Raw genomic sequence first — 57671 nt, 5'->3', positions numbered from 1 at the left:
ACACCTGAGCAAGCCCGGTCTGATCGTGATGGATCTCGTGGCGGCAGACGAACGCACGGCCAACGCCGCAAGGGACCAGCTGGCGCGCATCTGGGCGACGGACGGAGGCGACCGGATCTGGCGACTGCCGGGACAGCCCGGGGTACGCCTGCGGATCCACGCCGACCTGGAACACACGGATCTCGCCGAGGAGGAAGCCCTGGAGGATGACAGGCACCCGGGGGAGGGACAGACACCGGAGCACCACGGCTGACCGCGGAGAACCTGGTGTCCGCGTGGCACGCAGGAACCAGGCTCGTCCAATGGGGTCTCCGGGCCCGGGTGCGTACCCCGTGGAAGCAGCATCATGCCGGCCCCCGGATTCACTACTGTGCCCGATGTGGACGCTCACGACTTCGATCTGGTCCGACCTTCGGCCGAGGACACGGCACTGCTGGCCGATGACTCGCTCTTCGCACGGCGCCTGGGCGCGCTCGGATCCGGAGGGGAGGGGGACCGGGCCCTTGGGCTGCTTCGCGACGCCCACCACGTGCTCCGCGACCCCGGCCGGCACCATCAGCCGTATGTGATCGCCCAGTCCGCCTGCCGCACCGCGATCGAGTGCCTGATGGACCTCGGCGGCACCGACTACGAGGGTCTCGTGGCGGCGCGCAGCGATCTGAGGAAGGCGCTCAAGCCGATCTTCCATCCCGATGGTGGCCGCAAGATCAGCAAGCCGCTGGCCCGGCTGCTCGCCGCCCTGGACGGTCTCGCCGAGTTTCCCGACGCTGTTCCCGCTGAGGGCGGACTGCACGAGGCGCTGGTCTCGCTGCACCGCTCCCGCAGCAACTACCGGCCAGCGCTTCCCGACCTCGCGCACGCGAAAGCGCTGGAGAAGGTCGTCGGCATTCTGGACGGCCTTGAGCAGGTGCCCGAGCAGCTCACCGTCAAGGAGCCCCTCGCCGCGGCATTGCGTGACCTCCACGAGGTACGCCCGGCCGTCCGACGAGATGCGGCGCTGGAGCGGGACTTGGCGGTCGTGGGTGCTGCATACGCGCGCCTGTTGGAGATGGAGAGCGCCCAGGGATCACGGCGCACCCAGCAGATCACGGCACTGGTCCAGGAGCTGCACGGCCGAGAGCCGGGGGCCGGTGAGCTGAAGGCCTACAAGGCGTGGTCGGACTACTACCAGAGCGCCTCCCAAACCATCCACACCGCGTCCGGCTCCGGGCCGGCAGACGCGGTAAAGCTGCTGCACGACGTCCTCACCGTGATCCGTGAGCTCGTGTTCACACTGCCGGACCAGGCTGCGCACTGGGTCCAGCTGGCCTCCGTCACCTCCCCCACCGCCGAACAGGTCCAGGAGGTCAATCAGCTCCACCACCCCTCGGCCACGCAGTACCTGTTCACCAGGTTCACCGGATGGACGTGGCTGGAGAAGCTCGCCGCCGAGCGTCTCCTGCCAGAGGAAGCCCGGTGGCCGGCCGCACCGTACTTCCAGCGGCTGGCCGCCGAAGACCCCGCTCGCCTGACGAAGTGGCTCAAGCCCCGGCTGGAGGAGATCAGCCGGAGAGGCCCCCAGGCTCTTGCGCGGCTGGTCCGGCTCTGCAGGCACCTTCACGGGCACGCGGCGCCGCTCATCGCGCAGGTCATCAAGCGGCACGGCCTCGATGGCATCCAGCTGGAGGTCCTCTACTGGGCGCTGGAGGTCGACCTCGCGCAGCGGGGCGCACCCTGGGCGGAGGTGGTACGGCAGGTCCTGGTCACCGGCGCCGGTACCTCCCCGATCGCGGCATGGGACGTCCAGAGTGCTCTGGCCCAGCTTCAGGAGTCGGCCCGCGTCGAAACGTCCCTGGCTGCCGGGGTGCGCCAAGCCCTGGTTGATGTGCTCGCTGCCCATCTCGCGGTCGGGGGGACCAGCGTTGATCTGCAGATTCGCGATGACCTGCGCTCTCCCACCCTCGCCGGAAGCCCTGCGCTGACCGGCGCGTGGCTGGCGGCGGCGGCCTGCCTGGAGTTCGCACGGTCCGAACGGGACCGAGGTGTGGATCTGGCAGCGCGAACGGGCGCCTGGACGAGCGACTCCGTAGGCGGATGGGAACGCGACCGGCTCCTGGCCGTTCACCTCCTGGACATCGCCGGCGACGACCCGAACGACCCCCAGTGGTGGGCGGCCACGTTCCGCGTGCTCACCCGGCTCGACGCCATGCCCGTGCTCACCGCGGACGTCGCCGCGTTCGTCCGCACGGTCGTCGAGCGGTGCGGACCAGCCCGCGCGGACGTCCTTGAGGCGGCTTTGCGAGGCGGGTTCGGTCCCGTGCCCGACGACGCTGCCCTTCGTGCCGCACGGACGGAACTCGAGGGCCGGAACGTTCGACTCGAACAGGTGCTCAACGCGCTCGCCGCAGGCGACGAGCTCCCGGAATGGGAGTCGCAGGTGCCCGCCGTGTGGCGGACTCTCTGGGCGCTGTCCCCGGTGCTGCCGACCGCAGCCTTGGCACCTTGGTGGCCCGTGGTCGCCCTGCTGACCGAATACGCCGGGCCCCCGCCAGCCGTCACCCAGCCTTTGATCAAGTTCGTGCCGCTCCCCGACACCACTGCGGAAGCACTCGCCGGGTTCCTCACGGTGTGCACGGAGCATGGTGTCGTCCACGGGGCGACGCTGCTTGCTGGCCGCACTCCCACCCGGGGTAACTACTACGAGCGCGCCGAGTTCCGGCTGCTGGACGACGCCGTTCGAGCCGACGCCGACGCCTGGGCTACGGACATTGAGGCCGTCGTGGAGGCCCTCGGCACGTTCGACCTGCGCACCGTCTACCTGGGCGCGCTCAGCACCCACCGGCAGGCCGCCGGGCTCACCGACCCCGACAGCCAGCGCTCCGCTGCCGCGCTCGGCGCGGCCTGGCAACTGGTGGTCCAGCTCGGCGAAGGCGCCGGCAGCGCCGACCCGGATCTCAACGAACGTGCTCGTCGCACTACCTGTCAACTCCTCAAGGACGCCTGGGCAGCAGATATCAACCCTGGCCGAGACGAGAACAAGATCATTCCTTGGCTGATGGCGGCCGCCCGGGAGTGGACCGAGCCCACCCACGCCCCCGACGACCCCTACGTCACCGCGGCCGCCACATCCGGCGGCATGGCGCTGAGCGCCCTCGTTCAGTGGGCGGTACGCCGGGCCGCCGCTGACGGGCACCTACCCACCGACGGCGCCGACCTGATGACCCAGATCCTCACCGATCGCAACGACGCCCGGGCCCTGGCCGTCATCGGCGCGGCACTCACCCCACTGCGTCTGTACGCCGCACCGTGGTACACCACCCACCAGGACACGCTCCTGGACATCGCGGCCGCCGCTGCCCCCGTCCGGTCGTGGCTGCTCTACCTGCAGCGGCTCTCCCCGTACGACTGTGCCGTGCTCGGCGACATCAACCCCGCCGACGCCGCGAGCTACCTGCGCACCGACCCCCCAAAGCAGGTCGCCAACCGGTTCGCGATGGCGTTGCTTCACTTCCCGGACACCTTCGGCCCAGACTTCCTCGCCGAGGTGGCCGACGGTGAGGGCGGCCCGGAAGCCGTCTCAACTCTGCTGGGAGACATCGCCCGAGGGCTTCCCCGGGACCCCGCTGACAACGTCCTGCACGAGCGCGGGCTCGCCCTCTGGGACCAGGTCCTGGACCTCGCCAAAGCCACGTCCGGCCCGCACCTGCCCGGAGCCGGCCACTTTGCCTTCGCGGACGGTCTCACCGCCACGCAGTGGCTGACGCGCACACTGCGCACCGTGATGATCAACCCGGACATCCTGTTCCCTGACCAGGTCGCCGCCCGGGCAGCCAGGACCGCGGAGGTCTACGAGGCCCGCCTGATTCTCGCCCGGCTACTGGCCCTGGTAGACAGCCCCGGGCACGCCGACAACTACCGGATGCCCGGCGTCGTCGAACATGCCCGAGCCGTTCTGGACGCCGCCGAGCCGGGTAGCGAGGGCCGCGCCGAACTCGGACAGGCTCTCGCGCTGCACGCCGACGATGTGGAGGCCGCCATCGCGGAGTGAGAAGCCCCCTCCCTCCGCCCAACCCAGGACACCCGCCGCTCCCCGGATGGATTCCGCCTGACCCTGCCGTGTCCACCGCGCAGCCACCGTCCATGGGTCGACGCGGCCAGGCCGGCGGGTTGTGCGCCCTTCGCGAAGGAGCATCGGGATGTCGCGGCCAGCAGCGTCGCGACGACGTCGACCGAGAGGCATGCCGGGCTGTAGCCCGTGGTCCCCGGGGGTAATCCGATCGAGTGGTGACATGGCGGAGGCACCCACCTCCGTGGGATCACGCGCTAGGTTTTTCCCGGGCAGGACGCGCACCGCCCATCGCCGTACACCCGGTGTCCCACGCCACCAGGTCACATCGCGGCCAAGGTCTTCTCGGGGGCCCGCGATCGACCCGCCGTTCCCTGAACCGCCGGCGATCGCGTGGGGATTAACGCCGGGATTCGGAGAACCCTGTGCCTCGCAAAATCACCACCGCCGCCCGCCGTGCACGCAGCGTCCAGGAGCGCAGCGGCGGGAAGTACACCCCGCTCCTGCGCGACGGCGGCCGCGGTCCCTCCGACCCCGGCCCGACGGCGGCCAGCCCGACCGCGCACGGCGGCTTCCCCCTGCGCGCACTGATCGCCGAGTGCGCGACCCTTCCCCCGTCCCTTCCCGACTGGGGCTGGCACCCTGACGCCATCGAACAGTGCGCCCCCAAGACCTTCGAGTCACAACTGCTCGGCACGCACATCCCCTTCGGAACCGTCATGGCGCTGGCCGGCGAACTCGCCCAGCGCGGACACGCGGACCCCGTAACGGTGGAGTCCGTCAGCCCACTCGAAGACGCCGTCGTGCGATGCGCCCGCCGCCGATTTCAGCTCCACCTCAGCCAGGACGGCCTCTACGAGCTGTGCCCTACACCCGCCTGCACCAGTTACCCGGTCGACGCGAACATCCACCACTGCACCGACCACCTCGCCCACTGCTCCAGCACCCAGCTGAAGGCGATGGCGAGCAACTGGGGCCACGCACGCAGCGAGGAGATGGACCAGGACCCGACTCGCATCGGCGGAAGTACGGACGCGGACGAACTCGTCAAGGCCGCAGCTGCCACCGGCGCGTTCGATGAAGTGGTCACCGCTCTCCTGCACGCCGCCTTCGAGGACCCCGCCATCATCGACGACGTCATGTGGGGTACCGCCACCGGCGCCGTGGACATGCTGCACGGCATGGAGCACGAGCGGATCCGACTGACGCGCATCGCCCTCGCCGAGGTGCGCCGCCTGCGTGCGGCCGCCGGCTCCTGCACAGCATGCGGGAAGCCCCTGCCCTCCTACGGGCCGCTCCTCAAGATCCCGATCTGGTGCTGCTCGACCGCCTGTGCTCCTTCTCGACCCGCCCCGCAGACACCTCAGGATCCGTGGGCCGTCGGACGGAGTCACTGACCACTCCGACCTCACGGCTTTCGGAACCTTGTTCAATCCGCCGTGGGAAAGGCGGCGAGCCGGTCTGCATCGACTGGTGCGGGCCGGCCCGTCGGCACGGACTCCTCGTCCCCACCCGCGGCGCGCACCCATCCATCACCAGACCGTGAAGACCAGGACTCGCAGCAACCGATGAACATCTGGGTGTCTGGAGCCTGGTGTCAGTCCCGGAGCTCCAGGTACGCCTCCACCATGTCCTTCTCCCGCTCGGCCAACTCCGCCTGGACCGACTTCACGACCTCAAGGGCGGCATCGGCAATCCGCTCGCCGTCCAGAACCTCGAAGAGCTTCCCCCCGCTGCCGCCGAGCGGCAGCATCTGCCCGGGCAGATTTCGAAGGGATCGACCGATCCTCTTCTGGCCTGAGGGGGGAGTGGCCGTCCAATCCTGCAGGTCCACCTCGTCAAGGTGCTCCAGGACGTTGCGGACCTCCTCCAGGTCCTGATTCTTAGGTGGGGCGGCCTGGCCACGCTCCTTGGCAAGCCGGGCACGCCACCGCTCGAGCTGGTGCGCCGACCAGACGAGTGTGTGTTCCTCAGCCCACCGCACGCGGTCGTTGTCGTACAGATCGTCCTCGGTCGGGCTCCACTCCTCATTCCGCTCGAAGTTGCGGTCATCTACGGCGGATTTCCTGCGTATTGCCCTCGTGCGCGTGGCCTGCCGGATCACGGCCTCCGCCCACACGCGTACGAAGTGCTGGGCCGCTTCCTCCGCTGTCGCCTCGGGCTCATCGTCCGCTCCGCCGAACGGGGTCGGTTCGTCGAGGGGGTCAGCCTGGAACGGGTCTTTACTCATCCCGCGAGGGTAACGGCAGGCTCACCCATGGGGGCCGAGAGATCGGGCCCCGAAACAGTGTGATGGGTAGGCGGATTGGCGGTCTGAGTAGGTGCGCCCATGCGCACGGAGCGCCCCGGACGGTGCAATGGGCCCATGAACGCGACTTCTCCTCCAAGGCCTCCGACCGCGCGGCTCCTGGCCCCGCCGTGGTGGCTGGCCCCTGCCCTGCTCACCGTGGTGGCGACACTGGGCGGTGTGTGGGGATACCGCTCGTCCCCGATCGTTCACGGCTCGGCATGGCTGGCCCTGCCGTACGTCGTTCCGGCGGCCCTGGTGGCTGCCTCCTGGTGGCCGCCGTCCCGCCCGGGCGCAAATTCCGCGGCCTGGTCCTGGGCGGAGTCGGCGCCTTCGTGGCCCTGGTGTACGCGCACCTGGCGACCTTCGTGCTGTACGCGGTGGCCTTGGTGCTGTGGGCCTTTCAGGGCGGTGGCTGAGGGCGGGAGCAACCCGCCTCGTCGCGGACGCCGACGGCCTGCACCATCTGCCGTGCCGGTCCGAGCGGCGAATCCCCAGCACAGGCGAGAATGGAAAGGAACGGGGGTAACGGAAATGGAATACCTGGTAGTGGTGGGGGTCGGTCTCGCCTGGGGGCTCTTCCAGGCCTGGCGCGGCGGTGCATTCGGCGGCAGGCCGTCGCAAAGGCAGCGGCGTTCCCGATCGTGGAAGAGCGACGGCGTCAGTTTCTCCTGCGGGGACGGTGGGTCCTGCGGTGGGGGCTCCTCCTGCGGTGGCGGCGGAGGCGACTGATACCACGACTCCACCGTGGGCGGGGACACGCCGCCGGACCGTAGGCGGTGGCTGCGGAGTCGAGGGCCAGCCCGGCGGGCTGGCCCTCCTTTTCGTTGAACCCCGTCTATCGGCGGTGCGCAGCACCTCGCCGTTCACCTCCCCTGGTGCGGGATTCGCGGTCGGCCGCCCTGACCTGAGGCGTCCAGGTCGAAACTCAGCAGGCCAGCGGCCTGCACCAAGCGGGAGATCAGGGCTCCACCAGCGTCCTCGCACGCTCCGTGAGCAGAGGCATCAATCGCTCCCGCCACGTATCGAGAGAGACCATTCCGCTGGACATGCCGCCGTGGGCGTATTGCTCCCGGTACGCGGATGACACCGGGTCGCCGATGAGGTCAATTCCCACGAGCTCACTGAACGCTGCCCGGAGAAGGCGGACCACTTCGTCGACCGACGCCGGGACGTCCGTACCAGACAGGTGATCGCGCAGGGCCCGCCAGACATAGGGGTCGCCCCGCAGACCCCATGTCTTCGGCTCCGGATCGAAGAGATCCGCCATCGTCACGACCGGCGCGTCATCAATAGCCATGGTGTCAGTTTCGCAGGGGCTGCCCCCTTCACCTGCGGCTTCGGGGTTGCCAGATACGTACTCAGGGCCTGGCGCCGACGCACACAGTGACCCAGCGCTCCGGTGGTCGCGACCGCCGGCCGGGGATCAGATCAGCTCGCCAGAGCCCCCGGCAACCGCGCGACTGCCGAATCGACGTCTCCTCCACGACCGCCTGCTGGCACTTCGGCCCGGGCCGTCTTCCTCATCCACAGGGGACACAGGGAAGCGTGGGCAGGGATGAAAGGAGAGCAACGTGCAGGACCAAACCGGCCGTGGTGCCGGCCCGGTCACCCTCACGCGCACACACCGGCTGCTGATCGCGGTTGTCGTCTGCGGCGCGGTGGTGATCGCGGCCATCGGATTTGCCGGCAGCTACAGCGCCGTACGAGACCTCGCCCGCGCCAAGGGCTTCGGATCGTTCGCCCATATCCTGCCCATCGGGATCGACGCCGGCATCGCGGTGCTCCTGGCCCTGGACCTCCTTTTGACATGGCTGCGGATCCCCTTCCCGCTGCTGCGGCACTCCGCCTGGCTGCTTACCGCCGCCACGATTGCGTTCAACGCTGCAGTGGCATGGCCTGATCCGATCGGCGTTGGTATGCACGCTGTCATCCCGGTCCTGTTCGTCGTAACCGTCGAGGCCGCGCGGCATGCGGTCGCCCGTCTCATGGACCTCACCAGCAGCCAGCACATGGAGTCCGTCCGCAGGATCCGCTGGTTCCTCGCCTTCCTTCCGACGTTCAAAATGTGGCGCCGGATGAGGATGTGGGAACAGCGGTCCTACGAGCGGGCGGTTCAGGTCGAGCAGGGACTGCAGGTCGAGAAGGCCAAGCTGCGTGCGCGGCATGGGCGTTGGTGGAGGCGCAAAGCCACCCGCGACGAGCTGTTCCCCCTCTACCTCGTCGAACTCGGGCTGCCGCTTAACCCACCGCAGACGGAACTGGACGCCACGTCCGCTTACACCGCCCTCCCGGCCCCCGGTGCCCCCCCGAGTACCACCGAACCAGCGCTTCCTCCGGCCACGAGGGCCGAGGAGCCCGCACAGGCGAAGGCCCCGCCCGAGAAGGAGCCCGCGGGGGAACCCGATAGGGAGCCAGAAGCAGAACCTCCCGAGCCCCGCCGCCGGCGTCCTGCACAGGTCAAGACCCGCAGCGGCCACCGTCGGCCACCACCCCCTCGAAGCCACTCCAGCTCGCCCGTCGGCCCCGCCGCCGGGGCGTCCCAGCTGGAGCTGGACGGCAGCCACGTGAAGAAGCTCCGCGAGATCCGCAGTGACGCCGAAGCCGTCCGATACGCCATGGCGACCCTGGGCACGACGGAGAAACAGCAGCTGGCGTCGTGGCTCACCCAACACGGCCGAGCCGTCAACCGCGGGACCGTTCACCGCGTGACGCAGACGAAGGCGCCCTGAGCCGCTGCGGCCCGAGCTCATACCGGCCCGAGACGCGGAACGCGGCGAGACGACCACGACTTCGTACATCCAACCGAAAGGCACCCATGCCCACGAACCCGCATCTCACCGGCGCCGGATCCCCACGGACACGCTCCGAAGCCGCGCTCAGCGGACCAGTCGCCAGGCACCCGAGCCCTTCGACGGGGCGCACCCGCCGGATCATCACGGCGGCCGCCACTGCGGCCCTCCTCGTCACCGGCGCGAGCGGCTGCGCCCAAGACAGCACCAGCAGTCCCGCGGCGAAGAGCTCCGCAGTACCGAAGGCGGCTCCCAAGGCGCCCTTCGCCCCGGCCGAGCTCGCCCAGGCGTGGAAGACCCCTCCCACCGACACCGATTTGCTGCGCTCCAAGTTGATGGCCACTTGGCGCACGAACACCGCCTACTACATAGGCCGAGGGACCGGCGTAGAGATCCTCGACCCGGCAACCGGGAAGCAGCTGGGCACCGCTACACCGCCCGAACCGGACATGCACCCCTGCGGGATGACCGAAACTCTCACCGCCAGCGGACTCGGCGCCGTCGCCTGGGTCAAGGGCGACCCGCTCCACTACAAGGCCAGCTGCGACCGGATATCCCTGATCGACACCCGCAACGGCAGCAAGACCGTCTGGACCAAGCAGATCAACGGGGCACCCCTGGACGGAAAGCCGCTCACCAACGACACCACCCGGCTCGCCTTCCTCGCCGGCGACATCCTCGCCGTCATGACCCCGAACACCATCGTCGGCCTGCGCACGGACGGCGCCGAAGCGTGGACCTGGCGCAACCCAGGCGTCCCCGCCAACCAGTACGTCCTCAACTGGGACATGACCGCTCATCACGACCGGATCATGGTGATGATCGGCATGGAGGGCGGGCCGGAGCTGTGGAGGTACTGGGTGGCCACCGTCGACGCCACAGGCCGGGAGGTATCCGCCGAGCCTGTACCCATGCCCGTCCCCTCCGGGGGGCACGTCGACCTGGTCGGTGCCGGACCGATGGCCGCCATCGTGCAGCCCCGCGCATTCGACAAGACGACCAAGCCGGAGCTGGTCACCTTCGCGCGGGACGGCAGCGTGGCCCGGCGGATCCCGCTCGCCTCCAGCGCGGGCGCGATCCAGCTCAGGGAGACCTCCCGCCTCGGCCGCACCTCGCGCTTCGACATCGCCTTCAACGGATCCACGGCGTACCTTCTCGCCGGTGACCCCTTCAGTGACACCGCACCCACCCAGATCGTCGCCCTCGACCTCGAGACCGGTGCCACCAGGCGGACCCGGCCCGTCGACGTCATCACCACGCCCCGCTTCCTCGGAGCGGACCCGGACACCGTGTACGTGCTGGCCGGTAAGGCCACCCGTGACATGCCCATCTACGCGTACGACGCCAAGGACGGCACCCGCACCCAGATCAGCACCGTGAAAGCGCCCGACGCCGCCATGTCGATGTCCGGGCTGGTCATCGACTACAGCCCGGGCAACCTGGCGCTGGTCGAGCCCGGGCGCGGGTCTGCCTTCGGAGCCGTGATGTTCCGAGCACCGGGAGCCTGACAGCCAGGGCCGTGCCCTCCACAGAGGGCGCGGCCGGCGACGCACCCGCGCGTGTACGGGCGGTCGTCGGTCGATTCCCCGCGGCGCCGACGTCCCACTGTCATACTCGGCGCGTGCCAGGTGGAAAGCTGCGAACTAAGTCGCCATGTGAATACGTGATCTCGGGGGAGTGACCCGACGCCGCACTGGAGGACCATCCTCCCGCTCGGATCATCCAGCAGGTCTCCCGAAACCTGCGCGACGTCATGACCGGACTCGAGCTCAGCGCGAATGCCCTGGCCAAAGCCAGCGAGGTCAACAGACAGTGCATCGCGAACGTCCTCGCGGGACGGGTCTGGCCCGACATGCTCACTGTGGCCAGCCTGGAGACGACCCTGGAGGTCATCCTCTGGCCGTTCCCGCAGCCTGGGATGGCTCCGCATCAACCCGTCACTCCTGTGACAGCACCAGGGGCAAGGAACCAGCGCAACTGCGCCTGACCGTCGGGCAGCGCAGCACCGGCTTGCCGGCCTTCCGGATCTGGGCAACGGGCCTGCTCAGCGCACCTTGAAGACCTGGGGGCCAATTGAGCGAACGAACCTCGGAGCGCTCCCGGCCGGGGCCGTCGGATCACGCCCGTCGCGCCGCCGCCTCGTCTTCCTCATCCACAGGGAAGCCCGCCTACCGTCCGACGCGGATCGGACCCCGATCTCACAGCGGGGCACGCGCAGCGAAGGACGGTAGGGATGGGAAGCAGCAATTTCGACCGGCAGCTGGAGGAGATGGTCGAGACCTCCGCGAAGGCGCTTGGCCGCTTTCTCTCGGGACTGGAGATGGACGGGATCCGGCGTACGGACGCCGGTTTCCTGCGCAAGGGCGGCCGGGTCCTGGACGGCGTGGAGGGACGGGTCGGCAAGTGGTCCTACCTGCCGTACGCGCAGCGCTCACTCATCAGACTTGGAGGTCTCGGCACGCTGGGCGGGGGCGGCTACACCTACTGGCGCCTGCCCGAACAGACCCTGGAGGTCCTCCCCTACGGCGGAGCCGGCGCCTTCACCCTCGCCGCGGCGGGGGGGATCGTGCACGGCATTCGCAACCGCGGCCAGGCCGAGCTGCTCAAGGAGTGGGTGGAGCCCCTGCACCTGGCTCTGGTCGGACCACTGGGAATATCCCCGCACACCGACCCGCGCTCCTACCTCCACGTCCCGAAGAACTTCAGCGACGACGACGCCGTCATCCGCGTAGACCTCCCGGTTGCTCTCGGCTTCAACGAGAGCGCGGTCATGGAGGCCATCACCCAGAAACTCGCCCTGCAGGGCGTCTCGTTCTCCTGGACCCGCGAAGGTCGAAAGCCGTACGTCCTGGCCCGCAAGGTCCAGCGGCCGCCGTCCAAGGTGGTGTTCTCCGATCCCCGCATCCGGGCTCTCGTCGAGGGCGTCCCGGAGTCCGCCCCGCTGATCGGCCTTGAGCGCGGCGACAAGGTCGTATCCGTCGACCTCGACGCCGAGTCCCCGCATGTACTGGTCAACGCCGGTACGGGCGGCGGCAAGTCGGTCATCCTGCGCACCATCGCCGCCCAGCTCATCCATCACGGGGCGCTGGCCTACGTGCTCGACTTCAAGCGGGTCAGCCACCAGTGGGCGCGCGGAGTCCCGAACGTCACCTACTGCCGCGACATCGCCGACATCCACGAGGCGCTGATCGCGCTCGGCGAGGAAGGCCGGCGGCGGATCCACGCCGCGGAGAAACTCGGGGACGACGCAGACGCCTCGACCGTCGGCCCGCGCCTGGTCATCCTCCTCGAGGAGATCAACGCGACGATGAAGCAGCTCACCCGGTATTGGGACAGCATCAAGGAGAAGGGCGACCCCAAGGTCAGCCCGGCCGTCGACGCTCTCGCAGAGATCCTCTTCATGGGACGCGCCGTGCGGCTCAACGTCCTGCTCGTCGCCCAGTCCGCCACCGCTCGCGCGCTCGGCGGCCCGGAGATGCGAGAGAACTTCGCGACCCGCATCCTCGCCCGGTACACGCAAAACGCCTGGCGCATGCTGGTGCCAGAAGTCCATCCCGCGCCGAAATCCACCCGCCACATCGGCCGCGCGCAGGTGGTCCTCGGAGGCGTCGCCCACGGCACACAGGTCATGTTCATGACCGACGGTGAGGCGCGTGCTTGGGCCATGTCCGGCCCGTCGCCGAAATCGCTGCTGGACTCCACCCCCGCCGCTCCCGTCCGGCCGCAAATGCCCGAACACGCCGAACACCTGCCGGCCGCAGTGACCGAAGCGCAGCCGGCCAAGGCGCCCGTCGCCACAGAGAAGGAGCTCACTCCGAACGGCCCGCCGCAGTCACCGCCGGTCGCAGTGCCGTCCGAACCGGTTCACGTTCCTCCTGTGGCGGCTGCCGAACAGTCGGCCGTCCTGCGGAAGGAACCGACGGAAGTCCCCGTGGGGCTACGCAAGGCCCAGGAGGAACTCCTCCCGGAACTCACCCTCAATGCGATCCGCTGGGCACGGGCCAACGACCCAGACTTCCCCAAGCACGCGGCCAAGAAGGGTGCCGAGCTGCTGTACCTGCCCTCGGACCTCGTCAGATGGGGGCGGAACCGGCAGCGGGCGTCGACCAACACGACACCCTCCTTCGAGGACAGCGTCATGGACTTCTCCTGACCCCAGCCAACCTGGTCGTCGGGAGGCCCGCGCGAGTGGCACTCCCGGCGATACGCGCACTGAGCCCCGGGGCCCGCCGGGAGACCAGGGCGGTCGGCACAGCCGCTCCCTGCCCGACATGGACGATCTCCCGGCGCCAGGGCCGGTGGCCGCCCTCTACCCATCCGTGGACGGATGCCGTGGTCCGTGAACGGGACAGCCCCACGGCCGGCCACGCGGTCGCTCCGCCCCCTTCCGGGGTCCAGCTTGCGCCGACGGCGGCTCCGCACCGACAGGGCCGACGGAGGTATGCGCGGCGCTGCATGCCGCCGGTCGTGTCCCTGTCGGTGCGACCCTCTGTGGCGGCGGTCCCCATCTCAGAGGCCTCGCGTACGCTGCCGCGCACCCCACCCGTCGTCTTGAGGAGACCGACCTCCATGCGCCCCGCGCCCTTCCGCGAATGGGCTGCCTCCGCCCTGGCCGCAGCAGCCCGGCTTCGGCGCCGACTTCTACAACGGCACCAAAATCTTCGTCCTCATCGACCACACGGCGCGCTCGGGCCAGGGTCTCGGCGGCGGCCGGCTGCAGTCCCGCTTCTGAAATCGTGCCGCGGGAGTGCCGCCGGCCGTAGTTGCCTTGGCGCGCGGTCTACGAGGCAGGACACCGCGAGGCAACAGCCGCCCGGGGCGCGATCTGCATGCGTCGTCCATCCCACATCACGGTCTCCGCGGGCAGGATCAGCAGCCCCGCTTCCCCGTCGGCCCAGGCCGCGCCGATACGCCGCACCTGGACGGCGGCGCCGCCCGCGCCGGCCATATAGACCGTAGGGTCGACCTCCCAACCGTGCCTGGCAAGCCACGCCTCCATCCGGGTCATATCCGAAGGTGTCGCCCCGCGCGGCCACTCGTACGTGCTCTCGCTGTCCATGTCCGTCCCCCCGTTGTGTTCGGATACCCGACGCGCCGCAGATCCTCCCACCCGCCACCGACAGAGGCCGCGCAATTTCGGCGCGGCCCGGAGAGGATGCGGACCATATCCACGGCGCCCCTCTGGGGGGCTCTAGGCCTCGTCGGGTGTCCGCGTCCGCGCCTCTGGCCGGCGGCATGAGCTGGCTCTGACGCCGCGGGGCAGCGCTTTCGCCAGCGCCACGGCTACTCCATCCGCTCGAGGACGACCTGCTTCACCAGCTGGTGGGGGTCGCCTGTAAGGAGCTCCCACATTTTGCGGTTCGACGGCTCCAGCAGGAAGCGCATCCACGCCGCGTAGTCGCACGCCGGCTTGCACGCCTGACCCCAGTGCGGGGTGACCCCTTGGTCCTGCAAGTCCGCGTGTCCCATTCCACGCGTCTGAGGGGAAAAGATCCGCAAGGTCGTCTCCCGGAGCCGGTCCAACTCGGAATCCGCCAGGAGCGTGCGCACATGGCCGAAGTCAGTCACGCCGACGACCGACCCCCGCGCGTGCTCCCAGTAGCCCTCACCGCCGGTCAGGCGCGCGTACAGGAGTCCGACCTGGTCGTCCGACCGTGCCACCGCTGCCATGATCGCGGCTACATCGCCGTCCGTGAGCGGCGCCCCGCCCGCTGTGTGGATCACCTTCGCGGCTTCCCGGAACGCGGCGGTCGGGGAGCGCTGCGGCGTTCCCTGATCGCCGAACAGCTCGTCGATGACGGCTTGCACCTCCCGACGGCCCTCGCCCTGCATTGCCGCTTCGACCACGGTCATCGCATCGCGTACGTCCCGGGCCATCCGTGCCTTTCGTTCCGCGAGGTGGTCGCCCATATCGCCCGAGATCGCAGGCAGCTGGAGCGTTCCCCGTTCGGCCTGACCGGCGACCCTCACGACTGCCGCGTCCAACTCCTCACGGAGCTTGGAGTGGGCCTCCGGCTCCGGGCTCAGAGCAAGGAGGTACCACCCCACTACCGGGCACATGTGCCCGGTTCCCTTACGAGCGCGGGCGCACACGAACGCCGCCTGCGCTGCGTCTTCCACCGTCGCCCCTGCCCGACCGGGGAGCGGGATGAAGCGGCTCAGCCGATCCCGGCGCAGCAACTCGTCGTTGTAGACCAGCGGGCCGTACCCGAGCCGGTCCAGGATCGCGCGGACCGGTCCGAGTGCTGCCGGCGGCGGCTTCGTCGTCATGACGCCAGAGGGTAGAAGGCGCAGTCGGCAGGCCGCGGGCGGATGCAGTTTTTCCCCTGATCCGTACTCTCCTGCTCGGTCCACGGGAACGTGGTTCAGCGCCCAGCACCTGGGACTGACCTGAACGCGCCGGGCTCCCCCCGGGCGAGAGACCTTCGTGATCGGAGACGAGAGATGACCGCCAACAGCACGACTCGCAATGAGCGCACCTCGCGGCCCGCCCTGGAAGTACACCTGGGCGGACTGCACCTCATCGTGGACCGTGTTCCCTACTGGCTCGTGGCCGCCGTCGTCATGGCCTTGATGGCGGCTGGTGGGATCACGATCACCTGGACATGAGCACGCGCCGAAGACCAGGCGCGCCACCGGGGCCGGGTGGTGACGCGTTCTCTCTGGCCAGTTCGGGCAGGGCCGCCACCGCCGATGTGGTCAGGCGATGCCGCAATCGGGCCGTGCGTACCCCCTGCAGGGCGCGCTCCCACGCGTCAGGGCCTTGTCGGCGAGGGCGTCGAAGAAGGGGCCCGGGTCAACTGGCTGGAACGCCGCCGGCGCGGGCCAACTTGCCGTGCTCTTCAGCCGTCGTAGGCGGTGGATAGCGAAGCGTCAGGATGATGACGAACGTGTCGCCGAACTCCGCGGCGGCCAACTCCGTCAAGCCGTCGAGTTCATGGCCGACCGCCGAGCTGATGTCGTCCGCCGCAATGGCGTCCCTTCCGTGTGCAGCAGGGCGCCGGCGGCGACCCATGCGAGCCCGTCGAAGTAGCCACGCTCCTCGGTGATGCGAAAGTCCACCGCTCAGGAACAGCACCCTGGGCGGTGAAGCGCCCGATCAGGGCAGTACGGAGATCGTCGAGGAGACGGCCGGTAGACGCACCGGTCGGGTGGTGCTGGGGCAAAGTGCACCTCCTTCACGTCAGCCGTTTCCGGCATGGATACGTGTACCTGACTTTGGTATCGCCGAGTGGGGTACTCACTCGTGAATTTGCGCCGCTCCGATCCCGGACGTGTATGCCCGTGCCTCGAATGCCTGGAGTGGAAGCCGGAAGAGTCCGGTCGCGAGATAGGCGACTGCCCTGCCTAAGGCGCCCGGAATCACTGTCGCACCCACGGCCGGGCCCTAGTAATCAATGAACTGCTCTGACCAGGGTCAACGGCCTCAGTCTCCAGAATTCATCTTCCTTATCCACAGGCCCGCTCTCCTAGGTTCTTTCATGTGCTTCCCGGACCGGAAAGTCCGTCGGAGGAATTGGCGACCCGTCATGTCCTCATTTCTGGAAAGCCGCTCCAGATGGCCCGAGAAAGAAAGGAGGCAGGCGAATGGGACTGCGCAGAAGCAAGGAAACCGACGGTCAGGAGCTGGCCGACGCCATCGCGCAGCGCACCGCGGCCAGCGTCCCCACCAGTGGCTCGCCCGCAGGCCCCGCCCCAGGCGTGCCCCGCAAGCCCGACGGCGGCGTATGGACCGAAGAGAAGGAGTCCACCGGCCGCTCCGCAGCGAGGACCGCAGGACGGGTCGTGCTGTGGCTGGTCCTCGGCGTGTTCGTCGTGGCGGGCGCGCGCAGCATCATCCTCCCGCCGCTGCCGCCCGAGGCTCCCCCGCAGGCCGACAGCGAAGCAGCCGCCAAGGACGACGTCCCCGTCGACGAAGCGCGCCAAGTCGCCGAGCGCTTCGGACGCGCCTACCTGACCTGGTCGGAGAAGGCGGCGTCCAGCCGGGCCACAGAGCTCGCCCGGGACCTGCCGGAGGGCACCGACACCAAGATGGGCTGGAACGGCCTGGGCGACCAGGGCACCAGCCAGGCGGTAGCCGGCGCCGTTGTGCAGACCAGTCCGCATCGGGCCCAGGTGCTGGTCGACGTGAAGACGGTGACGGCTGTCACCGAGAACAAACAGACCCGCAACATCTCCCGCTGGCGGACCCTCAGGATTCCCGTGGCCCAGACCGGCGGCCGCGTCCTGGTCACCGGCCAGCCCGCCCTCGTCGGCACACCCAAGCCGGGCAAGTACGAACAGCCCAGCCCGCCCGAGGCCGACCTCGCCCTGTCACAGGAGACCCGGAAGTCGATCGAGGAGTTCCTCTCCGCCTGGGCACAGGGCCGCGAAGCGCAAGCGGCCGCTCCAGGTGCCGCATTGGCGCCGCTCGGCGGGGGAGTGCGCCTCGAGCGACTGGACTCCTGGACGGTCCACGCGGGCTCCGGCGACAAGCGCACCGGAACAGCGGTGGTGACGTGGAACTTCGGCCGCGCGCAGCTGCAGCAGACCTACCTGATCACCCTCACCCAGGTCACCACCGGTGCGGCGACCCGCTGGCAGGTCCTCAACGCCAGCACCCCGTAGCCCGCCCGACCGGCCGGCTGCCCCAAACCCCCACCCCACGAAGGAGAACCCGTGGACCTCCCCGCGTACGCGCGCGCCATCGTCGGTGCCCTGTTCAGCCTCGTGCTGCTCTGGTACGGCTTCGAACACTGGATGAAGCGCGCCTGGGGCATGCTCATCACCCACATCGCCGGTGCCGCCGTCGTCGCTTACATCCTCTACAAGCCCGAAGCGGCGATGTCGCTCCTCCAGTCGCTCGGCGACATGATCGCCGCCTTCTTCCGGCGGTGAGCCGGGATGCGTGAAACCCGTACCTACACCGAGTACTGGGACGTGCAGACCTACCAGCACGAACTGCTCGGCATGGACCTCGGCGAGGGCATCCCCCGCACGACCCTGCGCTACGGGGCGGCAATTTTCGCGATCTGGTGGGCCCTGTGCCTGCTGCTCGTGGGCGCGCCGTCCCAGCCGATCCTCGTCCCCCTGTTCATCATCCCGCCCGGCCTCATCACCCTGGTCGGCTCCCGCCGCTCCACCGTGTACTGGCGGCGCACCAACCTGCAGATGTGGGCCGTGCGCGCGGTGTTCCTGCTCACCGGAGTCCGCCCCCTCATCGGCCGCGGCCGCATCACCCCGCCGCGCGGCGGACTGCGGCTGCGGGCCCGCCGCCTGGGGGAGAAGGCCCCCCACCTCGCCACCATGCCGGGATTCGGGCCCGCCTTCGCACAGCCGGCGACGGACACCCCCCTGCCCGTCCCGCCCGTGAAGGTCCGCCCGCGAGTGCGGCTGTACGGCCCCGACCACATCGGCCGCCTGCGGGGCACCGCCCGCGCCCCCCGCCGCAAGAAGGAGTCCTGACCCGTGCAGACCGCCATCGACGTCCAAGCCCTGCGTACCTCCGTACGCCTCGGCGACCAGCACACCATCGGGGCGCTCGCCCGCGTTCACGGCCCGCTCCTGGGACTCGGCGACAACGACCAGCCGCTGGCCATGACCGACCACTGCGAGCACCTCCTGGTCGCCGCCGGCGCCGGAGCGGGCACCACCACCCTGCTGCGCGCCCTCGCCGCGCAGAGCCTGAGCCTGGGCGCCTCCGTCACCTTCCTCGATACCGCTCGCGCCCACCGATGGGCCCTCGGACTGCCCCGGGCCACCCACCTGTCCCGCCTCGAGGCGATCCACGACCACCTGATCGCCGCCGCCGCGGCCCTGCCGTCCGTGCACGTCGGCGGCGGCTGGAAGCAGCGCACCGTCTTTCTGACCGAGCAACTCGGCTCCCTCGTCCAGGGTCTGCGCCAGTACTGGAACCTGACCCGCCCCGAGAGCCAGCTCGAGGAAAGCCCGGCCGTCGAAGCGCTCACCACGCTCCTGGACGCAGGTCCCGGGCGCGGCGTGCAGTTCATCGCGGGCAACCCCGCGGGCACCGTCCCAGGGCTGTTGGACGAGAGCCTGTCCGAGGTGTTCCCGACCCGGGTCATATCCGGCTCGGCAACGTTGTGGGCGCGCCTGGCACCCACCGTCTGGTTCGTGCCGCCCGCCTCGTGCCTGGCCGGCCGCATGCACATGGTCACCGACGGCGCCCCCGTCGCCATGCAGACCCTGCAGCTGTCCGAGACCGAAGCCCGCCAGCTGGCCGGCGGCCCCACCCAGAAGACCAAAACCGACAAGACCCAGGGACGATAGCCATGTCAGCGCAAACCAAGCAGCCCTCCTTCACCCGACTCGCGCGCATGGTAGGCCTCTCGGCCGAGCGGCTCCTGCCGCCTGCCCGCCTGGTAGCTGTGTCCGACGGCGTCGTCGTCACCGACACCGCGGCCTGGGCCTACTTCACGCTCGCCTCCTCCAACACCGACCTCATGGCGACCGAGGCACAGGACGCCGAGCAGGACGCCGCGTCCACCGCCCTGGCCAAGGTCCTGGCCGGCTACGACGCACACCTCAAGATCCTCTGGTCCCAGCAGGACGGCGCCTCGTTCCGCGATGAGGCGCACCGCATCTTCACCGCCGGAGACGTGGCGGCGATCGCCGAGATGTGGGCTGCCCGGCTCAACCAGCTCGCCCTGCCGCAGCGCCACCTCCTGCTCGGGGTCAAGATCGCCACCCGCGACACCGTGGCCCGGGCGAACGCCAAGTCCGCGCTGGTCAGCGCCCTGGGCCTGGCTGCGCCCGGGCTGCCGAAGTCCGAGCTCCTCAAGTACGACGGGCTCGCCCGCCGCCTCGGGCGCCGGCTCGAAGCGACACCCTGGAGAGCCAGCCTGGCCCCCGCCGAGAACCTGGCCTGGGCGATTTCCCGGGAGTCGTTCCGGCCCCAGTCGGCCCCGCCCCACCTGCCGCCGGTCGGTGGCGCGTCCCTGGTCCGACTCGCGCAGTCCCACGTCGAACCGCACGCCGACCACGTACGGATCATCAACGCCCAGGGCACCACCGCGGCGTGGGTGGCCGTGATGGCCATGCCCACCTTCCCCCACGAAATCACCACCCCGGGCGAGCAGGAGTGGCTGCGCTGCCTCTCCGAGATTCGCTACATCCCCGCCGGTGGGAACGGCGACGAAGTCCTGGTGTGCCCGGAGGCCTCGGTGCGCTGGACCGTATTGCAGCGCGGCGACGCCCTCAAGGCGGTCAACAAGGTCCGCGCCACCGCCAAGGAGCAGCGCAACTCCGCCGCCGAGAACAGCGCCGGCCAGACCTCCACAGAGACGGAGGAGAGCGAAGCCATCATGGAGGAGCTGCGCCGCGGCATGACGCGCGACGGCCTGACCCTCGTGGAGGACCACCCGCGGATCATCGCCTCCTCCACCGTGTCCGTCGAGGACCTGCGCGCCCGTTGCGACGCCGTCACCTCCCACTACGCCGACCTCGCCATCGACTGCGTGATCGCCAGCGAGGAGCAGCGGGACCTGTGGCTGGAAGCACAGATCGGCGACACGCTCCGCGTTACCGACCTCGGCCACATCCGCGAAACCGGCGCGCTGGCCGCAAGCATGTGGTGGGGCGGCAGTGAGGCCGGGGACGACTCCGGACCCATCGCCGGTTTCCTCACCGGCACCACCCCCGGCATGTGCCGGCTCGACGTCACCGCCGGCTCCGCCCGAGGCGACGCGACCACCACGATCCTCGTGGGGCGCAGCGGCCGCGGTAAGACGACCGCGATGATGATGGCCCAGCTCACCGCCGCCCAAAAGGGCGCATTTGCCTTGATGTTGGGCTTCAAGGGTGACGAGGGCGGTCTCATCCGCGCCGGCCGCCACCTCGGGCTGTCCTCCCACCAGGTCACCGCCAGCGCCGCAACTCCGGCCGTCGCCGACCTCTACCGGCTGCTGCCGAAGGACGACGCCGCGTTGGAGGTCGTCTCCCAGCTGCTGATCATCCTGCCGCAGCGGATGCGGGACGCCGGTGTGGAGACCCAGCTGCTGAAGGCCTGCAACGCCGTCGGCGCGGGCCCGGACCCGGCCACCTGGCGCGTTGTCGAGCTGCTCTCCCAGAGCGAGGACCCGCTCGCCCGTGACGCAGGGACCGCGCTCGCCGAGCTCGCCCGGACCCAGCTCGGCGCGCCCCTGCTCGGCCAGCCCGAGCCCGGAGCCTCCCCCCTGCGCCCCGACCCCGGCGTCTGGCTCGTCCAGGTCCCCGGACTCAAGCTCCCCAAGGCGGGCACCCCGCCGGCCGACATGACTCTCAACGAGCGCGTCTCGCTCGCCCTGATGCGCGGCCTGATCGCGTACGCGCTCCACACGGCTTCCCGGCCCGACCTGCGTGGCCTGCCCAAGGGCATCTTCATCCCCGAAGTCCACGTCCTGACCGCCACCGACGACGGCCGCCGCTTCCTGGACTACATCGCACGCACCGGCCGCGCGCTGGACACGGCCCTGGTCCTGGACACCCAGGACCCCTCCAGCCTCCTCGGCCTGGACGGCGTGCTGGAGGCGACGACCACGGTGGCGGCGTTCGAGACGTCCACCCGGCCCCAGCAGGACGCGCTCTCCGAACTCCTTCGCCTGCCCGTCGGCGAGTCCAGCCGAGCGCTGCTGCGCACCGTCGGCAAGGACGCCAAGGGCGAGATCGTCCACGGCCACTGCGTCGTACGTGACCGGCGCGACCGGGTGGCCACCATGCAGTGGGACGTGCCCGACGAGGAGCTGCTCAGGCTGCTGTCCACCAACCCCAAGGACCAGGCCGAACAGCACGCCGCCGACAGCGCAGTCCCCGCCGACAACGGCGAGGCAGGGCAGGCGAAACCCGAAGAAGAGCCCGTCGACGCGGACTTGGACGAAGCATCCCCCGTCCACAGGGCAGATGGGAGATCCTCAGACTCCACTTGATCGCCAAGCAGCCCGGCCCGCCCGGGCCCCGCCGAAGGAGCTCCGCCATGTCCCACACCCTCGCCCGCCGCGCCCTGTCCCTGACCACCGCCGTCCTCGCCATCACCGCCGTCGCGGCCTGCAGCTCGACGCCCAAGCCCGCCGACTCCAAGGCCAAGAGCGACGACACCGCCGCGGTCACAGCGACGGCCGGCCAGTACATGAAGGCCTGGATGGACACCCCGTCCCAGCCGAAGACCATGTGCGAGCTCGAGACCGCCGAAGCGCGACCGAACCACGCCGACGACGGCGGAACCCTCGAAGGCTGCATCAAGAACTACGAGTCGTTCTTCGCCGGCCAGAGCCCCCGCAGCGGCGCCCTGACCATCGAGATCACCCACGTCCAGGACGTGAACGCCCACGGAACCCAGCCGGCCGGAAAGGGCGCCCTCGCCACCATGAAGCGGGCCGGTGCCGACGCGCCCGTCCGTTATGTCCTGCGGCTGGTCGCCGATGCCGGCACCTGGCGCGTCGCCCAGAGTGTCGAAGCCCCCGCGAGCCGCTACGGCCACACCGCCGACCCCGTAGCCGACGCCCTGGAGAAGGCCGTATGAGCAAGCTGAAACGATTCTTCGTCGAGCGGGCGATCCGGGTCCGCGACATCATTCCCTGGCTCGCCGGCCTGCTGACCACCTACGTGCTGTTCGCGCCCGCTGCGGCCGCCGACGACAAGGACCAGTACCGGCCCGGCGGGATCGGCGACATGATGCCGTCGCCGATCAAGCCGGACGGCCAGGGCACGATGTTCGAGACGTACTCGGCCCCCACCTACTCACTGGACGTCCAGCTCGCCGACGACTACCTGAGCGGCGACTTCGGCGACAAGATGGCCAACAACCTCGTCGGCGGCCTGATGTGGCTGCTGATCGCCGTCGGCCGGGCCGCGGTCGTGATCACCCAGTGGACGTTCAAGGTCGTGTCGATCCCGGAGATCGAGGACGCGATCGCCCGCGCCATCGAGGGCGCGGCACAGCCGATGGTGACCACCCTCATGCCGAGTGCTCTGGCGGTGGGCGCGTTCATCGCGTGGGCCAAACGGGGAGAGTCCTCCGTGGTCAGCCAGCTGGCCTGGGTCTGCGCCAGCGCCGCGATCGCCACCACCCTCCTGGTCTCGCCCAGCACCTGGGTCAAAGGCGTCGACGAGGGGCGGCAGTTCGGCGCCTCGATCTCCATGAGCACCCTCGGCTCCAGCCTGAGCGGCTCCACCGAGTCCGCGATGCCGTTCCAAACGCCCGAGCCGGCATGGGGGAAGTCCGAGGCTGACAACACGCTGCGGAAGGCGTCGGACTCGGTCTGGCGCACCTATGTCGCGACCCCCTGGTGCGTGGCGGACGTCGGGTCGGTCGCGGCCTGCAAGAAGTGGGGCAAGCAACTTGCCGACAACTACGGCGACATGAAGAAGCGGGAGGAGTTCCTCAAGAAGACTCTGAACACGGACACCGTCGGAGAGGAAGCGGTGAAGTGGCGGCAGGGTCACAACCCGGCCGGCCGGATCGGCATCCTGCTCACCTCCCTGATCTGCGTCGCCATCTTCGCCGCCATGATGATCACGTTGGCATTCGCCACGCTCGCCAGCCTGCTGGGAGCTCTGATGCTGCTCGTCTGTGGCGTCGGATTCGCAGCACTTTGGTGCATTCCCGGAAGGCCCCGTCAGTGGGGAGTCGCCTGGTTCGAGGCGCTGTTCGGCATGGTGATGATGAGCTTCACCAGCACCATGCTCATGGGTTCCGTCCTGATCATGTCCACCGTCACACTCAGCCTGATGCCGACCTACGGCTGGCTCATGGTCTGCGCCCTCAACATCGCCGTCGCCCTGGTCGCGGTGAGCATGAAGAGCCGGCTGGAAGGCATCGTCTCTGCCAGCGGGGTCCAGATGGGCGGCCGCGGCATCATCAGCGGTATCAGCAACATGACCCGTGCCCGGCGCCTGCGCCGCGTACTGCGCCGTCGGCGCGGCGAAGGCGGCCCCTCCCGGCGCCGTCCGCGCGATGACGGCGACTCCGATTCCGACAGCGGCTCCGACAACTCCGAGAGGCGCGGCCCAGGCAACCGGCACCCTGGCAGTCGCAGGCCCCCGCGCCCCACCCCGCCTCCGCCGCCGCGGCCGCGGCCCGAGCCGGCCCCGCCGACCGTCACCATCACCCGCGAGGACACGCCCGGCGCGGACGCCTCCGGTGCCATCCCGGCGCCAGCGGCGCCAGCGGGGCCCTCATCCGGAAGGCCCAGCCTCGGCACCTCCACATCCACCCCGCCCTCGTCCACCGCCGGACCCTCCACCGGAGCCGGCGCGACCTCGTCGGGCCCCTCCGCCCGCGCCTCCAGAACGACCACGGCAACCGCCGCACCCAACACCAGCACGCCGCCGTTCTCGGTGCGTCCGGGACCGCCGCCTACCAGCGGAGTCCCGCGCCAGCAGCCCGTCACACCGCAAACCATCCGCGGCACGGTAATCAGCAGCAGCGCGGTCGGCTCGCCGACTCCGCCGCCGCAGTTCAGAACCCACCGGCCGGCATCGGCACCCCGCCCAGCACCGAACCCGGCACCGGCCACGACATCCACGACGCCGAGCAGCGCACCGGCCAGGCGGAGCACCACGGTGGCGACCTCACCGACGAACGCAGGGCCGACGAGGGCAGTCGCCACGCTGCCGCCGCGCCCGCGCACGCCGAGGACATGACCGTCCAGGCCTAGCCGGCCACCCGTTCCTTCACCCCTGGTCCGGCCGCACCCGCGGCCGGACGCCACGGGGCCATGCCGTCATGCCCTCCTCACCCAGCCCACCCGCGCTCCAAGGAGCCGCCATGCCCGATTCACCCCGCACCGAGAGCCAGCCCGACGGCAGCCCCGAAACCGGCAGCGCCGCATGGTGGCGCGAGAACCTGCGCAAGGCCGAAGTCCCCGCCGAGTTCAGCGAACTGCCGCGCCGCCAACGCCGCCGCGCCGAGAAGCACTGGAGGAAGGCCCGGCAAGAAGTCCGCGCGAAGGAAATGCGCCGCGAGCGCACCAGCGCGCCCACCCCCCTCACCATCCCCGTGATCGCCATCCTGCTCTCCGCGGCCGTCCTGATCTGGGTCCTCTTCCACCCGGAGAAGGAACGTCCCACCCCTGAAGCCAAGCCGACACCCAGCGTCTCCGCGCCCCAGGGCGCGGCGATCACCACCGCTCCCACTCCCACGCCGTCCGCGCCCGCGCCCTCCGGAGCGCCTGCCGAACCGGAAGTCATCGCCCGCGGCTTCGCCGAGAAGTACAGCACCCGATACCCCTACAACGACGGCACCCACCGTGCCGCCGTCAACCGCGCATCCGCGTACATCTCGCCGGCCCTCGCCCTGAACCTGGCCCAGCACGACGACCGGGACTTCAACCAGCTCGTTGCCGCCCAGGCCACCGCCGCCGTCCCCACCCGCGTCGACATCACCGCACCCGACGAGAAGCAGCGGCCCTCGCCCGACACGACGCTGCGCCGGTGGCTGCAAGCCACCATCGCCGTGTCGGTCGAAGGCACTACCGCCTACACCTACACCCGCAGCCTCACCGTGGAGATCTCCCGCGCCGAGATCGGCGAGCGTTGGATGGTCACCCGTGTCGTCGGCCTGGAGGAGTAGGCCATGAACGACCGCGAAATGACCCAGGCCGCACTCCGGGCCGCCGCCATGGCGACCAAGGGCGCCCGCATCAAGTACCTCGCCATCGCCGCTGTCCTGCTCCTCGTCGGCAGCCTCTTCCTCAGCATGCTGTCCGGAGGACCGGCGTCCGCCCACACCTGCACCGACTCCGGGCCGGGCACGGGCGACTCCTCACCCGCCGAGGACAACGGCGGCAATGGAGGAAAGCCCGTCCAGGGAAGTGCCCACCAGAAACAGCTCGCGCACGTCAAGACCATCGACTCCGTCGCCGTCCGCCTGAAACTGCCCGGCCGCGCCACCCTGATCGCCCTCATGACCGCCATGCAGGAAAGCACCCTGGAGAACCTCGACCACGGAGACAGAGACTCCCTCGGCCTCTTCCAGCAGCGCCCCTCCATGGACTGGGGAACCCGCGAACAGATCATGGACCCCCCCTACTCGGCGGAGTCGTTCTTTCTTGGACGCGGTACCAATCGGGGTCTCACGGACATCCCCAACTGGGCCTCCATGCCGCTCGGCGACGCCGCCCAGAAGGTGCAACAGTCCGCCCACCCCGAGCTGTACGCGAACCACGAGCGGCTGATGCGGAAGTTCGCTGCTGAAGCGGGCATCGACCTCGAACGGGCCGGTGAGACAGGCGGCACATCCGGCAGTCAGGGAACCGACCCCGGTTCCTCAGCCCCACCCAGCAGCGGATCGTGCGCAGAGAAGCCGAAGCCCGGCACCGGTGGCGGGACGTTCACTGACGGCAAGGAGACCTGGACCCTCAACAACCCCCGCAGCGTCCCCGAGGCCATCGCCTGGGCAAAACTCCACGCCGGCCCCAACTCCTCCAGGGAGTGGGAGGCGTGGTGCCTGCGCTACACCGCGACGGTCTACGGCTGGCACGCAGCCGGTGTGAACTACGCCATCGACCACTACACGGCCGTACCCGCGTCCATGCGCCACGACCGCGACAGGAACCCCCCGCCCGGGGCGTTGATGTACTGGACGACCCGAGGCCGCGCGGGCCACATCGCCGTCTACCTCGGCGACGGAATGGTCGCGAGCAACGACATCTTGAGGCCCGGCTACATCGACGTCGTCCCCGCCGAGCTCATAGAGAGCAAGTGGGGGGCCGGGTACGTGGGCTGGACGCCGCCCTACTTCCCCCACGCCGGCTGAATCACCCGGACCTTCGACCTGAATGCCATCGGTCAGGCGATCGGGTCCCATCCAGCAGCCTGACACAGCCGCACAGCGTCCAGGGACCAGCGCGCTGAACCTCCCTGACAGACCGCCCTGCCCAGTCCGGGCCGGATGTCGCTCCAGGTCGGTCACGCCCGTAAGACCAGCACGGCGATAGCCACACCGCGAGCTCGGCCACACACCGGGCCGGGCCCGCACCGCCCCACCCTCGCGAACCCCAGCAGAGGACTCCCGCACCACCATGACGACCACCCACACCACCACCCGCACCAGCCACCACGCTGAGCAAACCGCAGGACCCGCGGTCACCTACCTCGCGATCCTGCGGACCCCCAACGTCCTGCGCCTCCTGGCGGGGGCCGTCATCGGCCACCTTCCCGTCGCCATGGCCCCGCTCGCCCTCCTGATATCGGTCCGCGCCGCCGGCGGAACCATCGGTCAGGCGGGGCTCCTGGCCGCCGCGTACGGCCTAGCGGCGGCGCTGGGCCAGCCCGCATGGGGCCGGATGCTCGACCGGCGAGGGCAGACGGCCACCCTCGTCCTGACCGCGGCGATGTCCACCCTCGCCTTCACCGCTCTGACGATGGTCAACCCGGTCTCACAGCCCGCCGCCGCAGTCCTGCTCACGATCACCGCAGGCCTGTTCACACCGCCGCTGGAGGCGGCACTGAGAGTCCTGTGGCCGCACGTCGTCGCCCGCCCTGCCGAGCAGCGCGCCGCACTCGCTCTTGACGCCTGCGCTCAGGAGATCGTCTTCATCCTGGGCCCTCTCCTCGTACTCGCCTTGGACGCGGCCGCCGGACCCGCCTTCGTACTCGGCGTCACCACCCTGCTGGGGTTGGCCGGCACGTCGCTGTTCGCCACCACCTGGCTTTCCCGCAAACATCGACCCGCCCCCGGGCGTCTCTCCGACTGGCGCGGACCACTGCGAGCGGTCGGCCCCCGCATCCTGGCCGTCGCGCTCCTGGGTGCCGGAGCGGCCCTTGGAGCGCTCAACGTCGTCGCACTAACGCTGGCTGAACAGCAGCAGAGTCCCGCACTCACCACGCTCATACCCGCCGCTCTCGCTGCCGGGAGCCTGTCCGGAGGACTGCTGTACGGCCGACGCACCTGGCCGGGCAGCCCGGCCGCGCAGCTCCTTGCGGCAACCTGCGGGCTCCTCGCCGGCCTTCTGCCCCTCCTCGCGGCACCCGCACCGCCGTTCGCCGCGACGGCGGCCTTCCTGCCCGGGCTTTTCCTGGCCCCGCTTCTCGTGATCTCTTTTGCCAGCCTCGACCACCTCGCCCCCCACGGCACTCTCGGCGAGGCTTCCGCCTGGCTCATCGCCTTTCTCGGGCTCGGCCAGGCCCTCGGCACCGCAACAGCCGGCGGGGTCGGTGACTACGGACCAGCAGCCCCGACCGCCATCGCCGTCACCGGAGCGGCGCTCGCCGTCACCGTCGTTGCTCTGGCGCGTGGCCGCCTGTCAGGGCCCCCGGACGGCCACGTGATGGCCGAGCGCACCGCTCTCCCCTCCGGAGTCGGCAGCGGTCGCGCGCGCTGACAGCAGCGAGATCAGCTCCTGTCGGCCGCCGCCCATTCGAAGGCGCTGGCGAACACCCCAACACCCACGGAAGGCACGAACGTGACATCCGAGCAGCCCGCACACACCCCCGTCACCTACCGCGCGGTCCTGGGCAGCCCCTACGTCGCCCGCCTCCTCGTCGGCACACTCATCGGACGGCTGCCCAACTCCATGGCCCCGGTGGCCATCGTCCTCCTGATCACCACCGGTCGGGGATCCCTGGCGTTCGGAAGTCTGCTCGGCGCCGCCTACGTACTTGCCTCCGCCCTCTCCCAGCCCGCCAAGGGTCTGCTGATGGCCCGCTTCGGACAGACCCGCGTCGCCGGCCCCGCCGTCCTCATCAACGCCGCCGGGCTGCTGGCCCTGGCCACGCCACCCATCAACGAAGCCCAGCACCTCGCCGTCCCCACCGTCCTCGTGCTCCTCGCGGGCCTGTGCACGCCGCCCCTGGAGGCAGGGCTGAGAGTGCTGTGGCCGGCTGTCCTCCCGCATCCCGGAAAACGCCGCGCCGCTCTCGCGCTCGACACCGGATCCCAGGGCACGCTGTACATCGCCGGCCCGCTCCTGGTAGCCGCGCTCGCCAGCGCCCACGGGCCCGAAGCCGCTCTCCTGGCCACGGCCTCCCTCGGACTCGCCGGCAGCTCCGTGGTGCTGACCGCTCCGCCATCGCGCAAGTGGCGCCTCCAGTCCCGCAGCGGTGCCGGGCGCAGCCCGCTGCGCAACGGCGACCTTCGGCTGCTGCTGCTCGCTCTGTCGGGCATCGGATTCGCTGTGGGCGCCCTGAACGTCTGGGCCGTCAACCTCGCTCGGCTGCACCACATGGAACTCCTCTCGGGGGCCATCCCGGCTGCATTCTCTGCCGGCTCGTTCCTTGGAGGCCTGCTGTTCGGACGACGGACGTGGCCCGGCGCCGCCCCCAGCCAACTACTCGCGGGCGCAGCGGGCTTCGCCATGAGCTGGCTGCCGCTGCTCCTCCTGCCAGGCCCGCTGGGGGTGACCGCCCTGGCCGCACTGCCCGGGCTGTTCCTTCCTGTCGTGCTCACCCTGGCCTTCATGACGGCAGAAAGCCTCACGCACAACGGCAGCCCCACAGGGGCGAACGCGTGGCTGATCCTCTCCTACGGAGTCGGGTCCTCGGCAGGTACGGCCCTCGCAGGCACCCTCGCCGCCTTCCCGATCGCCGGACCAGCCCTGCCACTGGGTGGGGGAGCGGCCGCGCTCATCGTCCTCGGCACTGCCGGTCGGCGCTTCAGCGCTGCACGGCAGGCATCCCCGAGCCTCCTTACCCAGCGGCAGTCGGTGGAGGCCTGATCTGGATACGAGCGCGTGCACCGCGAACAGGAGGAACTACGGGGCCGAGCAGCAACGCGCCCGCGGTGAGGTGGCATGTCTGGCCCCTCGTGCGGGCGCGCCCGTTCAAGCGGCACGATCACGCTCGTGCCGGGGCTACTACCTCAGTGCCGTACGCGGGAAGACGGCCGTAATCGTCATCCCCACTTCGGCTGCGGCATTGAGAATGATGCGCTTCAACCTTTCGGCGTCCTGCTGCGGCAGTGGGTCGCCTTGGTATTCGAGCGCTATCACCCAGGCATCATCCGCCCAGCGCACCAGAATCAGCTCGACCAGACCCGCCTCGCTGGGACGCAGTACCCGCGTTCCGAACTTCTCATCCCAGGCGTCGTCCAGGCGGCCACGGCGTATCAGCCCGGTCCGTTCCACAAACCGGTTGAGGTTCTTGCCGAGCTCACCATTCATCCTGACCTGTAGCTGATAGGGCACCAAATCCTCCTCAGTGATTGACGATGACCCAATCTTTCACGTCAGCCCTGTGGACGGAGCCAAGGGTCTTACGTCCAGTCCGTCACCGCGCAGACGCTCTTGGGCGGCTCAGCGTTCGGGAAGTCCTCGCTCACGTTCGTGGGCCGTCAGCACGCCAACCCACTGGAGCCACAGATGGCCTCGTCTGGTCGGCCGAAAAAGGACGTCGGCCAGCAGCCGGGCGGCCACCGGAAAACTGCTTCCGCGTCCCAAGTTAATTGAATGCGCATCTCGAGGTGTTGCAGCAGTCCAAACAGATAGCGGGTCCTCCTGCCTGATCTCAACCCGTCGAGCCGAGAGCACAAATGTCGGACGCTGGCTAAGTGGTGACAAATCCGACCAACTATCGCGCAACGGCGCAGCAGTCCTTCGTTGGTCGGCCGCCGGAATTCGTCTTCCTTATCCACAGGCGGTCTGGGTGACCATGTTTACGCCGCAAGGGAGTCAACTTCCTTGCGGGGCAGCACATCCATTTCTGATCTGGAGGAATTCCTTCACCATGCGCAAGTACCGACTCCACGCGCTGCGGCGCGCGGCTGCCGCTGTAGCGGTCGTCGCTGCGGCAGGCGTCATCACGGCGCCGGCAGCCCTGGCGGCCGAGGCCGCCCCGGAGACCCAGACGGCGGCTTCCGCCCCGTCGACCGGCGAACCCGGTACGTCCGCCCCCGCGGCGAAGCCGAAGGACCCGAGCCCCAACCCCCCGGACCCCGGTACGCCGGACCCGGGTACGCCGGACCCGGGTACCCCGGACCCCGGTACGCCCGACCCGGGCACGCCCGACCCCGACCCGGGCACCCCGGACCCCGGTACGCCGGACCCCGGTACGCCGGACCCCGGTACGCCGGACCCGGGCACCCCGGACCCCGGTACGCCGGACCCCGGTACGCCGGACCCGGGCACCCCGGACCCCGGTACGCCGGACCCGGGCACGCCGGACCCGGGCACCCCGGACCCCGGTACGCCGGACCCCGGCACCCCGGACCCGAAGCCCGACCCGAAGCCCGACCCGGGCACCCCGGACCCGAAGCCCGACCCGGGCACCCCGGACCCGAAGCCCGACCCGAAGCCCGACCCGGGCACCCCGGACCCGAAGCCCGACCCGGGCACCCCGGACCCGAAGCCCGACCCGGCGCCGGGAGGCGGCGGTAGCAGCAACGACGACAGCGGGTCGGGGGGTGGCAGCGGTGCCCCGAAGGGCGAAGAGAACCCGAAGGGCAGCGGGTCGGGAGTGACGGCCGACCAGGCTTCCGCCCCCTCGAGCGTGGAGGTGACGACACCGCCCGGCAACCTGGCCAACACGGGGGCGGACGGGAACACAACCCTCGCAGCGACGGCCGGTGCGCTGGTCGTCGTTGGTGCCGGAGCGTTCGCCCTGGCGCGACTCAGTAAGCGCCGCACCGAACAGGCGGCTTCTCCGACCAACACGGCGTCCTGATCAGTCCGGCCGGCGTCCCGCCGGGGCGTCGGCCGGACTCGCCGCCACCACCGCGGGCTCCATGAACCACAAGCCACCAGCTTCCTCAGAGGACTCTGTGTGTCTCCAGGCTGCCCTGCCCGCAGCAGGGCTTCTCTCCATCGCCGCCATGCACGTCGCGTCCCATCCCGTATTCCTCCTCACCACCCTTGCCCTGGCCGCGGTGACGATGACCCTCTTTGGCGTCCGCGGCTTCGGCTCCCGCGCCCAGCACTGATCCTGCCGCCCTTGAAGGAGTCGCCGATGCCCCCGACCCCCCGACGCCCGGCGAGCATGGCACTGCAGGCACTCCTTGGCCGGGAGGACCGGCCCGTGCTCGGTACGTTCTTGTCCGCAGGCTTCCCCACGCCGAGCCGCTCTCCGTCACTGCTGACCGAACTCGCAGACTCGGGAGCCGACTTCCTCGAGATTGGCCTGCCCGGTCGGCACGCCCCCATGGACGGGCCAGCCATCGCAAGGGCAACGGCGCAGGCCCTGGGCCACGGAGCGACCCTCCGGCTGACGTCCGCAGTGATCCGCGAGGTCACAGCCAGCTGCACCGCCCCCGTCGTGGTGATGGCGTACTGGCACCGCGTCCTCGAATGCGGAGGCGCCCCGTACCTCGCAGGCGAACTCGCTGACGCTGGCGCCGCGGCGATCCTGATCCCAGATTTGCCGGCGTCGGCCACCACCGGATGGCTTGAAGCGACCAAGAGCGCTGGTCTCGACAGTCCCGCCCTCATTGCGCGCGATACCAGCGCACTGGACCTGGCCAAACGCGTCCCGTCGGTCTCTGGCTGGGTGTACGCGCCAGTTGTCCACGCACCGACCGGGTACCAGGGCCGCGTGGACCTCCCCAGCTTCGCTGACTTCTCCGCGCGCGTGCAGAGCGCCACCCGCCTGCCGCTCGTGGCCGGCAACGGAGTCTCCACCCCGGATACAGCTGCGCAACTGGTCCCCTACGCCAACGCGATCGCCATCGGATCGCCCATCGTCCGGGCCCTCCTCAGCACGGCACCCGGCGGAGGCGAGCGACACGCTCTCTCCATCGTGCGCAGTTTCGCCGAGCGCCTCAGATCCACGGCATCCCACCAGCGTCCGGACCCGGCCCTGCCGCCAACTGTTCCTCCAGAAGCCCGGTCGCAGACCCCCTCCCCCGTCTAGAACGAAGAGCCGTTATGCCGCTTCCGATCCCGCCCCGCCGCACCACACCGCCCTCCAGCCAGCGCCGGCGCAGTGAACCGCTGTCACCACCGCCACGCTGGACAGACCTGTTCCTCCCTCCCCGCTACGAGCAGCACATCGAGGAGCTCCTCGACCGCGAGGACGACACCACGGAACCCGACCAGCCGCGACGGCCCGGCCGCCGCTGACCCCGGAAACCGGACCAGAAGGGGGACCCATGCTCACGGAGACCAGGCCCGCTGCGCGTCCAGGAGACGGCCGTCCTCCTGCGCCGAGCAGCTCAACGCGCAGCCCTCGGCCGGCCCTGATAGCAGCACCTCATTCCCCCGTGGCACACAGCACGCCAACTAGTCATGCCTCCCCGGCAGCGGAGCCCGCAAGCAGCGACCTCGCCGCCTAGGTTCGTCTCATCCGCTTCACAGGAAGCGGTGACGAGAAGAGATGGGCCCATGATGCGACCCCGTAAGGCCGTCCGGACCATGCGCTAAGCGCACCCTCCTGAGTAGTGCTCACACCGACGGCGGCCGGGCCCCCTTGGACCCGGCCGCCTTTGCATGTCCGCCCCCCTGCTCACCAGGTCTGCAGCTGGCCAGGGAGGTCGGTAGAGGGCTTCGAAACCGCAGCCGGTGCCTTCCGGGACGCCGCAGATTCCTGAACCCTCCGACTACCGGCCGTCACTTCCGGCAGCGAGTCAGGGCATTCCCGCTACACGGTCAGGGTGTAGCGGCCGCGCAGCCAACCCAGTGAGTCGAGGAGCGGCTGCACAAACGCCCGCGCCGCGTGAAGGTCTGCGGGGCGCCAGCCAGGCGAGCGGCGGATGCAGTCCCACAGCGCGTCCGTCATCGCCACCGAATCCCTTCCCTCGTATTCCGGGACGGTCCCAGGCGCGTGCGCGCCGGTGATATCGACGTGCGACCCGTCGGGGGCGACTGCGACCACGTGCTCCAGTCGGCACGGACACACGCCCTGGTCCACGCTCTCCAACGTGCAGCAGTCGAGGTCCAGGCTGCACTCATCCGACACGATCGCGGCGAGCGGCCATCCGGTCCGCTCGGCAACCGCGAGCGCCAGGGCGTGGCACTGACCCTCGCTGAACGCGGTCAGAGCCGCGTCGTCGATGACACCGGCCGTGAGGTCGAACCGGCGCCGCCAAGTGCCATGAACGGTCAGCGGCTCACCCTCCGGTGGTACGGAAAGCTTGGCGAGAGTGGCCATGGTCGCGCGCAGAAACTCCACGGCCTGGTCCTTGATCTCGTCGAGGGCTTCCTCGTAGGCGTCCTCCTCGTCCTCCTGCACTTGCCCGTCCGCGTCGAGTAAGGGGGCGATGCGGTAACGGTGCCGGGTGTCGAGGTCGGCGTACGCGCGCAGGAGGGTGTGCAGCGAGCTGATCGGCAAAGGTGCGTCTCCTTGTTTGGGGGAATGCGGTGGTGAGCGATGCGACTGTCAGGCGGTTTCGTTCTCCATAGACCGGAGCTCGAAGCCCCGCCTGGTGATGAACTCGGCGAGGACGGTGGGCTTCTCGTCCGGGGTGAGCATCGGTGCGCCCTGCGCGTTGCGGCGCCGCACACGGGCCCACAGTTCGTAGAGCGACTCCCGTGTCGCGTCCTCTCGCATGGCCTCCGCTATCAGGTCAGCGATCGGCTCGGTGGGAGTGCCGGAATCCGCCAGCTCCTTCAACTGCCGGGCGAAGTCCGGGTCGGGTAGCCGGAACACAGCCCCGTGCAGGCTCTCGCTGTACGCCTTCGTGACGAGGAGGGTGTGCTCCGGGTCGATTGACGCGTACACGTCCCAGTCGTACTCGAAGCCCTCCCGCTGTTCCGGCTTGGTTCCCACACGGCGGGGGCTGTGGCGTCCCTGCTCGTCGGCCTCGATTACGACCTCGGTGCGGCTGCGGACGGTGCCCAGCACGTGGCCCGGATAGGCAGCCATTGCCTCCACCATCCGCCGCTCGGCCGGACGCATCTCCTTCCATCCGGCCGAGGAGCCTCCGCCGACTCGGCGCGCGGCGTCATCGACCTGTTCGAGCATGCCTCCCGGGCCGGTCCAGAAGGGGGTCAGGGAGTCGATGACCACGGTTCCGTAGCCGTCGGCCTGTGCCGAGGCGAGCGCAGCGGTCAGGTCGTCAGGAGAGAAGTAGGTCATCACCGTGACGTCGAAGGCGAAGTTCGGAAAGGCGTCTGCGAACCGCTTCGACGCGCCCCGCTGGGTGTCGATGACGGCCGTCTTGCGGCCGAGTACGGAGGCGACTTCCAGGACTGTGGGTGTCTTGCGGCACCCACTCGGTCCGTCGCACACCATGCGCAGGTCCGTCTGTTCGTGGACTGCCGGGGAGAAACGCAGGCGGCTGATCTCGCTGAGCCTGCGCACGGGCGTGTCCGCGGTCCTCTCGGCCATGGTCTGCCTCCTTCAAATCAGGTCTACAGGTAGCGGTTCGGGACTGCCGGATGGTCTGCGGTCAGCCCCGAAGGAGAGGGCTGAAGTAACCCCTTCTCGCATGGATAAGTGTACATAAAATTAGGACTCTGTGCAGGTCAACGGGCCCTCCCCTCGATGCTTCGGGGCTGCTGTACCCCGTCGCCAGATGGGGACGAACGAAGGGTTCGCGGCTCCCTGCTACCCATGAAGGCCGGCCGTCTGGAGGGGAACCGACGCCGGCCTGCGCCAACGGCCGTCCTTGCTGGCGCGGCGCTGGCGGAGCCCCGCCGGGGCTCCAGCGCCGGGGGCCCTCTGGACCCGGCGGATCCTCATGTCTGCAACGCAAAAGGGCCCGTCTCCCAAGTGGGAGACGGGCCCTTTGGTCCTGCGGTAGGGCGGTTGAGACGTGCTGTCGACCGCCGAACCCTCGGCCCGGTGCCGCCGCAGGATGGACGGGGCCGGCCAGAGCCGCTGGCATCGTGTCGGTGTCAGCCGGTAAGTCCTCCGAGAACGCGGTTGGTGGGGCACTGCCACGGGGCCCCGCAGCCGTAGCAACGGGGCGCTTCCTTCTCAGCGCCCGTGGTGTCGGCCTTGCCGTGCGCCTGGCGCGCCTCGGCGACCGTACGCGCGTACCGGTTGCGCGCGGTGAGCAGCGGTGACGTCACCGCCTTGGCGACTGCCTTGGCGGCGGCGAGCGTCTGGTCGGCCGGCACATGGGTGGCGATGGCCGCCTGCAGGTCCTGGAGGACCTTCTCGGCGGCCCGGACCTCAAGGGTGGGGGCGATGACCTCCTCGAGGATGTCCTTGGCGGCCGTGTGGATCCGGCGGCCCGGGTAGTCCGGGAAGGCGTCACTCAGCAGATCGGCCAGAGCCGTCTTGGCCAGGCTCAGCGGAACCTGCCCAGGCGCGGCGGGTGCCGGACCCTTGCCTTCGGCGGCCCGGCGCACGTCGCCGCGGGCTGCGACGATCCGCTCCTTCTCGACGACGAGGGGGTGGACCACCTGTTCCAGGACGCTCTGGGCTGCGAGACGGACATCCCCAGGCCTGACCTCCGCAGACTCCAGGGCGGCGCGAAGCTGCCCGAGGAGTTCCTGTTCTTCCTCCTCGCTCAGGGCTGGCAGGAGGACCCGCTCGACGATCGCGGCCGCGACCGGCTGGGCCTTCTCGACAGCGAGCGGGTCGGTGAACCGGCGCACCAGTAGCGCGCCGACCTGGACCCGCAACGCGACCGGCATCTCCCGGCCGGCTTGCTTCTCAGGCTCCGATTCCGCCGGCACGACGAGGCCGGCGCGGGCGAACTCCGGCACCGCGGTCACGTCGATGTCGCGCTTGTACCTCTTGGCGAACGCGGCCAGCTCGGCCGCCGTGTAGTAAAGGCGCCCGACTTCGTCTTTGGAGCCGCCCTTGATGTGGGGGCGTTGGCCTGTGGAGGAAGGCCGCTGGTGCGCCCAGGACTTCACAACGTCGTGACTCACCTTGAAGAGAGCGCCGACGTGGTTGAGGTAGAAGCGGAAGCGGGTCTTGGGGTCGGTGTCCTCGGGGCTGATGGTCGGAACGATGGGGAGCCACCGGCCGACCCGGTCCATCTCGATGGGCTCCGCGTTGAGGCCGAGGAAGCCGATCGCCTGGCCGAACCTGACGGCGACCGCGCGCGGGTACACGAGGGGGTCGTGGAGTACCGGTTCCCCAACCTTGCCGATGGCCCCGCTGGCGTGCCACCGGTCGACGGTCTGTCGGGCGGTGCCAAGGAGCTCGGCAAATTCGGGGACGGTGACGACCCGCTCTTTGGCCTGGCCGAATCCGAGTACGACCGATCGCTCGAACAGGAGCGGGTCCTGAGCTGCCGGGGCGCCGTACTTGGCGGTGTTGGCGGGGTCGGTGAGCCACTTCGCGACGGCCGGCGGTTCGGCCTGGAGGATCTCGGCGGCTCCCTCCACGGTGAGGAGCAGTCCCTTCACCTGACCGAACGCGATAGCTGCAGACCGCGGGTAGAGGACCGGGTCCTCCTGCGCGGGCGCGCCGAACTCGGCGATCGCGCCGTCGGCGTGCCAGCCGGCCACGGCCTGCCGTGTCACGCCGAGCAGGCTCGCCATCTTCGGGAGGGTGAGGTTCTCGCTGCTGTCGCTTCGGCTCATACCATCGTCTTCTTCCGTAGGGCAAGTACGGATGAGGGTACATGCGATCACTTCGTGGGGGTGGGGAGCGAGCTGGAGCGTGGTCATGGTCGGCCCTTCGGGACTCGTGGGTTTGGGGGGAAATACGTGACCACAGACCGGGGCCGGGAGGCGCCGGGTGGAGGGGGTGAGGGTCGAGGCCAGGCGTTCCTGGCGTTGCGCTCGTGAGGCTGATGTGCTGCGGGCTGGCCGCTCCACGCGATGGGGACCGGCAACTGCTCCAGCTCCTGCGCACTGATAAGTGTACGCGACTGCAAATCATGGCGTCATCAGTTCATGCGTGCACGCCGGGCGTGGCCGGCCGCCATGCCAGCCGATGCGTCACGTCCGTGGGCGGACGCCAGGAGAGCGGCGGCCGGGATCGCGAACCGCAGGAAGTGCGCCGCGGGCAGGAGACAGGCGGTCAGGAAGACCCCGATCTCGGGGAGCGGGATGATGACCGGCGCGGCGCCGGTCCAGTGGTCATCGGGCATGCGTGTCTCTCTGTTCTGGTGGAGGAGGGGGGAAGGCCCCCGTGCCGGCGGATCAAGGTGCATCCGGCGACGCGAGGGCGTGCTGGAGGTCGGCCAGGCGGTAGGCGGACGGCCTGCCGGGGGTGGTCAGCCGGGTGGAGGTGACGGCCAGCCCGGCGGCCTTCAGCTCCAGGGCGATCTTGCGGCCGCCCTCGCGAAGCCGGGTGGTGGAGTCGCTGCTCTCCCATCGGGCCCATTCGACCGGGTCGGCATCGGCGAGCAGGGTGAGAAGGTTCCCCACCGTGAGCGACTCGGGCTTGCCGGCCTTCTCGAACACCTCGAGAAGCAGCGTGAGGATCTCGGGCGGCTCGGGCGCCGCGGAGGATCCCGTGCCGTCGCAGAGCTGCAGGAGCGCCGTCCAGGCGTCGAGCATTCCGGCGTCGGTCAGGGTGTGGGTGAGGTCCGGCAGGCCCGCCGCGGCCCGCTCGGTCCCGACCTGCAGGGCGTACTGGGAGCTGATCTCCCGGAACTTGTAGCGGACTGGCCGGTCGGCGAGTCCGGGCATGCCCACGCCGTGAATCTGGCCAGCGTCGTTGACGGCGGTGTGCGTGGCCGCGCGGATCAGGTCGGAGCGGTACCCCTCGGCGAGGGCTCCCGCACCGAGGAGTTCGGTGACGTCGACGCGGCGGCACGCGCCGAGCAGCTTGGTGGCCAGTTTGGGACCGATGGCCTCACCGAGCCAGTCCTTCGTGCCGAACTGGGACCCGCCGTATACCCAGATGCCCTCCTTGCGGCCCAGCAGGAGCAGCCGGATGAGCAGGGCCTTTGCCTCGGGCGAGAGCTGCCCCCACTCGTCGACGAACAGGCAGATCGCCGGGTGGGTGGGGGAGGGCTGCCACTTGTTCCCCCAGCCGTGCGCTGCGCGCTGCCGAGCGCGGGCGGAGCACAGAGCGAGGAGGAACACCAGGACCGCGACGATCTTGTCGTCGTCCATGCAGGCGTTAAGGGTGATGGCCGGCCCGAGGTCGCCCACGCCGGTCCCGATGGGGTCGAGGTTGATGACCACGGCATCCGCGCATGCGGTGACGGCCTCCGCCATGGCCAGCATGATGCCGCTCTTGCCTCCGCCGGAGTCCGCGACCATCAGCAGCATCAGGCCCGCGAGGCTGAACTCCAGCGGGGTGGCGTCGATCGCCACCCCGAAGTCGAACATCGCGGTGATCAGTGCCGACAGCGGAGCGCGGTATGGCACCGGGCCCACGAGCTCAGCGGTGAACGGGCTGCGCTCCAGGACACGGAGCACGCAGCTGTCGCCGGCGTCCGGGTCCGCTTCGATCAGCAGCCCGTTGCGACGCAGCCGCAGGAGAGTGATCAGACGCTTGTAGGTGTCCTCCTTGGTCAGGTCGTCCGGGCTTCCTGTGCGGAACCGGGCGCGCGCCGTCCACCCCCAGGGCTCGCGGACCGCGTGGGTGACCTCGGCGACGTCCCGGCCCTCGTGCCGGATTGCCCGGAACAGGGCCTCTTCCGCTTCGGCGGGGCTGGTCGCATCAGCGATGGGGAAGGGGGTGAGGTCCTCCTCGTCCTCCTCCTCAGCGTGGGCATCCGTGCCGCCGTCGGGAGCAGCGCCGGCGGGACGGTCGAGCTCGGGGAGCAGCAGGCCGGGCGGCAGGGCCCGTTCCGTGAGCTCTATCGGGTGCCGGCCGAACCAGAGCCCGCCGAGCCCGGCCAGCGGAAGCAGGACGGCCCCGGCCGCCAAGGGCGCGGTGGACGCCAGTGCGCCCAGTACTCCGGCGGCGGGGAGCACCGCCGCGAAGTGACCAAGGGCTCTCATCGAACGTGCCCGGCGGATCTGCTCCAGCGTCGGTTCGAGGGGCTCGAACGGCAGCTGCTCCAGGGAGGCCAGCCCTTTGGCCCGAAGAGCCAGGCGGCCGTTGAGGTGCTTCAGGCGCCGGGCCGCTTCGTTGGTCAGGCCGTACCGCGCGGCTTCCTCCGCCAGCTTGGTCACCTGCCGGCGCAGCCGGTCGACATCGCCTTGTGCCGTCATACGGGCGGCCTGGTGCTCCTCCAGGTGCCGCTTGATGAGCCGGCGGCGTATCTCCTCGTCAGACATGTACGCGACGCCCATCCAGTGGCGGACAATCGCGGCCGCGTGCCGCAGGCCCGGGCCGGTGTGGCCGGCAACTGCCCTTGCCGCGGTCGCGGCGCAGTGCGCTGTCCATCCCGCCGCAGCCTGGATGCGCTCGGCGCGCTCGTCACGCGCGGAGCGGCCGTCGGTGTCGTCCGCCGGATCCTCGTCGTCGACCAGCTCGGCGTAGACGTATTCGCCTTCGTACGGGCTGACGGTCCCCGCCGAGGCCGGGCTGGTGTCGTCGGGGCGGGTCATTCCGTCTCATTCCTTCAATCGTGGGGGTAAGGGTGCCGGGCCCTTGCGGCGGCCGGTCAGCCACCGAACAGGTAGAACCCGAGGTTGTTGGAGACGATTACGCCACTGCTCAGGGCCACACCCAGGAATCCGACCCCCGTGCCTGCGCAGATGCCCAGCACTGCGCCGCCGACCATTTCCCTCCAGTCAGCCGGCCGCCATTGAGCCGCGTACATCTTGATGAGGTACCAGCCCAGCACGGCGAGTCCGAAGAGAGCGCCGCCCGCGGTGATGGGCGGTATCTCGGTGGTCGGGGGGTTGGGTGCGACCTGTGCACCGGCGCCGGCGCGCAGTGCGGCCTCGCCGGATACGTTGAGTCCGCGCCGGACGGCCCCGGCGATCTCGCCCAGGAACCCACCGGAGTTCGCGGTCACGGCCAGGACGCCCAGGGCGACCAGCACTACGGTCTTCTTCTCGCGGAGCAGGCGGTACTTGAACCCGGCGGCGATGACCACGAGAGCGAGGACACCGCAGGCCAGAGTGCCGAACGTTCCGTTGGCCACGTCGTTGTCGAACATCAACTTGCTCCTGTGAGGAATCTAAGGATCGCGGGGGTGTAGGCAACGAAGACGCCGGCCCCGGCGGCGAACAGGACGGGGCGATAGGCCAGCCACCCGTAGGGGGACCTCAGAGCCTTGTAGCCTCCGCGTCCGATGAGCCGTACGAAGGACCAGAGCACCTGGCCTGCCAAGCCGACGAAGCTGGGCGCGGCCTGCGCGATGAAAACGGCCGCCAGGCTTCCGCAGCCCCATCCGATGTAATAGAGCGGCCCGCCAACGAGGTTCGGTTCGGACACTGCCTGGGCGACCCACATGGTCGCCGTGTGATCTCCGACCGGAGGGACCGTCGCGAGAGCGAGGCAGAGCAGGTTTCGGCGAAGCTGCAGGCGGGACCAGTCGAGTGGATTGCCGGCAGTGTCCGTCCCACCGGATCGTTCCACCACCGCGGCGAGCAGATCGATCCAGCTGAGGCCGAGCACGGCGCCAACCGTTTTCTCCACGGCGCGGGCCATGGCCTCGCTGTACTCCCCGCTGGGTGCGTCGGGCGGCGGCTTGTCGACGACCTGGTCGATCAACGGGTCGCCGCTGTCCGTGGAGAGCGGCTCAAGGGGTGCCGCAGGGGACTGCTTGTGGAAGTCGTGCATCACGGCTGTCCAACGGCGAGGCGGACCAAGGCGGAGAGCACGCTCGATCCGGTCGACCCTCGTCCTTGGATGAGGCGTGTCAGCACCGGCCCCAGGGGGGCGCTCTCAAGAACAGCGGCGGCGATCAGGACCCGCAGCACCAACGCCAGCCCAGCGCTGGGAGAACGGAATAGACCGCGCCGAAGCGGTCGGGAGGCTCTGGACATGGCGGTTCCTTCGGTTGGTGGGGGAAGGCGCCTGCGAGAACCTCGCGGCGCGGAATGCATGTGGTCATGTGGTGGGGATGTGTCGTTCTTCCGTCGTGATCTGGCGCTTGCGACAGATCACGACAACGTCGGACAGACCCCATGACAGTTCCTGACCTGCGAAAACAGATGAGACAGATCCGAAACGACGCCCCTGGGGCTGGGGCCGGCTCAGCCCGCCGACTCAGCGGCGACGGCCCTCCCTGGAGCGGTCCTCGACCTCCCATTTCTGGCCCTTGCGCGCCACGCGCGAGACCTGGGACCGGTGCCGGACGCGGCGCCGCTGAGCTGCCCGCTCGGTGGCAGACTCCCTGCCGCTGTACGTCGTCGTCGCCATCTGCCGGTCGTTGCCGAACAGGCCGAAGAAGGCCATGGAGAACTCCTTGGAGAGAGGTGGGATCGCCGGCCCCCTTCTTCGCGGAGGGGGCCGGCTTGCGTAGCACTGCGCGGACGGCCCAGGCCGCGCCGCAGACCACCGCGGGACGGATCCGGGCAGTCGTGGCCAGTGACCGTTGCACCGTCGGAAGGTGGGAGTTCCCGATCAGGCTGCTTCGGGGAACCGCTTCACGCGTGGACGTGTGCACGGTCGGTCTTCACGCGTGGACGTGTGCATGGTCGGTCTTCACGCGTGGACGTGTGCATGGTCGGTCTTCACGCGTGGACGTGTGCATGGTCGGTCTTCACGCGTGGACGTGTGCACGGTCGGTCTTCACGCGTGGACGTGTGCACGGTCGGTCTTCACGCGTGGACGTGTGCACGGTCGGCGTTCACGCGTGGACGTGTGCACGGTCGGCGTTCACGCGGAAGCCCATGGAGGAAGCAGGCTGGCGAGAGGTCCTGACCGGTTGCTGCAATCTAGGCGTGCCAGTCGTCAGCTGCCCCACTCACCCGCTGCCCTTGCCAGACCAAGGTGAGGAGGATTTGTATCCACCGTTCTTCGGCGTCCGGGAGGGGTTGGCTCGGGAGGGCATCTGACGCAGCTGGTCGCGGGCCGCTCGGTGTCTCGGCCGCCTCCTTCTCACAGCGCTCACCCATCGCGCTTCGCTTGACTGGTCTCCTTCATGGCCTCCCTGATGGCCTTCGACAACCAGGAATCGGATCGGCCCAGGGTCCGGGCAAACGCGGCTTGTGACACATGTGGATCGGCGGCCTTGGCCTTGAACCACTGGGCTGCCGCATCGGCGCGCTCGCGTTGCTCCTTCGTGAGAGCCACCCGGGCGTGGACCCCTCGAGGACCTGCAGGATCTGCCGGTACCGCTCGACGCCGGCGAACAGGCGGTGCTACAGGTGCCGTGGGGGCGGCAGCAGGCTGGACATGTACGACATCGCCGCCGCGAGAGTCCCAGAAGGGGTCCCCGACGCCGGCGGGTATCGAGAACGTTTGAAGGCCGGGCTGCCACATCGCGACGGCGCTGCCGGAAGCACCGGGCCCCTGGTGGGCTTGTACGGCGCTGCTCGGAGACGACGTGCTCTTGACACCGTCGGGGGAAGGAAGTTCAGGCCGGGATGTGCCGCTGGCGAGGCCGACAACGGATGCCCAGTGGGAATCGAGACCGGTGGCCGACGGACGAACCGCACTCGGGCGCGCTTCCTCCTGCTGCCGGGCAGCGATCGCGGGAAATGTGATTCCCCTGCGGGCGAGCCGGAGCAGCAACAGGCGACGCACTGGAGCCTTCCAACGCCAGAGCCGGCCGTAATCGGTTCGAAGCCGCGCCATCTCGACGAGTTCGTCGACCTGGTGGTCGAGCGCGGCTTCGAGGCTGGTGTGGTTGCCCAGGTACATCCACCTCCGCAGCCGGTACGTCCAGTGCGGGGAGAGCAGCCAGCGCACCATCCGCACCCTCTCCATGTGGCGGTTCGCGGTGATCTCGGCAAACCGGCCCACCGCATGCCGGGCGGCTTCGATCGTGACGACGAACAGCAGGGGGATGACCGCGTGCATGCCGGTTCCGAGAGGGTCGGGCCAGGCGGCCGCGCCGTTGAACGCGATTGTCGCCGCGGTCAGTAGCCAAGCTGTGTGGCGAAGGAGAGGGAACGGCATCCGCAGCCAGGTCAGGAGCAGATCGAGGGCCAGGCATACGACGATGCCGATGTCGATACCGATGGGGAAGGCCACGGCAAAGGCTCCGAAGCCCTTTCGGATCGCCAGCTTGTTGACGGCCGCATAGGATCCGGCAAACCCGATTCCGGCGATCAACACCGTGCCCGTGAGGACCACGCCGGTGATGATCCGCTGCGGGCGTGTCAGTTCAGGGCGGTCACGCGTGGTCTGGGACTGCGGCAGAACGGAAGGGTCGCCGGTAGGGGGCGGGCTCACGGGGGGTCTCCTGATGCGACGCACACCGGTGTGCGGACGCAGGTACGGGTGAGAGCACCTCTGGGAGGGCCGTATCACCAAGCGGCGTCTGCCGCCGCGAGGGTGGCCGGCTGCAGACAGGGGCTGCCGGCTCGCGGTCTACTCCGCGTAGCCGGAAGGGCCGTCGGGCGGGGGACGAAGACGAAGCTGGGCCGTCTCGGTGCCGCGGTCCTCGACGATGAGCTCGGCCCGGGTCAGGCCGGAACGCTGGACCACCGCGTCAGCGGCATCGGAGAGAAGGAGAGCCGCGGCGCCCGGAGCGTGGTGGGTGATCTCGATCGTGACGTCGCCATCCAGGGCTGCTGCGGAGCTGATCAGCTGCTCCACGGCCACAACTGGCTTTGCACCGTGCCCGGGTCCGTGAACGCGCTCAGTTCCTGGTAGGCCGCAGGAGGCGAGCTGCTGAGCCAGTCCGCCCGCAGATGCAGGATCACCAAGACCAAGTGGTTAACGAGGTCGTGCTGCGGGTCCTCTTCGGGAAGCACCGGCAGCGGCATGGACACCGCTTCCCGGAGCATCGCCCAGCCGACATCGCGTGCGCTGGCGGTGGTGGGCAGCCCCCGGACGGCCATTTCGGTGAACTCCCGCAGCTCTGCCGCGTTCACCAGCTGATTGGCGCGCATCAGGACTTCCCGCCCCTCGAGTCGGCCAGCTCGGCGACAGCAGTCAGAAGAGCACTGAGGTATCGGTCGGCGACCACTTTCGCGTGCTGGCGCACGTTGTCGGAGACCGCCTCGGCGACCGGCGCCGTGAGGGCCGGTGGGGAGACAGAGATGGTGCGTAAGCAAGGGACAGTGCGTGACTTGGGCATGGACCTCTCCTTCGTCTGGTGAAGAACCTGGGGACTGCGGAGTGGCTTCAGCGGGCCGGCCGACGGGCCGCCTGCTGCGCCTCGTAGAGGCCGGCCTGCCACTTCTCCGGCGTCACGTCGAAGAGCAGACGCTGACCGCTTCCCGGGCAGCGAGCCCTCCCTTCGGGAGTGCGATGCGGCCGGATCATGCTCCGCTCGACGACACGCCATGTGTCGCAGTCGGGACACACGGCGGTCCGCTTCTCTCCGGAGTGGTTCGTAACGGCGTTCGGCCGGATACGGCTGACCGCGATCGGCGGCCTCTTGCTGTGGCGCATGGGTCTTCCTTTCCAACGGATGCGTTCCTCGCCCACCAGGGCTTGACCGCCGACTAGGCGGGAGGGCTCCTGAGGGACGAGCAGCGCAACTGCTGTCGGTCTGCGCTGGAGATCCGGGCCGGGGGACCTTGTGGTTCGTCAACCCCGGGAAGGAACGGATCTCCGTATGGCTGCGCTCTTCGATTGTTGATCGAGCATGAGGGTACATGGTTCCGTAGCTCAGGTACACCGATCCATGCCAATCGGTTCGCGTGAGGGTTGAGTTCTTGACGATCTGGGACCTTAGAGCAGCTCAAAGGCTGGTCCGGCGGGGACCCCTTCGGCCAGCCGCAGCACATCCGGCCCGATCATGACTTGGGGCCCGGCGCAGCTCCTCTCGGAACCCGGGCCTGGCTTTGAAGCGGGCCTGCCTACGAAGCGTCCTTGCAGGTGAGCAGGCCAGCAGCTGCGTCAATCCTGAACACTGTGTTGGAGCAGGGCACGAACACCACTTTCCCTCTGCGACGCCCATAGCCCAGGCGATGGGAAGACCTGCTCGCCTTAGTCTGGGAGCGGTTGGTGCAGCGTTTGCTGCGGCCTGCTTCCGGAGGTGCGTCGGCGAGCCATTCCGATTCCGGGGGGCGGTCGCTTGCATGGGCTGCCCGGCCGTGCACGTCTGCCAGGAGGTCAGCATCTGAGCGACAGCACCGACGCCGACCGACGCACCATCCCGTCGGCTGACAGATCGTCGGCGTCGAGCAGACGATCACGGGCAGCGCATCGAACGTCTCGAGAACGAATGCGACCTGCAACCGAGCGCTGACCAGGCGGCCGAGCCGCAGCTGCCCCCTGGCCTCCAGGGGCAGGCCCCGCACCCTCGAAGTTGCGGGGCCCGCCACGGCCGCGCGGATCAAGGCCCGGGGCCAGGTCGCTCAAGGTTTGACGTCAGAGGATGTTCCACTGCAGGCCTCGCTCCTCACGGTGGAGTCCTTCCACACGCCGCTTGACCTCGTGCACGCTGGCCGGGGCGTGGTGCACTTTCCTCGCGTTCGTCGTGATCATGCGCAGCTCCCGGATCGCGGCCAGGGTTTGGTAGCCGGACCACCGCGTGACGTCCCAGCCGTACGCGTCCGCGAAGGCTCCGTAGTGCCGTGCCCCGTGGCCGAAGCGCCGACAGTGGACTTCCACGGTGACGAGATCCCACTCCGGCTGTCCGAGCGCCACGGTGTCCCAGTCGCACAGGACCACTTCGCCGTCGCCGGTGTGGAGGGCGTTCCGGTGCTGAGGATCTCCCTGGATCACCCCCTGAGGCAGGTCAAATTTTACCGCGCTGAGAGCTGACTCGAGCTGCTCGGAGTATTCCTCCAGGAATGACAGCGATTCATCGGAAAGGCACGTGATCGCCTTGAGTGACCGGCGGATCGCGGCGAGGTTGTCGTGCACCGGCAGGGCCTCGGGCACAGCCGTCAGGGTGTGCAGCGCGTACAGCGGCTTGGCCAGCTGGGCCGCGGTGACCGGCTGGGGCGGCTGGGGCAGGTACTTCCAGAAGGTGAGGGCGTGCCGATCGATGACGACTGGCTGGTCGATCGAGTCCAGAGGGACGGTGGGGAAGTCGGCATCCATAAGCCAGCGAACGAACCGGACCGTACGGGCCACATCGCCTGCGTTTGTTCCCTTTCGGGATATTTTTACGACAACCTGTTCCTGCTCTAGATGGATGACCGCGTTGGTGTGGCCGCGGAGCAGGCGAGCGTCGGAACAGTCGAGGCCGACGGCCGCACACCCTCGTTCCAGAATTTGGTACATCTCGGACTCGTCGAACCCGCCAGGGGCCGGCGCAGTTTGTGTCATGACTTCAGGCTCGCCGACGATCCGGGCCGCTGTCACATCTGCCCGGGAGGAAGCGCCAAAATTTCGCGCAGTTCGCGGGCTGCGCGGCCGCCCTCTGCGCCCGGGGGAAGCGCCCCGATGACCTCGCGCGCACGCTGTTCCACGATGGGTGTCCGGTGGTCGGGAGCGATCCGGAGGAATGTGGTGCCAGCCAGCTGGCAGGCTTCCATGAGGCTGCCGTCGCGGGCCAAGCAGAGGGCCGCCTCGAGGTTGAGCAGCGCGGGGTCGATGCCGGTCTTCGACGGGTAGAGGCGGAGCGCCGCCTCCTGGACGCGGCGGGCTTTGCGCGTCTGGCCGAGGGCGGTCAGGGTGCCGCTCTCGTATAGCCGAAATCGTCTTTCAGGGAAGCTCCAAGCGTCGTTGCCTGCCGGTCCTCCGGCGCCGCTCTGCTCAAATGCGATGGCGGCGTGCCGGAGTGCGGTCTCGGCCCCGTCAGCGTCTCCCAGCTTGGCCAGAGCTCGTGCCTCGGCCGCTGAGGCGAAGGCGGCGGTGATGCTGGGCCGTCCTCGGCTGATGATCCTGGCTTCTCGGGCGAGGCTGACTGCTGCCTCGATCGGACCGTAGTAGTAGGGGAGCATGGCTGCTTGTGCCCGTACCCGTGCGCGGAGCTCCGGGTTTCCGCTATCGTCCGCGGCGTTTCTTGCCGTGGCGTACCAGGACTGGGACCGGGTGAGGTCTCCCAGCTTCATGAGGGCGTCGGCGATCAGGGTGGCGAGCATGGCAGTCAGCTCGGACAGGTGGACCTGGACAGCGGCGGGCTGCCGGTGTCCAGCCAGGTCCTCGACCTCGGAGAGGTGGCCCAGGAGCACCCTGATCATTGGTGCCGGCGCCGTGTAGACGTACTGCTCACGCGCCCACAGCACCTGCTCATCCAACGTATCGAGCTGGTTCGAGCTAACCGTTCCTGCTGCGAGAGTGCGGTCTACCGACCGCCTTGCCGCATCGACTTGCTCCTCCAAGGCGTCGGCGGCCACGGGATGGTCGCGGCGAACGGATGGCGCCAGCAGAGCATGGGCCGCAAGGGCCAGTGCGGAGGGGCTCGGAGGTACGGCCACCGCGGCGCTATGAAATCCCAGATCCTCGGGCCTGCAGCGCCCGTAGTACTCACAGAGCAGGGCAAGCGTCGCCGGACGCGGCTGCCGGTCCGTCTCCCAGTGTCCCAACGAATCGGCATCCACCCGAGGGGCATCGGGGTGCCCGGCGCTGAGTGCCTTCAGGCCCTCCGCGGCTTGCTTCAGCGTCAAGCCGCGGGCAAGGCGATGAGCACGGAGCAGCGAGACGGCACAGTGGGTGTGGATGGTGCCGGCGATCTCGCCGTAGGACTCACCGCGGCTGGTGGCTTCCTGGCGTAACCGCCCTGCACACGAGGGACGGTGCGGCGTGCGGTCCATGGGCACCTCCTCAGCGCGGATCGGCTGCTGAAATCGTAGTGACGATCCATCGACTCTGCGTAAAAACAGTAACTTCGCCGGGAACCAGCAACCAAATCAGCAACTTCAGCCAGCCCAAGTCACTGATCAGTAAACCGTCACTGTTGCTCGGCATCGGTTGTAGGCGAATCCTGCTCGTCTCGGAAGCCCGACAAGCTGTCCGTTCGCCGGAGGACCTGACGCCCCGGCCGACGGGCCCGCGGCGGGCGCTGTCTCGCCGTGTGGGCCTCGCTGCCCACCCGGCCAGCGCCCGCTGCCACTCAGACGGGGAGGTGTACGCGTTGACACGGTTGTCGAGTCGGCAGTTCCTGGTGGCGCTGGCGCACAGTGACGGCGTTGAGCGAGTCGCCGTGGAGTTCGAGAGTCACCCCAGCAATGTCGGTGAGGCTCGCCACTTCGTTCGCCAGCGGCTCGCTAGCTGGGGACTGGGCGAGGATGTCGCCCTCATCGACCGGGTCATCCTCGTCGTGAGCGAGTTGGTCACCAACGCGGTTGTGCACGGCCGGACTCGGCCCTCGGGCCAGAACGAGAACATCGGTGTCGCGCTCGCGTTCAAGAAGGACTTCGCCCTGGGGCTCATGGTGACCGACAACAGCACCAGTGTCCCGATCGTGAGGGTCCGCGCGTCAGCGGGTGGCATCCAAGGACGCGGGTTGGCCCTCGTCTCGGCCGAGTCAGACAGCTGGACCGCTGCCCCTCGCCAAGAGCGAGATGGCTGTCGAGGGAAGGCAGTGTGGGCCTTTTTTCTCTGCCCGCAGCAGGTCGTCCTGCCTGACCTGATGCCCCAGCCTGCGTAGCGGGGGTTGGAAGTGATCTCAGCAATGACGGGAGACCGCATGATCGTCGCCTTAGGCGGCCGTCCCTTCACCGGCAAGACCACCCTTGCCAGGGCCCTGGCCGAAGCCATACCTGGAGTCCTGCTCGACAAGGCCGCCTTGAGGAAGCTGCTGTTCCCCAACCTCGTCATTCCGCCTACCGAGGTGAATGACTGGCTGTACGAAGGGCTCCTGAAAGCGGCGTCGTGGAACCTCGACACGTCACCGGGAACCGTCATCGTGCTTGACGGTCGTCCACTCACCCGGACCAGGGACGTCCTGTCTCTGCGACGCTTCGCTTCAAGCCTGGGACACGCGCTCCACATCGTGGAGTGTGTCTGCCCCGCCGGCGTGGCGCTGGCGAGGGCGGGGTCGCTGGACGCTGTCGATGCTCCTCCAATGGCCAATGTGAAGAACGAGGCTGCGGATCCGATCCCCGACCCGAAGATCGTGGTGGATACGTGTAGCCCGGTGGAGCAGTGCGTCTCGGCCACCCTCCACCGCGTTCGCTACCAAGGCCCTGGGACGGAGACGGGGCGGGCTCGCTCCCTGCACTCGTCGCGCACGCTGTGACCGCCCTGACGACGAGGTCGCGGTCCCGCCGAGACCCCGCCGCCGTAGGGCCCGCTCACCTGCTCCCTCGCCGAAAGAAGATGGCGAAGCCGCCACGCGGTGAACCTCGCGACCGCGCATCAACGCCGAGCCAAGAGTGGAACGAGCGACCCGCAAGCGGTGGAACGAGGCGACCGTCCGTAAGGGCTTCCGGCTTCCGCTGTCTGCGGACGGCTTAGGCCCGCTCCTCCATCGCACCCATCCCTACCCGGGCACACAACGAGGACCTGATACATGTCCCAGCACTCTCCCGCCCCGACAATTCCCGACGCACGCCGTCCCCAGCCGGGCCCCCTGCCCGCGGGCGCCTCGCTGGGTTTGCCGCAACAGCGGCAGTTCCCCTCGGTCCGCACCGCCGCCCCTGTGCGGTCGGTGGGACGGATCGAGGATCTGGCGTTCATCGGCAACACGCGCACCGGAGCGCACGTCGACCGGGACGGCGCCATCACCTGGCTGTGCCCCGAGCGATTCGACGCCCCGGCGGTCTTCGCCGAGCTGCTGGGCGGCGAGAAGCACGGCCTGTGGCGGGTCGGACCCGCCTCCGCCGGGCCGGCGCCGGCTGCGGACCGGCGCCGGTACTTGTCGGGCACCCTGGCACTGGAGTCCACCTGGATCACCCGGGGCGGCACCGTACAGGTGGTTGACGTCATGCCGACCGCCGAGGACGCGCCGCACGTGGTCCGGATCGTGCGGGGCATCAGCGGGCGAGTCACGATGCGGTCCCTGATGCGCGCCCGCCCCGGCTACGGCCGCCACGTCCCGCACGTGAGCGCCGATGGCCAGCGCGCCTGCGTCGACCTCGAACCGGGCCGCCTGTGGCTCGACACCCCCGCCCCCACCCAGGTCGCCGACGGTGACCTGGTCTCGCAGTTCGAGGTGTCCGAAGGCGAGACCGTGTCGCTCACCTTGACCTGGTCCCCGGACGCCGACAACCCGCCCCCGCTGCCGGACGCCACCGGACTGCTCAAGGAGACCGTCGACTTCTGGCGGGAGTGGATCGGCCAGTCCACCTACGCCGGACCGCACCGGGACGTGGTCGAGCGGTCCCTCATCACGCTCAAGGCCCTCACCTACGCACCGACGGGCGCCATCGTCGCAGCAGCGACCACTTCGCTGCCCGAGGAGCTCGGCGGCGTCCGAAACTGGGACTACCGCTACTGCTGGCTGCGGGACTCCGCGTACATCGTCGAGACGTTCCTGTCCTGCGGATTCGTCGACGAGGCGCGGGCCTGGATCGATTGGCTGCGCATCGCGATCGGCGGCCACCCCGAGCGGCTCCAAATCATGTACGGGGTGGCCGGCGAAAGCCACCTGCCGGAGACCGTGCTGGACTGGCTCCCCGGCCACAAAGACTCCGCCCCGGTGCGCACCGGCAACGCCGCGGCGAAGCAGCTCCAGGTCGACGTCTACGGCGAGGTCATCAGCGCCCTCTACGAGGCGCAGCTGCGCGATCCGGCCCTGGCACCGGTCGTCGGACCGCTCGTCACCGATCTTGTCTCCTGCCTGGAGGACCTGTGGTCGCAGCCGGACATGGGGATCTGGGAAGTGCGCGGCCCGCGACGCCACTTCGTGCACTCCAAGGTGATGGCCTGGGTCGCTTACGACCGCGCGGTCGCGCTCATCGACGCCGGGCACGCCCAGGGCCCGGGCGAAGCGTGGCGGGCCCAGCGCGAGGAGATCCACGCCGAGGTATGTGCGCTCGGCTACGACGAGCAGCGCAACACCTTCCTCCAGTCCTACGGAGCGACGGAGCTGGACGCAGCGCTGCTGCAGATCGTAGGCACCGGCTTCCTGCCGCCCACCGACAAGCGGAATGTCGGCACGGTCGACGCCGTCCAGCGGGATCTATCCATCAGGGGCGGCTTCCTGCTGCGCTACCACACCCGCGGCGCGGCGCTCGGCCGCGACGGACTGCCCGGGGACGAGGGCGCGTTCCTGATCTGCTCGGGATGGCTGGTTGCCGCGCTGGCCCGGATCGGACGCGTGGAAGAGGCCGAGATCCTCCTCGACGGTCTGCTGAGCACCCGCAACGACGTCGGGCTGATGTCCGAAGAGTGGGACCCGCACCAACAGAGGCAGCTCGGCAACACCCCTCAGGGCTTCTCGCACTTGGCCGTCGTCCACGCTGTGCTGGCCCTGCACGCCGCGAGGGGCGGCCAGGAGCTCGTCCGTACGAAGGCCGCGCTGTGAGCGCGGCCGCCGTGCGCACGGCCCGTTCGGAAGCGGCCGGGCCCGCAGTTGCGTGGACCTCGTACGCGGTCCGTCCCGGTGAGGTGGTCACTGTCGACGACCTGTTCCCCCGCGCGGCAACGACGCTGGCTCCGTTCGAGGTGGCTATCGGAAAGTGCTTCGACACGATGACAATGCCGCGCCACGCCGCGCTGGAGGTCATCAGTCGGCTCGGTTGGATCCGGCCCCACCCGGTGGGCGCCGCCGTAAGCCGGACGCTCACCGACGAATGGGTCCTCATCCTCCCGCCCGGCTCCGGCTTCGGCATGAAGTGGAGCAGGCCCGCCGACCACCGCGAGGAGGGAGGGCTCGTGGTCCCCCCGCGCACGGCCGGACCGGATGACGACCTGTGTTGGGCCCGGGTCGGGAACGACGAAGGCCGTGTCTTCTCCGCGCCGATCCCCCTGATGTGCGCGCTGCTCACCCAGCCCGAACCCCGCGGGCAGTACTCCGCAACCGTCCAAACCGACCGCAAGCCCGTGAGGATTTGAAGTGAGCACGCTGATACACGACCTCGCGCTGATGGCGGTGCCGACCGGTATCGCCACGGGCGCGGGCGCGGCGGCGGTGCACTACCGCCGCCGTGCCATCGACCGGCTCGGCGCCATCCGCCAGCTGGAGAGCAGGGTCCTCGACGGCGAGCAGCGCGTGGAGGCACGGAACGAAGAGGCCCGGCACCTTGCCGAGCACCGGCTGCCCGCCCTCATAAACGCGCTGAGCGGCGGGCACGTCGACAGCTACCGCGACGCGGGTCTGCTCCACCCGCCGCTCGCGACGCCCCCGACCGGAATGGCCCACCACGCCGTGCTGGATCAGGTCTCCGCCCTGGCGGGCGAGGCATCCGAGCGGGCCGAAGGCGCCGCCAGCGCGGCGGTCCAGGCCGTCGTCCGCTCGCTCCAGGCCCTCATCAACGAGCAGCAGGTCGCCGTGACGGCGCTGCAGGACCTGCGCAGCGACGAGGAGACCCTCGCCATCACAATCCCCATCGACCACGCAAGCAGCCAGATCGCCCGCCGCGCCCAGATCGTAGGCGTCCTGACCGGGATGTGGCCCGGTCGGCAGCGCAACGACACCCCCCTCCCGGAAGCGGTCCGCGGCGGTGTCTCCCGGATCCGCGACTACCTGCGGGTGGAGGTCAGCGGGGAACCCACCACGTACGTCGCCGGCCGGGTGGTGGAACCGGTGGTGCTCGCCGCGGCGGAACTGCTCGACAACGCCGCCAGGCACAGCGAGCCCGGCACCAAGGTCTACGTGTGGTTCCTCGAAGCGCACAACGGGATCAGCATCGTCATCGAGGACGCCGGAATCGGGCTGGCCCCAGAGGAGCGCGAGCGCGCGGCGCGCCTGCTGTCCGGCCAGGACCCGGTCCGGATCACCGAGCTGCGGACCCCGCCGCGCTTCGGCTTCCTGGCCATTGGCCAGCTCGCCGCACGGTACGGCTTCCACGTCTCGGTGGAACAGCAGTCCGTGCACGGAGGGGTCCGCGCGGTCCTCCACCTGCCCCGCGCCCTCCTGGTCGCACCACCTGCCCCCGCCTCCCCGTCTGTGATCGAGTCCGTGAACGGCACCCAGGTGAGCGCGCCGCCGTCCGACCACCCCTATCCGGTGGCAGAAGACGGCCTGCCGCTACGCCAACGGGGACACGGGTCCCGCTTCCAGCCCGGCGCACCCGCCACAAGCCCCCCGCCGCCCGGCGCCGGCCGCCAGCTCGCCGCGTTCATGCGCGGCACCGACTTCGCCCGCACCGCCTCTACCGATCAGGAGCAGACGCCATGAGCCCCACCCCCGACATCAACTGGATCCTCAACGACCTCGTGAACTTCCCCGGAACCCGCCACGCCGTCGTGCTCTCCGCGGACGGGCTGATGGTCGGTACCTCCGCCGATGTCGATCGCGAGCTCGCGGACACGGTGTCCGCGATCGCCTCCGGCATGCAGTCCCTCAGCAAGCGCGGCGCGGCGTTCGTCCAGAACGAACCGACCCCATGGGAGCAGACGATGGTCAGCTTCACGGACGGCTTCCTGTTCCTCCTTACCGCCGCCGAGGGCTCCTACCTCGTGGTCTCTGCGGGCAAGGACGTCGACATCGAGGCGCTCTCGTACCGCATGCGCAAGACGATCGACGGCCTCGGCCCGGCCTTGCAGGTCGCCCCGCGCCACAACCTGGCCAGTCCGGCATGAGTGGGGCACGGCAGGCAGGCGACGACCGGCTGGTGCGGACCTACGTGGTGACGGGCGGGCGGTCCGTACCCAGCCGCAACACCTTCGACCACATCACCCTCATCAGCCTCTCGGCCTCCGCCGGCCACCTCAGCCGTGCCCACCTCAACCCCGAGCACCTCTCGATCCTGCGAGTGCTGGCTGGCGGGGCACAAGCCGTCGCCGAGCTCGGCGCGCTCCTGCGCCTGCCAGTGAGCGTGACCCGCGTCCTGCTGGCCGACCTCATGGAGCTTGGACACATCACCACCCAGCGGCGCATGACTGAAACCACCACCCTCGACCGAGCCCTGCTGGAGGACGTCCTTGCCGGCCTTCGCCGAATCTGAGACCGCCGCGCCGAGACTGCGCGGGGACGAGCGCACCGTGAAGGTGCTTGTCTGCGGGCACCTGGGCGCCGGGAAGACGACCTACATCCATGCCCTGTCCCAGATCGCGCCCGTCAGTACTGAGGAGGTGATGACGCGCGCGAGTGCGGGAGTCGACCACGTCGCGCTGCCGGCGAAGGTCACCACGACCGTGGCCATGGACTTCGGGCGGCTCTCCCTCTCCAACAGCCTGGTCCTTTACCTGTTCGGGGCACCCGGCCAGGCGCGGTTCTTCCCGATCCTCCAGGACCTCGCCATCGGTGCGCTCGGCGCCCTCGTCCTGGTCGACACACGGCGCCTTGCCGACACCTACCCCATCCTTCAGCTCGTCGAAGACCTCCGCATGCCCTACGCCGTCGCCGTCAACGCCTTCGACGAAGCTCCCGCCATCACCGACGAGCGGTTGCGCGAGGTCATGGCCCTGGCCCCCGACACCCCGCTGGTGCGGTGCGACGCCCGCGACCGCCCCAGCTCCCGCGATGCCCTGATCGCCCTCGTCCACCACCTGCTGACCCTCACGCCGGAGCCCGCCCGATGACCACCCACCCCACCCCCGGCACCGGGCAGTGCCCGGTCTACGCCCCTACGCCGCCGTCTCCCCCCGCCGGGCCGCTGCCGATCTACGGGCCGACGTTTAACGCCGATCCGAACGCCACCTACCAGCAGCTGCGCGCCCAGGGGCCGATCGCCCCGGTGGAGATCTCCTCCGGCGTGTACGGATACCTGGCTGTCAACTACCGGGCAGCCCTCTACCTGCTCCAGAACACCCCGGCCCGCTTCGCCAAGGACCCGCGACGCTGGGAGGCCCTGCGCCGCGGGCAGGTCCCGGCCGACAGCCCGGCGCTGATGATGATGCAGCCCCGCGACAACGCCCTGTGGAAGGACGGCACGGAGCACGCCCGGCTGCGCCACGCGATCACCTCCAGCCTCGCGCGCGTCGACACCCACGCCCTCGCCGCGACCGTCCGCCGCATCGCGGACCAGCTCATCAGCGCCTTCGCCGCCGACGGACAGGCCGACTTGGTCGCCCAGTACGCCGACCCGCTGCCGATGCTCACCATGATCGAGATGTTCGGCTGCCCGCCCGACCTCGGCCGGCGCATCGTCGTCGCTGTGACCCGACTGTTCGACGCCGACGCCGACGCCGCGCAAGCCAACGCCGAACTCGAGGCGGCCTGCCTGCAGCTGACCCGCCTCAAGCGGGCCCATCCCGGGCGGGACGTCACCTCCCACCTGATCACGGCGGGCCTGACCGACGCCGAGATGGTCCAGACGATTCTGCTGGTCATCGGCGCCGGATCTACCCCGTCCAGCAACCTGATCATGAACGCACTCCACCTGATCATCACCGACCACCGGTTCGCCGGCACCGTCCACACCGGGGTGAAGCCCCTCGCCGACGCCCTCGACGAAGTCCTCTGGCACATCCCGCCCGTGTCCAACTACTCCCCGCTGTACGCCATCGGAGAGCAGAGCTACGAGGGCGTCTACCTCCAGCAGGGCTTCCCGATCCTGGTCTCCTTCGCCGCCGCCAACGCAGACCCCGCCCTGCCGTTCGCTGGGGGCACCCGCACCGGCAACCGCGGCCACCTCGCCTTCTCCGCTGGCGTCCACATGTGCCCGGCCCCGGACCTCGCCCGGATCATCGCCGAGACCGCCCTCGAATGCGCCGTCGACCGCCTCGCCCATCTCACCCTCGCTGTGGATCCCGGCCAGCTCACCGCCCGGCCCGCCACCTTCCACGCCGGTCTCACCGCGCTGCCCGCCCACTTCCAGCCCGACACCCACCTCCCCGCACCCGAAAGGCGATGACCATGCCCCCGAGCACCCATAACACAGAGGGCCCCGAGGGTGGCTGCCCCTACCGCCTCGACCCGACCGGCTCCGACATCCAGAGCGAAGCCGCCGCCCTGCGCGAGCGCGGACCGGCCACGCGCGTCCTGCTCCCCGGCGACATCCCCGCCTGGTCCGTCACCGACCCCGGCCTCATACGCCGCCTACTCACCCACCCCGACATCTCCAAGGACGCCACACAGCACTGGCCCACCTACATCAGCGGCGAGCTGCCGGTTGACTGGCCGCTGCGGATCTGGGTCGACGTACGCAACGCCCTGTCCGCGTACGGCGACGAGCACCGTCGCCTGCGCCGCCCCCTGGCCGCCGCGTTCAGCTCGCGCCGGGTACGGGCCCTCGTCCCGCAGATGGAGAAAATCACCCACGCCCTCCTCGACGACCTCCAGAGCGCCGGACCCGACGAGCCCGTGGACCTGCGCGCCCGGTTCGCCTGGCGCCTTCCGCTCCTGGTCGCGGGAGCCATCCTCGGCGTCGGCGAGGACCTCCACGACGACTTCCGCGACGCGATCGCCCTGCTGTTCGCCACCGACCTGGCACCCGAGCAAGCCATGCAGGCGCAGACCCGCGTGTACGAGCTGATCGGCCAGCTGATCGAGCAGAAGAAGGCGACGCCGGGCGACGACGTCACCTCCGGCCTCATCACCGCCCGACGCAGCGGCGACATCAGCGACACCGAGCTCCGCGACAGCCTGGTCCTCCTCATCGGCGCCGGCCACGAGACGACCGTCAACGCCCTCGACCACGGCGCAGTGAACCTCCTGACCCACCCCGGCCAGCTCACCCGCGTTCTAAACGGCGAGATCGCCTGGGACCAGCTCACTGAGGAAGTCCTGCGCCAGCAGGCCCCGATCGCCACGATCATCATGCGCTTCGCCGTGCGCGACGTCGTCGACCAGCCCACCGGCCTCACCTTCGCCCGGGGGGACGCCCTCGTCATCAACTACGCCGCGGCCGGTCGCGACCCCCAGACTCACGGCCCGGACTCCGACCGTTTCCTCCCCGGCCGCGCCACCGCCCGCGACCACCTCGCCTTCGGCCACGGC

At 69.7% G+C, this 57671-nt stretch carries 52 protein-coding genes (2 of these 52 only partly in view); 33 read left to right on the top strand and 19 right to left on the bottom strand.

What is annotated here, in order from left to right; all coding sequences use genetic code 11:
* The 3 genes from AC0693_RS31890 to AC0693_RS31880 form a co-directional block, all read left to right on the top strand.
* Positions 1-253, top strand: the 3' portion of a protein-coding gene (locus AC0693_RS31890) for a DUF6207 family protein (protein ID WP_478803682.1). The gene continues 17 nt to the left of window position 1, outside the view; 253 of the gene's 270 nt are visible here — the last part of the coding sequence; its start codon lies off the left edge, out of view; it ends in the stop codon at positions 251-253.
* Positions 254-379: 126 nt separating this feature from the next.
* Complete coding sequence (locus AC0693_RS31885; RefSeq protein WP_478803681.1) at positions 380-4027, top strand: hypothetical protein; 3648 nt, start codon at positions 380-382, stop codon at positions 4025-4027.
* A gap of 443 nt (positions 4028-4470) precedes the next feature.
* Positions 4471-5442: a hypothetical protein gene (locus AC0693_RS31880; RefSeq protein WP_478803680.1), complete on the top strand. Its 972-nt coding sequence runs from the start codon at positions 4471-4473 to the stop codon at positions 5440-5442.
* A 200-nt stretch (positions 5443-5642) separates the two neighbouring features.
* Here AC0693_RS31880 and AC0693_RS31875 read toward each other — a convergent pair whose 3' ends face one another.
* Positions 5643-6275: a hypothetical protein gene (locus AC0693_RS31875; protein WP_478803679.1), complete on the bottom strand. Its 633-nt coding sequence runs from the start codon at positions 6273-6275 to the stop codon at positions 5643-5645.
* Between the two features lie 278 nt (positions 6276-6553).
* Between AC0693_RS31875 and AC0693_RS31870 the strand changes: the two genes are divergently transcribed.
* Positions 6554-6751 (top strand): hypothetical protein, encoded by a 198-nt coding sequence (locus tag AC0693_RS31870; protein WP_478803678.1) that lies wholly within the window; start codon positions 6554-6556, stop codon positions 6749-6751.
* A 542-nt stretch (positions 6752-7293) separates the two neighbouring features.
* On the opposite strand, the gene AC0693_RS31865 is transcribed toward AC0693_RS31870, so the two are convergent.
* Positions 7294-7632, bottom strand: a complete 339-nt coding sequence (locus tag AC0693_RS31865; protein ID WP_478803677.1) for a hypothetical protein — start codon at positions 7630-7632, stop codon at positions 7294-7296.
* Positions 7633-7906: 274 nt separating this feature from the next.
* Here AC0693_RS31865 and AC0693_RS31860 point away from each other — a divergent pair, with 274 nt between their 5' ends.
* From AC0693_RS31860 to AC0693_RS31845, 4 genes are all read left to right on the top strand, one after another.
* Positions 7907-9064 (top strand): DUF2637 domain-containing protein, encoded by a 1158-nt coding sequence (locus tag AC0693_RS31860; protein WP_478803676.1) that lies wholly within the window; start codon positions 7907-7909, stop codon positions 9062-9064.
* Positions 9065-9150: 86 nt separating this feature from the next.
* A complete protein-coding gene (locus AC0693_RS31855; protein ID WP_478803675.1) occupies positions 9151-10632 on the top strand; it encodes a hypothetical protein in 1482 nt (493 codons plus the stop codon).
* A 245-nt stretch (positions 10633-10877) separates the two neighbouring features.
* A complete protein-coding gene (locus AC0693_RS31850) occupies positions 10878-11111 on the top strand; it encodes a hypothetical protein (protein WP_478803674.1) in 234 nt (77 codons plus the stop codon).
* Positions 11112-11357: 246 nt separating this feature from the next.
* Positions 11358-13277, top strand: coding sequence for a pRL2-11 (locus AC0693_RS31845; RefSeq protein WP_478803673.1), 1920 nt, complete (start codon positions 11358-11360; stop codon positions 13275-13277).
* Positions 13278-13904: 627 nt separating this feature from the next.
* On the opposite strand, the gene AC0693_RS31840 is transcribed toward AC0693_RS31845, so the two are convergent.
* Both AC0693_RS31840 and AC0693_RS31835 read right to left on the bottom strand, forming a co-directional pair.
* Complete coding sequence (locus AC0693_RS31840; RefSeq protein ID WP_478803672.1) at positions 13905-14183, bottom strand: hypothetical protein; 279 nt, start codon at positions 14181-14183, stop codon at positions 13905-13907.
* A 224-nt stretch (positions 14184-14407) separates the two neighbouring features.
* On the bottom strand, positions 14408-15394 hold the full coding sequence (locus AC0693_RS31835) for a hypothetical protein (RefSeq protein WP_478803671.1): 987 nt from the start codon (positions 15392-15394) through the stop codon (positions 14408-14410).
* Positions 15395-15568: 174 nt separating this feature from the next.
* On the opposite strand from AC0693_RS31835, the gene AC0693_RS31830 reads away from it, so the two are divergent.
* The 12 genes from AC0693_RS31830 to AC0693_RS31775 all read left to right on the top strand — a co-directional run bounded on the left by AC0693_RS31830 (position 15569) and on the right by AC0693_RS31775 (position 29754).
* Positions 15569-15733: a hypothetical protein gene (locus tag AC0693_RS31830; RefSeq protein WP_478803670.1), complete on the top strand. Its 165-nt coding sequence runs from the start codon at positions 15569-15571 to the stop codon at positions 15731-15733.
* Positions 15734-16711: 978 nt separating this feature from the next.
* Positions 16712-17731, top strand: a complete 1020-nt coding sequence (locus AC0693_RS31825) for a conjugal transfer protein (protein WP_478803669.1) — start codon at positions 16712-16714, stop codon at positions 17729-17731.
* Positions 17732-17782: 51 nt separating this feature from the next.
* The gene (locus AC0693_RS31820) at positions 17783-18001 is read left to right on the top strand and encodes a TcpD family membrane protein (RefSeq protein ID WP_364857016.1); all 219 of its coding nucleotides are present in this window, start codon (positions 17783-17785) and stop codon (positions 17999-18001) included.
* Between the two features lie 6 nt (positions 18002-18007).
* Positions 18008-18568, top strand: coding sequence for a hypothetical protein (locus tag AC0693_RS31815; RefSeq protein WP_478803668.1), 561 nt, complete (start codon positions 18008-18010; stop codon positions 18566-18568).
* A 3-nt stretch (positions 18569-18571) separates the two neighbouring features.
* A complete protein-coding gene (locus tag AC0693_RS31810; RefSeq protein ID WP_478803667.1) occupies positions 18572-19393 on the top strand; it encodes a cell division protein FtsK in 822 nt (273 codons plus the stop codon).
* Between the two features lie 2 nt (positions 19394-19395).
* Positions 19396-22026 carry an ATP-binding protein gene (locus AC0693_RS31805; RefSeq protein ID WP_478803666.1) on the top strand — a complete coding sequence of 877 codons (2631 nt, stop codon included), beginning with the start codon at positions 19396-19398 and terminating at the stop codon, positions 22024-22026.
* Positions 22027-22073: 47 nt separating this feature from the next.
* Positions 22074-22619 (top strand): hypothetical protein, encoded by a 546-nt coding sequence (locus tag AC0693_RS31800; protein WP_478803665.1) that lies wholly within the window; start codon positions 22074-22076, stop codon positions 22617-22619.
* Positions 22616-24742: a hypothetical protein gene (locus tag AC0693_RS31795; protein ID WP_478803664.1), complete on the top strand. Its 2127-nt coding sequence runs from the start codon at positions 22616-22618 to the stop codon at positions 24740-24742. The genes AC0693_RS31800 and AC0693_RS31795 overlap by 4 nt, the downstream gene beginning before the upstream one ends.
* Before the next feature lie 124 nt (positions 24743-24866).
* Entirely contained in the window at positions 24867-25670 is an 804-nt protein-coding gene (locus AC0693_RS31790; RefSeq protein ID WP_478803663.1) for a hypothetical protein, read from the top strand.
* A gap of 3 nt (positions 25671-25673) precedes the next feature.
* Positions 25674-26855, top strand: coding sequence for a peptidase M23 (locus tag AC0693_RS31785; protein ID WP_478803662.1), 1182 nt, complete (start codon positions 25674-25676; stop codon positions 26853-26855).
* A gap of 265 nt (positions 26856-27120) precedes the next feature.
* Complete coding sequence (locus tag AC0693_RS31780) at positions 27121-28422, top strand: MFS transporter (RefSeq protein ID WP_478803661.1); 1302 nt, start codon at positions 27121-27123, stop codon at positions 28420-28422.
* An 81-nt stretch (positions 28423-28503) separates the two neighbouring features.
* The gene (locus tag AC0693_RS31775) at positions 28504-29754 is read left to right on the top strand and encodes an MFS transporter (RefSeq protein WP_478803660.1); all 1251 of its coding nucleotides are present in this window, start codon (positions 28504-28506) and stop codon (positions 29752-29754) included.
* Between the two features lie 138 nt (positions 29755-29892).
* On the opposite strand, the gene AC0693_RS31770 is transcribed toward AC0693_RS31775, so the two are convergent.
* Positions 29893-30222, bottom strand: coding sequence for a hypothetical protein (locus tag AC0693_RS31770; protein WP_478803659.1), 330 nt, complete (start codon positions 30220-30222; stop codon positions 29893-29895).
* A 538-nt stretch (positions 30223-30760) separates the two neighbouring features.
* Between AC0693_RS31770 and AC0693_RS31765 the strand changes: the two genes are divergently transcribed.
* The 3 genes from AC0693_RS31765 (at position 30761) to AC0693_RS31755 (ending at position 33087) form a co-directional block, all read left to right on the top strand.
* Complete coding sequence (locus AC0693_RS31765; RefSeq protein ID WP_478803658.1) at positions 30761-31696, top strand: hypothetical protein; 936 nt, start codon at positions 30761-30763, stop codon at positions 31694-31696.
* A gap of 312 nt (positions 31697-32008) precedes the next feature.
* The gene (locus AC0693_RS31760; protein ID WP_478803657.1) at positions 32009-32878 is read left to right on the top strand and encodes a tryptophan synthase subunit alpha; all 870 of its coding nucleotides are present in this window, start codon (positions 32009-32011) and stop codon (positions 32876-32878) included.
* A 14-nt stretch (positions 32879-32892) separates the two neighbouring features.
* Positions 32893-33087 carry a hypothetical protein gene (locus AC0693_RS31755; protein ID WP_478803656.1) on the top strand — a complete coding sequence of 65 codons (195 nt, stop codon included), beginning with the start codon at positions 32893-32895 and terminating at the stop codon, positions 33085-33087.
* A gap of 517 nt (positions 33088-33604) precedes the next feature.
* Here the strand turns inward: AC0693_RS31755 and AC0693_RS31750 are convergent.
* The 14 genes from AC0693_RS31750 to AC0693_RS31685 all read right to left on the bottom strand — a co-directional run bounded on the left by AC0693_RS31750 (position 33605) and on the right by AC0693_RS31685 (position 48495).
* Positions 33605-34294: a hypothetical protein gene (locus tag AC0693_RS31750; RefSeq protein ID WP_478803655.1), complete on the bottom strand. Its 690-nt coding sequence runs from the start codon at positions 34292-34294 to the stop codon at positions 33605-33607.
* 48 nt (positions 34295-34342) lie between these two features.
* The gene (locus AC0693_RS31745) at positions 34343-35293 is read right to left on the bottom strand and encodes an AAA family ATPase (protein WP_478803654.1); all 951 of its coding nucleotides are present in this window, start codon (positions 35291-35293) and stop codon (positions 34343-34345) included.
* Between the two features lie 509 nt (positions 35294-35802).
* Positions 35803-37449: a hypothetical protein gene (locus AC0693_RS31740; RefSeq protein WP_478803653.1), complete on the bottom strand. Its 1647-nt coding sequence runs from the start codon at positions 37447-37449 to the stop codon at positions 35803-35805.
* Positions 37450-37757: 308 nt separating this feature from the next.
* Entirely contained in the window at positions 37758-37961 is a 204-nt protein-coding gene (locus AC0693_RS31735; protein ID WP_478803652.1) for a hypothetical protein, read from the bottom strand.
* A gap of 52 nt (positions 37962-38013) precedes the next feature.
* Positions 38014-40323: a hypothetical protein gene (locus AC0693_RS31730; RefSeq protein WP_478803651.1), complete on the bottom strand. Its 2310-nt coding sequence runs from the start codon at positions 40321-40323 to the stop codon at positions 38014-38016.
* 56 nt (positions 40324-40379) lie between these two features.
* Positions 40380-40880, bottom strand: coding sequence for a hypothetical protein (locus AC0693_RS31725; RefSeq protein ID WP_478803650.1), 501 nt, complete (start codon positions 40878-40880; stop codon positions 40380-40382).
* Positions 40880-41506, bottom strand: coding sequence for a hypothetical protein (locus AC0693_RS31720; protein ID WP_478803649.1), 627 nt, complete (start codon positions 41504-41506; stop codon positions 40880-40882). Before AC0693_RS31720 ends, AC0693_RS31725 begins: the two co-directional genes overlap by 1 nt.
* A 429-nt stretch (positions 41507-41935) precedes the next feature.
* Positions 41936-42124, bottom strand: a complete 189-nt coding sequence (locus tag AC0693_RS31715; RefSeq protein ID WP_478803648.1) for a hypothetical protein — start codon at positions 42122-42124, stop codon at positions 41936-41938.
* A 654-nt stretch (positions 42125-42778) separates the two neighbouring features.
* Positions 42779-44068 carry a DUF2637 domain-containing protein gene (locus AC0693_RS31710; RefSeq protein ID WP_478803647.1) on the bottom strand — a complete coding sequence of 430 codons (1290 nt, stop codon included), beginning with the start codon at positions 44066-44068 and terminating at the stop codon, positions 42779-42781.
* 138 nt (positions 44069-44206) lie between these two features.
* On the bottom strand, positions 44207-44434 hold the full coding sequence (locus AC0693_RS31705; RefSeq protein ID WP_478803646.1) for a hypothetical protein: 228 nt from the start codon (positions 44432-44434) through the stop codon (positions 44207-44209).
* Positions 44422-44730, bottom strand: coding sequence for a hypothetical protein (locus AC0693_RS31700; RefSeq protein WP_478803645.1), 309 nt, complete (start codon positions 44728-44730; stop codon positions 44422-44424). Before AC0693_RS31700 ends, AC0693_RS31705 begins: the two co-directional genes overlap by 13 nt.
* Before the next feature lie 235 nt (positions 44731-44965).
* A complete protein-coding gene (locus AC0693_RS31695; RefSeq protein WP_478803644.1) occupies positions 44966-45235 on the bottom strand; it encodes a hypothetical protein in 270 nt (89 codons plus the stop codon).
* A gap of 924 nt (positions 45236-46159) precedes the next feature.
* On the bottom strand, positions 46160-47065 hold the full coding sequence (locus AC0693_RS31690) for a phosphotransferase (protein WP_478803643.1): 906 nt from the start codon (positions 47063-47065) through the stop codon (positions 46160-46162).
* A 32-nt stretch (positions 47066-47097) separates the two neighbouring features.
* Positions 47098-48495 (bottom strand): helix-turn-helix domain-containing protein, encoded by a 1398-nt coding sequence (locus AC0693_RS31685; RefSeq protein ID WP_478803642.1) that lies wholly within the window; start codon positions 48493-48495, stop codon positions 47098-47100.
* 38 nt (positions 48496-48533) lie between these two features.
* On the opposite strand from AC0693_RS31685, the gene AC0693_RS31680 reads away from it, so the two are divergent.
* From AC0693_RS31680 to AC0693_RS31635, 10 genes are all read left to right on the top strand, one after another.
* Entirely contained in the window at positions 48534-49331 is a 798-nt protein-coding gene (locus AC0693_RS31680) for an ATP-binding protein (RefSeq protein ID WP_478803641.1), read from the top strand.
* Between the two features lie 39 nt (positions 49332-49370).
* On the top strand, positions 49371-49922 hold the full coding sequence (locus AC0693_RS31675; protein ID WP_478803640.1) for a P-loop nucleotide/nucleoside kinase family protein: 552 nt from the start codon (positions 49371-49373) through the stop codon (positions 49920-49922).
* Positions 49923-50324: 402 nt separating this feature from the next.
* Entirely contained in the window at positions 50325-52151 is a 1827-nt protein-coding gene (locus AC0693_RS31670) for a glycoside hydrolase family 15 protein (RefSeq protein ID WP_478803755.1), read from the top strand.
* Positions 52148-52681: a hypothetical protein gene (locus AC0693_RS31665; protein ID WP_478803639.1), complete on the top strand. Its 534-nt coding sequence runs from the start codon at positions 52148-52150 to the stop codon at positions 52679-52681. The genes AC0693_RS31670 and AC0693_RS31665 overlap by 4 nt, the downstream gene beginning before the upstream one ends.
* A gap of 1 nt (position 52682) precedes the next feature.
* On the top strand, positions 52683-53966 hold the full coding sequence (locus tag AC0693_RS31660) for an ATP-binding protein (protein ID WP_478803638.1): 1284 nt from the start codon (positions 52683-52685) through the stop codon (positions 53964-53966).
* The gene (locus AC0693_RS31655) at positions 53963-54370 is read left to right on the top strand and encodes a roadblock/LC7 domain-containing protein (protein WP_478803637.1); all 408 of its coding nucleotides are present in this window, start codon (positions 53963-53965) and stop codon (positions 54368-54370) included. Before AC0693_RS31660 ends, AC0693_RS31655 begins: the two co-directional genes overlap by 4 nt.
* The gene (locus tag AC0693_RS31650) at positions 54367-54735 is read left to right on the top strand and encodes a DUF742 domain-containing protein (protein ID WP_478803636.1); all 369 of its coding nucleotides are present in this window, start codon (positions 54367-54369) and stop codon (positions 54733-54735) included. The genes AC0693_RS31655 and AC0693_RS31650 overlap by 4 nt, the downstream gene beginning before the upstream one ends.
* The gene (locus tag AC0693_RS31645; RefSeq protein ID WP_478803635.1) at positions 54713-55312 is read left to right on the top strand and encodes a GTP-binding protein; all 600 of its coding nucleotides are present in this window, start codon (positions 54713-54715) and stop codon (positions 55310-55312) included. Before AC0693_RS31650 ends, AC0693_RS31645 begins: the two co-directional genes overlap by 23 nt.
* Entirely contained in the window at positions 55309-56586 is a 1278-nt protein-coding gene (locus tag AC0693_RS31640) for a cytochrome P450 family protein (RefSeq protein ID WP_478803634.1), read from the top strand. Before AC0693_RS31645 ends, AC0693_RS31640 begins: the two co-directional genes overlap by 4 nt.
* Positions 56587-56588: 2 nt before the next feature.
* Positions 56589-57671: the 5' portion of a cytochrome P450 family protein gene (locus AC0693_RS31635; protein WP_478803633.1), read on the top strand. The gene runs 183 nt beyond the window's last position; only the first 1083 of its 1266 coding nucleotides appear in the window; its start codon is at positions 56589-56591; the stop codon falls past the right edge of the window.

Source organism: Streptomyces sp. NPDC043876 (genome assembly GCF_056435825.1).
The sequence above is the reverse complement of the archived record's forward strand: the minus strand, read 5'-3'. Positions and strand labels throughout refer to the sequence as shown.

Bases quoted from the DNA above. Each gene is read 5' to 3' on its own strand.
- AC0693_RS31875 (WP_478803679.1), bottom strand. From the start codon at position 6,275: ATGAGTAAAGACCCGTTCCAGGCTGACCCCCTCGACGAACCGACCCCG.
- AC0693_RS31870 (WP_478803678.1), top strand. From the start codon at position 6,554: ATGGCTGGCCCTGCCGTACGTCGTTCCGGCGGCCCTGGTGGCTGCCTC.
- AC0693_RS31865 (WP_478803677.1), bottom strand. From the start codon at position 7,632: ATGGCTATTGATGACGCGCCGGTCGTGACGATGGCGGATCTCTTCGAT.
- AC0693_RS31855 (WP_478803675.1), top strand. From the start codon at position 9,151: ATGCCCACGAACCCGCATCTCACCGGCGCCGGATCCCCACGGACACGC.
- AC0693_RS31850 (WP_478803674.1), top strand. From the start codon at position 10,878: ATGACCGGACTCGAGCTCAGCGCGAATGCCCTGGCCAAAGCCAGCGAG.
- AC0693_RS31845 (WP_478803673.1), top strand. From the start codon at position 11,358: ATGGGAAGCAGCAATTTCGACCGGCAGCTGGAGGAGATGGTCGAGACC.
- AC0693_RS31840 (WP_478803672.1), bottom strand. From the start codon at position 14,183: ATGGACAGCGAGAGCACGTACGAGTGGCCGCGCGGGGCGACACCTTCG.
- AC0693_RS31835 (WP_478803671.1), bottom strand. From the start codon at position 15,394: ATGACGACGAAGCCGCCGCCGGCAGCACTCGGACCGGTCCGCGCGATC.
- AC0693_RS31830 (WP_478803670.1), top strand. From the start codon at position 15,569: ATGACCGCCAACAGCACGACTCGCAATGAGCGCACCTCGCGGCCCGCC.
- AC0693_RS31825 (WP_478803669.1), top strand. From the start codon at position 16,712: ATGGGACTGCGCAGAAGCAAGGAAACCGACGGTCAGGAGCTGGCCGAC.
- AC0693_RS31815 (WP_478803668.1), top strand. From the start codon at position 18,008: ATGCGTGAAACCCGTACCTACACCGAGTACTGGGACGTGCAGACCTAC.
- AC0693_RS31805 (WP_478803666.1), top strand. From the start codon at position 19,396: ATGTCAGCGCAAACCAAGCAGCCCTCCTTCACCCGACTCGCGCGCATG.
- AC0693_RS31800 (WP_478803665.1), top strand. From the start codon at position 22,074: ATGTCCCACACCCTCGCCCGCCGCGCCCTGTCCCTGACCACCGCCGTC.
- AC0693_RS31795 (WP_478803664.1), top strand. From the start codon at position 22,616: ATGAGCAAGCTGAAACGATTCTTCGTCGAGCGGGCGATCCGGGTCCGC.
- AC0693_RS31790 (WP_478803663.1), top strand. From the start codon at position 24,867: ATGCCCGATTCACCCCGCACCGAGAGCCAGCCCGACGGCAGCCCCGAA.
- AC0693_RS31785 (WP_478803662.1), top strand. From the start codon at position 25,674: ATGAACGACCGCGAAATGACCCAGGCCGCACTCCGGGCCGCCGCCATG.
- AC0693_RS31780 (WP_478803661.1), top strand. From the start codon at position 27,121: ATGACGACCACCCACACCACCACCCGCACCAGCCACCACGCTGAGCAA.
- AC0693_RS31765 (WP_478803658.1), top strand. From the start codon at position 30,761: ATGCGCAAGTACCGACTCCACGCGCTGCGGCGCGCGGCTGCCGCTGTA.
- AC0693_RS31760 (WP_478803657.1), top strand. From the start codon at position 32,009: ATGGCACTGCAGGCACTCCTTGGCCGGGAGGACCGGCCCGTGCTCGGT.
- AC0693_RS31755 (WP_478803656.1), top strand. From the start codon at position 32,893: ATGCCGCTTCCGATCCCGCCCCGCCGCACCACACCGCCCTCCAGCCAG.
- AC0693_RS31745 (WP_478803654.1), bottom strand. From the start codon at position 35,293: ATGGCCGAGAGGACCGCGGACACGCCCGTGCGCAGGCTCAGCGAGATC.
- AC0693_RS31740 (WP_478803653.1), bottom strand. From the start codon at position 37,449: ATGAGCCGAAGCGACAGCAGCGAGAACCTCACCCTCCCGAAGATGGCG.
- AC0693_RS31735 (WP_478803652.1), bottom strand. From the start codon at position 37,961: ATGCCCGATGACCACTGGACCGGCGCCGCGCCGGTCATCATCCCGCTC.
- AC0693_RS31730 (WP_478803651.1), bottom strand. From the start codon at position 40,323: ATGACCCGCCCCGACGACACCAGCCCGGCCTCGGCGGGGACCGTCAGC.
- AC0693_RS31725 (WP_478803650.1), bottom strand. From the start codon at position 40,880: ATGTTCGACAACGACGTGGCCAACGGAACGTTCGGCACTCTGGCCTGC.
- AC0693_RS31720 (WP_478803649.1), bottom strand. From the start codon at position 41,506: ATGCACGACTTCCACAAGCAGTCCCCTGCGGCACCCCTTGAGCCGCTC.
- AC0693_RS31715 (WP_478803648.1), bottom strand. From the start codon at position 42,124: ATGGCCTTCTTCGGCCTGTTCGGCAACGACCGGCAGATGGCGACGACG.
- AC0693_RS31700 (WP_478803645.1), bottom strand. From the start codon at position 44,730: ATGCGCGCCAATCAGCTGGTGAACGCGGCAGAGCTGCGGGAGTTCACC.
- AC0693_RS31695 (WP_478803644.1), bottom strand. From the start codon at position 45,235: ATGCGCCACAGCAAGAGGCCGCCGATCGCGGTCAGCCGTATCCGGCCG.
- AC0693_RS31690 (WP_478803643.1), bottom strand. From the start codon at position 47,065: ATGACACAAACTGCGCCGGCCCCTGGCGGGTTCGACGAGTCCGAGATG.
- AC0693_RS31685 (WP_478803642.1), bottom strand. From the start codon at position 48,495: ATGGACCGCACGCCGCACCGTCCCTCGTGTGCAGGGCGGTTACGCCAG.
- AC0693_RS31675 (WP_478803640.1), top strand. From the start codon at position 49,371: ATGATCGTCGCCTTAGGCGGCCGTCCCTTCACCGGCAAGACCACCCTT.
- AC0693_RS31655 (WP_478803637.1), top strand. From the start codon at position 53,963: ATGAGCCCCACCCCCGACATCAACTGGATCCTCAACGACCTCGTGAAC.
- AC0693_RS31650 (WP_478803636.1), top strand. From the start codon at position 54,367: ATGAGTGGGGCACGGCAGGCAGGCGACGACCGGCTGGTGCGGACCTAC.
- AC0693_RS31640 (WP_478803634.1), top strand. From the start codon at position 55,309: ATGACCACCCACCCCACCCCCGGCACCGGGCAGTGCCCGGTCTACGCC.